Genomic DNA, 55869 nt, shown 5'->3' with positions numbered 1-55869 from the left:
TGGCGGTGCACGGGATCAGCAACGAAAGGGCGACGGCCGACGGCAGGCCCGCCGACCAGGTGGCCGACGCGATCGCCTCGGTCCTCGTCTCGTACTGGCAGTCGGGCGTCCCGGTCGTCGCGTACAACGCGGCCTTCGACCTGACCCTGCTCTCCGCCGAACTGCGGCGGCACGGACTGCCGTCACTGCGCGACCGGCTGGGCGGGGTCGACCCCGCGCCGGTCATCGACCCGTACACGATCGACCGCTCGGTGGACCGCTACCGCCGCGGCAAGCGGAATCTCGAAGCGGTCTGCGCGGAGTACGGGATCTCGCTCGACGCCGCCCACGACGCCTCGGCGGACGCCCTGGCGGCGGCCCGTCTCGCCGGCGCGATAGCCGCCCGGCATCCCAAGGTCGCGGCGCTGGGCCCGGCGGAGCTGCACCGCCGCCAGATCGAGTGGTACGCGGAATGGGCGGCCGACTTCCAGAGCTTCCTGCGCCGCAAGGGGGACGCTACGGCGGTGGTCGACGGGGTGTGGCCGGTACGGGACCTGGCTGACGAGCGGGTCTGAACCGGTCGTTCAGGCCGCTCGTTCACGCCCGGTTCACGCCTGGGTCCGGGCTTGGGTTCGCGGTCGGATCCAGGCTCGGGCTCGCGATGGGCTCGACGCGCGGCTCGGCGAGGCGGGCGTAGTCGGAGCCCGACATGACGAGGGAGCGGTCGAGGCGGGCCGCGTTGAAGTAGAGGCGCGGCCGTTCCACGACCTCCGGGTCGGCGACGACCTCCAGCTCGGGATCGAAGCTGAACGGCAGCACGGTGCCGGGCACGGAGCGGGCCAGTCGCTCCGCCGTGGCCGCGTCGCTGAATCCGGCGTAGCGGGCGGAGTAGAGGGTACGGACGGCGTCGAGGTCCACGCGCCGGTCTCCGGGGACGACCGCCAGGACGTTACGGGTGGTTCTGCGGTCGACCTTGACCCGCAGGACGATGCACTTCGCGGCCTCGGACGCGGGGTGACCGCGCAGCGCGCAGACGGCTTCCGTGCTCCCTTCCGGCTCGTGGTCGATGAGTTCGTAGGTGACGGAGGCGGTGTCCAGGAGGGCGATCAGACGGCCGTAGGTGTCGTGGGTGTGGTCGAGGGTGTCGTGGTCGGGCATGCGGGGTCCTCTTCCGTGGGTCGGCGCTCCGCCGGGAGGGCCCGCGCCCCTGAAAGGGCGGCGGCACGGTGGGCGCGTTCGACTGCCTGGCCCCAGTACGTTCCCGTGATCAGCAGGGTCGCGCCGAGGGCGGTGAGGGGGGTGAAGTGGTCGCCTGCCAGGCCGATGCCGACCGCGGCGGCCCAGATCGGCTCGGTGCCGAGCAGGAGGCTGGCCCGGCTCGCCGAGGTGCGCTGGACGGCCCAGGTCTGCGCGAGGAAGGCGAACACACTGCAGAACAGGGCGAGATAGAGCAGCTGGGCCCAGCCCGCGACGCCGATGTGGGCGAGCGTGGACAGTTCGCCGGACGCGGGCAGCAGGAACAGCGCCGAGCCGACGAGGGTCTGCACGGTGGTCAACCGCAGCGGGCGGATCGCACGGTTCACGGTGAGCCGGCCGACGAGCGCCACATGCACCGCACGGATCAGCGCCGCTGCGAGCATCAGCAGGTCGCCGAGGCGGGGAGCGTGGAAGCCGTTGCCCGACATGAGGAGGCCGACGGCCAGCAGGCACACACCGGCGGCCGCGTAGAAAGACGGCGGAAGGCCGCCGCGGTGGCCCGTGCGGTCGAGGAGGGGAGTGATCACGATGGTCAGGCTGATGATCAGCCCCGCGTTCGCGGCACTCGTGTGGGCGACGCCGTATGTCTCCACCACCAGGACGGCCGCCTGGGTGACCCCCAGTGGCACGCCGATCCGGATCTCGTCGCGGGTCCACCCGCCGGACTTCCGGTCGGTGGCGACCAGACCGAGACAGGCGATCGCGGACAGGGCGTACCGCGCGAACAGCACGACCAGGACGGGCAGTACGGCGGTGGCAGTCTGGGCGGACAGATAGCTGGAACCCCAGACGAGGGCGACGAGGAGAAGTACCGCATCGGTACGGCGGGCATCGGGCACGCGCTCACCCTGCACCGTCCACGTCCCTGAAGCCCAGAGCCAACTTCTTAAACGATCCTTTAGCATCCCTACATCGGGAACGAAGCGATCCCGGGACGATCCCGAGGACTGGGACGAGGACTGGGACGAGGACTGGGACGAGGGCATGGACGAACGGCAGCTGAGGATCCTGCGTGAGCTGGGCGAACTCGGCAGCGTCACCGCTGTCGCCGAGGCGCTGCTCGTGACGCCCTCGGCGATCTCCCAGCAACTGCGGCTGCTTCAGCGCGCGATCCCCGTCCCGCTCACCGAGCGCCAGGGGCGGCGGCTGGTGCTCACCGACGCCGGACAGGCGCTGGCCGGGGCGGCGATCGAGGTGGAGACGGCGCTGGAGCGCGCCCGGCACACCGTCGCGGAGTTCGTCGACCGGCCGGACGGCGAGGTGTCGGTGGCGGCCTTCCACAGCGCGGCTTCGGCGTTCTTCCCGTTGCTGCTCCAGGCGTCGGCCGAGCCCGGCGGGCCGCGGCTTTCCCTGGCCGACGCGGATGTGACGCAGGACGACTTCCCGCCGCTGACCAGGGAGTACGACCTCGTGCTCGCCCACCGCCTCGAACACACCCCGGGCTGGCCGCGCACGGTCACGGCCACCACCCTCCTGCGCGAACCGCTCGACGTGGCGATGCCCGCCGACCACCCGCTGGCCGTCAAACGGCGGCTCACCCCGCGCGACGTGGCCGACCAGCCCTGGATCACGGCACACGACGGCTTCCCGATCGTGGCGACCGTCGACGCCATCGCCACCGCCGCGGGACGTCGACTCCGTCTCGCGCACCGCATCAACGAGTTCGCGGTGGCAGCCGAGGCCGTCGCCGCCGGAGGGGGCCTCGCCCTGATGCCCCGCTGGACGATGCGCCCGCACCCCGCGCTGGTGCTCAAGCCGCTCAGCGGCGTTCAGGCCCGGCGGCACATCGACGCGCTCCACCGCCCCGAACGCACGGCCCGCAAGGCGGTACGGACCGTACTCGCCGAACTGCACCGGGCAGCCGTGACGATCCGCGGCCGAGGCTGATTTCCCAAGATGGGGGACCTCAGAAGGGATACCAGCGAACCGTTTCGTCACCGTCCCGCAAGGACGCCACCCGGCGCTCGAACTCCGCCAGTGCCTTCGGGTTGCTCGGTGCGTGCTGGGAGACCCAGGCGCAGCTGGCGGTCTCGCGGGCCCCTCGCAGCACCCCACAGCCGTCCCACTCGCGTACGTCCCAGCCGTACGTCCGGGTGAACGCGTCGTACGCCTCCGCGGGCAGCCCGTACCGGTCGCGGGACAGCGCCATGACCACGAGGTCGTGTTCGCGCAGGTCGGTGGAGAAGGTCTCCAGGTCGACCAGGACCGGACCGTCGGGGCCGATGTGGACGTTGCGGGGCAGCGCGTCGCCGTGGATCGGGCCCGGCGGCAGCTGCGGGGCGAGTGCGGCGGCCGAAGTGGCGAAGCCGTCGCGCCGGTCCCGCAGGAACGCGGCGTCCGCCGGGTCGATCGCGTCGCCCGCCAGCCGCAGCCACCGCTCGACGCCGCCCAGCAGTTCGCGGCGCGGCAGCGTGAAGGCGGGCGAGGGCAACGCGTGCACCAGCCGCAGCAGTTCGGCGAGATCACGGGGTTCGGCGGGACGTACGGGAGCGGGCAGCCGGTGCCACACCGTCACCGGGTGACCGGTCACGGACCGCGCCTCGGGCTCGGCGGCCCGCACCGTGGGGACGCCCGCCTCGGCGAGCCAGCCGGCGATGGCCAGTTCCCGCCGCGCCCGGTCGAGGAGTTCGGCGTCGCGGCCCACCTTGACCACCAGGTCACCGGCGGCGAACACGGCGTTCTCGCCCAGCGCGAGCAGCTCCGCGCCCCGGTCGAACCCGGCCTCGGCGAGCACGTCCCGCGCCTGTGCCTCGTCCATCACTCGCCTCCCGTGGAGTCCGTGATTCTCGTGGGTCCCGTCGTGTCGGCAGTCGAGATCACGCCATACGCCGCCCAGTGTCGCATTCGCACTGGTGGGAGCCCTCGGGAGGGTGTGCGCGCTGCCTTGACGGCGTGTCGGTACGTCAGCACGATGACGAGGGCCGCCGGGACGGCCAGACCCGTACGAGCCGCCCAGAGGAGCTGATTCCGTGACATCGGCGACCGTGAGGAAGCGGTCAGGCAAACGATCGAAGCGGTCGGCGAGCGGCGCGTCGGGCGGAGGAAGAGGCGGAGGAACAGGCGGAGGCGACGGCCCGGGTGGTGGCCGCCTCGTCGACCACGGCGCCTGGTTCCTGGTGCTGCCCGCGCTGATCCCGATCCTGGTGCTCAGCGTCGGACCGCTCCTCTACGGCATCGCGCTGGCGTTCACCGACTCCCAGTCGGGCCGCACCGAGCCCACGCAGTGGATCGGGACCCTCAACTTCCAGGATCTGCTGCACGACACCCTGTTCTGGGACTCGTTCCGGATCGGTCTGCTGTGGGCGGTGGGGGTCACGGTCCCGCAGTTCCTCCTCGCCCTCGGCCTCGCCCTGCTGCTGAGCGAGAACCTCCGCTTCCGCTGGCTGGCGCGGTCGCTCGCGATCATCCCGTGGGCGATGCCCGAGGTGGTGGTCGGCATCATGTGGCGGCTCGTCTACAACCCGGACGCGGGCATCCTCAACGAGACGATCCGCGACCTGGGCCTGGGTGACGGCCGCGACTGGCTGAGTGGCCTGGCCACCGCCCTGCCCGCGGTGATCGTGGTCGGCGTCTGGGCGGGCATGCCCCAGACGACGGTCGCCCTGCTCGCCGGACTCCAGAACACACCCCGCGAACTGCACGAGGCCGCGGCGATGGACGGCGCGGGCGCCTGGCGCCGCTTCCGCACGGTGACCTGGCCCGCCCTCAAACCGGTCGCGCTCGCCATCACCGCGCTGAATTTTATTTGGAACTTCAATTCCTTCGCCCTCGTGTACGTCCTGACCAACGGCGGACCTGGCGGCCGCACCCGGCTGCCGATGCTGTTCGCGTACGAAGAGGCCTTCCGCTACGGGCAGTTCGGGTACGCGGCGGCGATGGGGTGTGTGATGGTCGCGGTGATCTCGGTGATCCTCGCCCTCCAGCTGGTCGGCCGGCTGAGGGAAGGTGAGGACGCGTGAGGACTCGGAAATCGGCTCGCGCGGGCCAGTACCTCGCGCTCTTCGCGTATCTCGTCTTTCTCGCCTTCCCGTTCCTCTGGCTGATCTCCACCGCCTTCAAACCGCCGCGCGAGCTGGGCAGTCTGCATCCGACCTGGATCCCCAAGGACCCGACCCTCGCCAACTTCCGGCAGGCCTTCGACGAACAGCCGCTGCTGGACGCCGCGTTGAACTCCCTGATCGCGGCGGTCGGCGCGGCGGTGATCGCCGTACTGATCGCGACCCCGATGGCGTACGTCATGGCCCGGCACCGCACACGGCTGGCGAGGGCCGCGACCGGCTGGGTCGTGGTCAGCCAGGCGTTCCCGTTCGTGCTGGTGATCATCCCGCTGTTCCTGGTCCTGAAGAACCTGCGGCTGATCAACTCCCTACCGGGTCTGATCATGGTGTACGTCGTGTGGGCGCTGCCGTTCGCACTGTGGATGCTCGTGGGGTACGTACGGGCCGTGCCGACCGAGCTGGAGGAGGCCGCGGCGGTGGACGGAGCCGGCAGGCTGCGGACGCTGGTCTCGATCACCGCGCCGCTGCTCGCGCCGGGGATCGTGGCCACGGCGCTGTTCGCGTTCATCAGCGCGTGGAACGAGTTCTTCTTCGCGCTGGTGCTCCTCAAGACCCCGGAGAAACAGACCCTTCCGGTCGTCCTCACGCACTTCATCGGCGCGGAGGGCGTGGCGGACCTCGGGCCCCTCGCGGCAGCCGCGTTCCTGGCGACCCTGCCCTCACTGGTCGTCTTCGCGATCATCCAGAAACGGATCACGGGCGGGATGCTCGCCGGGGCGGTGAAGAGCTGATGCGGACGAAACGGCTTCTCGCGACGGTGGTGGCGCTGCTGCTCACGGGCAGTGCGGCCTGCACCGGCGGTGACGGTGGTTCCGATGACGGCAGGATCACTCTCCGCTTCCAGTCCCTCGCCTGGCAGGAGGAGTCCGTCGACGTCAACAAGGAACTGGTGAAGGAGTGGAACGCCACCCATCCGGACGTCAAGGTCGAGTACGTACAGGGGAGTTGGGACAGCGTCCACGACCAGCTGCTCACCTCCTTCGAGGGCGGTGAGGCGCCGGACATCATCCATGACGCCTCGGACGACCTCGCGGACTTCGCGTACGGCGGGTATCTCGCGGATCTGCGTGACCTGCTGCCCGAGCGGCTCAAGTCCGACATCCCGCAGCGGAGTTGGGAGACCGTGACCTTCGGGGACGGGGTCTACGGCGTGCCGTTTCTCCAGGAGCCGCGCGTCCTGATCGCCAACGCCAAGTGGCTGCGGGAGTCGGGCGTACGGATTGCCACGCCCCAAAAGCCGTGGAGCTGGGACGAGTTCAGGGCGGTCACCGATGAACTGGGTGACGGGGAAGGGAAGTACGGGGTGGCCTGGCCGCTCAAGGAGCCGGTGTCGGCGACCCTCAACCTGTCGCTCTCGACCGGCGGACAGCTGTTCCACCGGGGTGCCGACGGCAAGGTGCGGATCCGGTTCGGCGAGGGCGACGAGGTGGTGCCACGCACCATCCACGACCAGGTCAACACCGATGACAGCGCGTCGAGTTCGACGCTCGGCAGCGGAGGATCCGACACACTGCCCGGGTTCTTCGGCGGCAAGTACGCGATGGTGCCGCTCGGGTTCTCCTACCGGCAGCAGATCGTGCAGCAGGCGCCGAAGGGCTTCGAATGGCAGGTGCTGCCCGCGCCGGCCGGTGCGGACGGGCTCACTCAGGGGGTGAGCCCTCAGACGCTGTCCGTCGCGGAGGACAGCCCGCACAAGGCGGAGGCCGCCGCGTTCATCGACTTCCTGCTCCAGCCGCGGAACATGGTGCGGCTCGCGCTCGGCGACTGGATGCTGCCGACCGGTACGGGGGCGCTCCGGGATCCGGCGCTGAGTGTCGAGGAGAACGGGTGGGCGATCGGTACGGCGCTCGCGCGGTATCTGCGGTCGGCGCCGGCGCAGTCCGTACGGGGGTATCCGGAGTGGAAGGACAAGGTGGCCACGCCGGCGTTTCAGGAGTACTACAGCGGGGCCATTGGGCTTGGTGAGTTGCGTGAGCGGTTGGTGGGGGACGGGAACCTGGTGCTCGCGCGGTACCAGAGGTGACGGTTCGCTGCCGCTGGGCTTGGGGGATGCGGGTTGTTTGTCGGGTGGCGGCCGGTGGGGGCCGGTCGCGCCCACGCGGCGGAGCCGCACATGTCACAGCCCCGCGCCCCCAAAAGATTGCGCCGTTCCCCGCGCCCCTAAAAGCAGGCGGTTGCCCGTGCCGCTGGAAGGACGTGCGGGGCGCCTACGGAAGGTGCGCGGTTCCTCGCGCCCCTGGAGGGTGCAGGGGGCGAAATTCGGTTGGCCGGGGCCGCCCGGGACGTCTAGCGTGCCGGGCGTGGGTATCAATGCGATTTTTTCCTCCGGTCTCGGCCGGGGCTGCACGCACTCCATTCGGATGCGTTGTGCCCCCGGTGCCCTGACCGGCCCGGGGATCTGCGCTCGCTGACGGCATTCGCCGCAGGGGTGCCCCCTCTCACGTACGCCTTGAAGCAGGTGCGCGGCTGACGCGTGCCCGCCTGCGCGCGTCCTTTTCCTCCCTTCCGGTCGGGGCCTTCGTCTGCCCGTTCTCGCCCTCACGGAAGACAAGGACCGCAGGCCATGGCCCGCCCCACCCACGTTTCGCGCGCGCTCTCGCAGAACTTCCTCACGGACCGCGCCACCGCGGACCGCTTCGCCCGGCTCGCCGTACCGCGGCCGCGGCACCCGCCCCTCGTGCTCGAAGTGGGCGCGGGCAAAGGCGCGTTGACCGAGGTGCTCGCACCCCGCTGCCGGGAGCTGCGTGCCTACGAGATCGACCCACGACTGGTGCCCGCGCTGCGCACCCGCTTCTCCGGAACGCCGCAAGTGCGCGTGATCGGCGGTGACTTCCTCGCCGCGCGGCCACCGGGCAGCCCCTTCTCCGTCGCCGGAAACGTGCCCTTCTCACGCACCGCGGACGTCGTCGACTGGTGCCTGCACGCGCCCGGCCTGCTGGACGCCACGCTCCTCACCCAGCTCGAATACGCCCGCAAACGCACCGGGGACTACGGGAGTTGGACCCTGCTCACCGTCCGCACCTGGCCGCGCTTCGAGTGGCGGTTCCTCGGGCGGGTCACCAGGACCAGGTTCCGGCCCGTGCCCCGGGTCGACGCCGGAATCGTACGCATCGAGCGACGCCCTGCCCCGCTGCTCGACCGGACCTCGTACGACGACTGGCGGCACCTCGTCGAACTCGGCTTCTCGGGGGTCGGCGGCTCGCTCCACGCCTCGCTGCGCAGGGCCCATTCGAGGCGCCGGGTGGATGCCGCGTTCCAGGCCGCGCGTCTCGACCCTCGTGCGCTCGTCGGGGAGGTGCCGCCCGAGCGGTGGCTGGGGCTCCACGACGTGCTGGCGTCGCGGTGAGCCGCGTACGTACGAGCCGCGTACGAGCCGCGTGCAGGTCGCGACGGCGGGCGACCGTAATCGAGTTGCACGAGACGTATCGTCTCGCTTATGGTCGGCTCATGACCACCCCGCGCCCCGCCCACATCGCCATGTTCTCCATCGCCGCCCACGGGCACGTGAACCCGAGCCTTGAGGTGATCCGGGAGCTCGTCGCCCGCGGGCACCGGGTCACGTACGCGATTCCGCCGGTCTTCGCCGAGAAGGTCGCGGAGACGGGTGCCGAGCCGAAACCGTGGAATTCGACCCTGCCGTCCCCCGACGACGACCCCTCGGCATGGGGGACCACACTCCTGGACAACGTGGAGCCCTTCCTGGCCGACGCGATCCAGGCGTTGCCGCAGCTCATCGAGGCGTACGACGGCGACGAGCCGGACCTCGTACTGCACGACATCACCTCGTACCCGGCCCGTGTCCTCGCGCACCGCTGGGGCGTCCCGGCGGTCTCGCTCTCGCCGAACCTCGTCGCCTGGGAGGGGTACGAGGAGGAGGTCGCCGAGCCCATGTGGGCGGAGCCGAAGCAGACCGAGCGGGGCAGGGCGTACTACGCCCGCTTCCACGCCTGGCTGGAGGAGAACGGGATCACCCAGCACCCCGACCCGTTCGCCGGCCGCCCCGCCCGTTCCGTCGTCCTGATCCCGAAGGCCCTCCAGCCGAACGCCGACCGGGTCGACGAGTCGGTGTACACCTTCGTCGGCGCCTGTCAGGGCGACCGCGCCGCCCAGGGGGAGTGGCGTCGGCCCGCCGACGCCGAGCGGGTCCTCCTCGTGTCCCTGGGCTCCTCCTTCACCAAGCAGCCCGCCTTCTACCGCGAGTGCGTCAAGGCGTTCGGCGACCTGCCGGGCTGGCACATGGTGCTGCAGGTCGGCAAGCACGTAGACCGGGCGGAACTCGGCGAGGTCCCGGGGAACGTCGAAGTGCGGGACTGGGTACCGCAGTTGGCGATCCTCAAGCAGGCCGACGCCTTCATCACGCACGCGGGCGCGGGCGGCAGCCAGGAAGGGCTGGCCACCGCCACACCGATGGTCTGCGTGCCCCAGGCCGTCGACCAGTTCGGCAACGCGGACATGCTCCAGGCGCTCGGCGTCGCCCGGCACCTGCCGATGGAGGAGGCGACGGCCGAGACCCTGCGCGAGGCCGTACTCACGATCGCCGGAGACCCGGAAGTGGCGCGGCGGCTCAAGGAGATCCAGGCGGGAATGGCGACCGAGGGCGGCACGGCACGCGCGGCGGATCTGATCGAGGCGGAAATCGCCAGGAGCGCCACGGGCGCGTGACCGAAGCTTTACCGAGCCTTGGAGGGGCCGCGACCGGGTGCCGTCCGCGAAATCGGGTGACCGTCCGCAGAACTGGAGTGACCGTCCGCCAACTCAGAATTCCCACGGGCCACGGTTGTACGCCAACGGTGAAGCCATGGCGCACTTTGGATAACGGGACGGTCATTCGATAACGCTCGGGTAACGCGGCATCCGCCCTATCGGGGCATGGACAGGGTTACCGGGTTGGACGGTTACCCCCTGCCGAAGGTTGCACGGATCGCTTCTTGTTCCTCGTATGAACGCCTTCCTAGCTTGAGGTGAACTCACTACGAACGCTGGGAAGTTGATCAATGCGCCGAGACATACCGCCTCTCGCCGAGGTGCGCCGCCTCACCGAGAAGAAGCGTGACGCGTGGTGGACCGTGCTGCTCGTCGACCCGGTGGCCACGCCGTTGGTGAGGCTCACCGCGATGCGTACGAGGATCACGCCGAACCAGATCACCTGGGGGGCGTTCCTGCTGGGCCTGGTCTCGGCGGCCTGCTTCGCCTTCGGTGACTGGCGGTGGCTGGTCGTCGGCGCCCTCGTCTACCACCTGAGTTTCATCCTCGACTGCATGGACGGGAAGGTGGCCCGGCTGACCGGCCAGGGTTCCGTCTTCGGGGCCTGGCTGGACTTCGTCTTCGACCGTATCCGGGTGGCGGCGTGCGGGGTCGCGCTGATGGCCGGGCAGTACGACCGCACCGGTGACACGGTCTACATCTGGCTGGCCCTCGCGGTCGTCGGCCTCGACACGCTGCGGTACATCAACTCCCTTGAGATCTTCAAGATCCGCTATTCCATGCGCAAGCAGATCAAGGCGCGTATGCGGGAGGCCCGCCGCTCGGAGAACTCCGCCGAGGTCGCCTTCATGGAAGACCTGTTGCGCAACAATCCCTCGGCGGACATCGAACACGACATCCGCAAGACGTCGACCCTGTCCGGACCGGACACTGAGCCGATCTCCGAACCGGTCACCGAGCCGGCCTCCGAAGGAACCGCCGACGACGCTCCCCAGAAGTCCCAGGGAGAGCCCCAGGAGAAGTCCCAGGGCCAGGTCATCGACCTCCAGCAGGAGTTCCGCCACCGCTTTCCGGTCTATCTCCGGATGCGGTCCTTCCTCCTGCGTCACCGGATTCGTACACACCTGGTGAGCGGTATCGAATTCCAGATGGGCGTGTTCATCGTCGGCCCGCTCCTCGACGCGGTCATCGAGGCGACCCTGGTCTCCGGCGCCCTGCTCCTCGTCTTCGAACTCGCCATCATCTACAAGCTGTTGCTCTCCACCCGTGACTTCACCCGTACCATCGACTCCTTCGAACGGGACGAGGTGGCCACGGCGGCCTGATCCGGTGTGCCGCACGCAACGGCCGCACACAACGGCGCACACGGCTGCCGCACACGGCTGCCGCACACGACGGCGTGGCCGGGGCGAGTGCCCCGGCCACGCCGCTGCTGCGAGTCGGGTGGTTCAGACCGTCAGACCCCGACCCTCTCCCCTTCGACCGCCGGAGGCTGCGGCGGCGCGGCCGCGGCCTCGGGGGACTCGTCGTGGCTGAGGTCCGGCAGGCGGTTCAGCCACTTCGGGAAGTACCAGTTGCGTTCGCCGAGGAGCGCCATCACCGCAGGCAGCAGCACACCGCGGATGATCGTCGCGTCGATGAGGACCGCGGCCGCGAGGCCCACGCCCATCTGCTTCATGGACTGCATGGACAGCGTGCCGAAGATCGCGAAGACGGCGACCATGATGACGGCGGCGCTGGTGATGACACCGGCCGTCGTGACCACCCCGTGCTGGATGGCGTCCCGGGTCGTCAGCCCCCGCATCCGCGCCTCACGGATTCGCGAGACCACGAACACGTGGTAGTCCATCGAGAGCCCGAAGAGGATCACGAAGAGGAACAGCGGCAGCCAGGTGATGATGGCGCCCACGCCCTCCGCGCCCACCAGCGACGCGCCCCAGCCGTGCTGGAAGACGGCGACCAGGATGCCGTAGGCAGCCCCGACCGAGAGGAGGTTGAGGACGATCGAGGTGATCGCGATCGTCAGCGAGCGGAACGACAGGAGCATCAGCAGGAAGGCGAAGATCACGACGAAGGCGAAGACCGGGGCCACCGCGCTGACGAGCTGGTCGTTGAAGTCCTTCGAACCCGCCACCTGACCGGTCACCGGAGCCTCGACCCCGTCGACCTTGCCGAACGTCGCCGGTCGGACCTCGTCGCGGATGATGTCCAGGCTCTTCTCGGCCTTGTCGAGGTTCGAGCCGCCCACCAGCGGTACGTACACGAAGGCGATGTTCTGCGAGTCGTGCACCTTGACCTCGACCGGACCGCGCGAGGCACCCGAACTGACCGCCTGCTCACGGAAGTCGGCGATCGCGGACTTCACCTCGGCGGAGTTGATGTCGTTGGCCCTGACTACCACCTCGGCCGGGTCGGAACCGCCCGGGAAGGCCTCGTTGACCCGCTCGTACGTCTTCACGATCGGCAGTGAGTCGCCGAACTCCTGGTCCAGTGTGAGGTTCTGGGTCTTCATGCCGAGCGCGGGGGCCGCGATGGCCAGCAGTGCGCCCGCCGCGACGACCAGCGAGATCGCCGGCTTGGCCAGCACCACCCGCAGGACGCTCGTCCAGAACCGGCTTCCGTTGTCGCCCGAACGGCCTTTGCCGGAACCGCCGTTGGCCTTGCGCCGCTTGTCCGGGTGCAGGAACGGGATGCGCCCCTTCTCGACCCGCGTACCGAGCAGCGAGAGGACCGCGGGCAGCACCGTCACCGAGCCGACCATGGCGACCGCCACGACCATCAGGGAGGCCAGGCCCATCGCCTTGAAGGTGGAGATTCCGGTGAACAGCATGCCCGCCATCGCCACGCACACCGTGACGCCGGAGACGATGATGGCGCGACCGCTGGTCGCCGCGGCGATCCGCAGCGCGGTCTCGGGGTCCCTGCCCGCCGCGCGCTCCTCGCGCTCGCGCCGCAGATAGAACAGGCAGTAGTCGACGCCGACCGCCAGGCCGACGAGCAGCATCACGGAGCTCGATGTGTCGTCCATCGGCTGGATGTGGCTGACGAGCATCATCAGGCCCATCGTGGCCACGATGGCGGTGATCGCGAGGAGGACCGGCACCAGGGCCGCCACCAGCGCGCCGAACGCGACCAGCAGGATGCCGAGGGCGACGGGTACGGCGGAGTACTCCGCCTGCTTGAAGTCGTTGCCGAAGGCGTCGTCGAACGTCTTGTTCATGCTGGCGCCGCCGATCTCCTCGATCAGCAGCCCCTCATGGTCCTTCTGCACGGTGTCGACGGCCTTCAGCACGGGCTCCACCCGCTCGCCCGCCGTCTCCGCGTCCCCGCGCATGTCGAACTGCACGAGCGCGCTGCGGCCGTCCTTCGAGATCGTGTCCGTGTCGTACGGCGAGGTCACGTTGGTCACCTTGCCGGTGCCCTCGACCGCCTTCATCACGGCTTCGACGGCGGCGCGGAACTCGGCGCCCGTCGCCTTGACGCCCGCGGCCTTCGCCTGGAGGAGCACGGACTCCCCGGCCGGCTCGTTGATCCCCGCTTCCTCCGCGATGGCCGCGGCCCGGCCGGTCTCGCCGCTGAGCTGGTCGCTGTCCTTGAGCTCGACGGTGCCCGCCGCGGAGCCGAGCCCCATCGCCAGAACGACGAACAGCACCCAGATCCCGACAGCCGCCCAGCGGTGCCGGGCACTCCAGCCGCCGGCCCGGGCTGCTATGCCCCGTACCCGCGTGTCTCCGTTCCCCATGACGGGCTTGCCCCCTCGTCCTCGGTGCCGACCCCCTGCCCGCACCTTGTCTCTCGAAGGTATGGGGCGGATAAGGATCTCTCGTCGTGCTGTCCGGTGAGGTGCCGGGAGCCCGAGTCCTCCCCTCGGACCCCGCGGCCTCCGCACTGAGGAGGATGACAGCCCCTTACATGTAAAGCGGCACCTCGGGGGTCGCGATCAGAGTGTCCGGTCTGTCCCCGGAACACCCCGGCGTCTCCCCGGCCCGGCCCGGGCCTCTCCGGGCCCCTCTCCCGGCCCGGGTCCGATCTGCCGGGGAAGATCCTCTTTGGTGTTACGAAAGTTTGTTGAACAAGTCACAGCTGTGTGCGGGGGTTGAACTGAGCGCGCCCATCAGCCAGGGTTTTGAGCCAACCGGCCGGTAACTTCCGGTGCCAGGCCGCCCGGAAACCGCGGCCGTCGTGCCCACCCCCACGGGGCACGACGGCCGCTTTATGGTGTGCGGATGACTCTGGGCATGACGACGTACGCGGCACTGCTGCGCGGGATCAACGTGGGCGGCAGCAAGAAGGTGCCGATGGCCGAGCTGCGCACCCTCATGGAGGGCCTCGGGTACGACGGTGTCCGTACGTATCTCCAGAGCGGGAACGCCGTCTTCTCCAGCGACCACGGCGACGAGGACGCGCTCGCCGCGGAGCTGTCGGGGGCGATGGAGAAGCGCTTCGGCTTCACGGTCGACATCCTGGTGCGCGACCACACCTATCTGCGGGCCGTCCTCGACGCCTGTCCGTTCCCGGCCGCCGAACTGGAGGCCAAGCAACTGCACGCCACCTACTTCTCCGAGCCGGTCGGCGCCGAGCGCTTCGCGTCCATCGACCAACAGGCCTTCCTGCCCGAGGAGTTCCGCCTGGGCGACCGCGTCCTCTACCTGCACACCCCTGACGGCCTCGGCCGCTCCAAGCTGGCGGAAACCCTGTTGAAGCCCCGGATGACGAAGGGCATCATCGCCACCACGCGGAACTGGAACACCGTCACCAAACTCGCGGAGCTGACCAGTGGCTGACCAAGGCCCCGCCGTCGAGGCGGCCATCGAGGGCGAACTGCGCCTCCTCGACCCGGAGATCCGCCGCTCGCCCGAACTGCTCGGGGCGCTGCTGCACCCCGACTTCCACGAGTTCGGCGTCTCCGGGCGGCACTGGGACCGGGCCTCGATCATCGACGCACTGGCCGGGGCGAAGGAATCGGGAACCGGCCCGGGCATCATCTCCCGGGTGAGGGGCGTCGAGCTCGCCCCCGACCTGGTCCACCTCACCTTCGACACGGAGAACAACGGCCGTCACGCGCACCGCAGTTCGCTGTGGCGGCGGACGGGCGAGGGATGGCTCCTGTACTTCCACCAGGGAACGCCGTTCAGCCCCGAAGGCCCTCGGGAAGCCTGACCTTCCGGACACCGAGGTAGGTCGTGTACGAGGTGATCTCCGCCGGGACGGTGAGGCGGGGGTCCGCGTACATGCGCCGGATCTCCTCGGGCGACACGGCAGACCCAGCAGACCCGGCCGACACGCCTGAGGTGGCCGATGCGCCTGAGGTGGCCGGCATGGCTGAGGTGGCCGGCATGGCCGTCGCCGCGGCCACCGCGTCGAGCAGCGCGAGATCGTCCGCGGTCACGTCCGGCTCGTCCTTCGCCGCCAGCCCCCACGCGTCCCACGGCAGCACCTCGACCCCGTGGAGGGCCGCGAGATCCCGTACGACGTTGCAGCGCACGAACCACAGGCCGTGCAGGGCGCCCGTGGGGAGGGGCACCCCGAAGGCGTCGGGGTCCGCGTCGCCCGCCCGGCACCCCCGCCAGCCGGCTCCGGCGACGAGGAACAGGTCCCGCGGGACGTCCAGCGGATCGAAGGACACGTCGTACGCCCCGTCGGCCACCTGGGCGTCCGCGAGCCGCCAACTGCCGTCCGCCAGACGGTACTCGGTGACCCAGTGGTCCCCGTGGGTCACGGGTGAGGAGCCGTCCTCGAAGTACGTGGCGAAGCCGCACCGGACGCGTGCGGGGGTGCCCGTCGCCCTCAGGAACGCGCACAGCAGCACCGCGAAGTCCCGGCACGTGCCGGCGAACCGCTCGCCCAGCTCCCGGTGTTCGGTGAGCGGCGCCCGTGAGCGCCCGCGCAGGATCCGCAGTATCTCGCTCACGTACCGGGCCTCGGCGTCCTCGTGACGGCGCTCCTCGGGCATCGCGTACCCGAAGTGCCCGCCCTCCTCCCGGTGGATGAGCAAGTTCCGCACGAGGAGGGCGAGTTGACGTGGGTCGGCGGGCAGGTCGGCCGGTACGGCTCCGGGGTCGCTGTACGGGCTCTGCTTGAGGTGGAAGTCGTGGGAGTCCATGCCCCGGAGCGTGGAGTCTGCCCCAGGGGCAAGGTCAAGCACTGGCGAGCAGGGCCGAGAAGGGTCGAGAAGGGGTCAACCCAGGGCGTCGAGGCGGGACATGTCCTCCTCGCCGAGCCGCACGGCGGTCGCGTCGAGGTTCTCCTCCAGATGCGCGAGGGAGCCCGTGCCAGGGGTCGGGCAGAGCACGGGGGAGCGGTGCAGCAGCCAGGCCAGGGCGATCTGCCCGGGCGACACTCCGTGCGCGGCGGCGATGTCCGCGCACACCGGGTCCGTGGTCAACGAACCGTTGCCCAGGGGGAACCAGGGCAGGAACGCGATGCCGTGCGCCTCGCACAGCTTCAGCAGCGGCTCCGAGGCGCGGTCGGTGAGGTTGTACCGGTTCTGAACGGAGGCGATGCCCGTCAACTCCCGTGCGGCGTCGAGCTGTTCGGCCGTCACCGAGTCGAGCCCGATGTGCCGGATCTTGCCCTCCTGCCGCAACTCGTCGAGCGCGCCGAGCTGTTCGGCCATCGGCACGCCCGGGTCCAGCCGGTGCAGCTGGTACAGGTCGATCGTGACGAGCCGCAGCCGCCGCAGACTCGCCTCGCACATCGCCCGCAACCGTTCGGGCCGCCCGTCGATGTGCCAGGCGTCGGCGCCGGTGCGTACGACACCGCCCTTCGTGGCGATCACCAGGCCGGCCGGATACGGGTACAGGGCCTCGGCGACCAGTTCCTCGGCGATCGACGGGCCGTAGTTGTCCGCCGTGTCGATCAGCGTGACCCCGCGCTCGACGGCCCGCCGCAGAACGGCCACCGCGTCCCGGGCCTCACCACGCGGCCCCCAGCAGCCGGGACCGGTCAACTGAACGGTGCCGTAACCGAGGCGGCGTACGGGCAGCAGTCCGGCGAGCTCGAAGATTTCCGGAATCATTGATGGAGCGTACACACGCCTGTGGCAGGCTCGGACGCATGCGCTACATCATCATCGGAGCAGGGGCTGTGGGCGGGGCGATCGGCGGTCGCCTCGCCGGGTCGGGACACGACGTGGTGCTGGTCGCGCGCGGCGCGCAGTACGAGGCGCTGCGCGAGCGGGGGCTGCGCCTGGTGACGCCCGACGGACCGCACACGCATCGGCCGCCCGTCGTGGACGGGCCGCACGCGCTCGGCGAACTGGGCGCCGACGACGTGCTCGTACTCGCCGTCAAGACGCAGGACAGCGAGGCGGCGCTGGAGGCGTGGGGACCCGTGCCCGTGGCGGGCGGTGGCACGGCGGCCGAGCGGCTGCCGTTGGTCTGCGCGCAGAACGGCGTGGAGAGCCAGCGGCTCGCGCTGCGCCGCTTCCGGCGGGTGTACGGGGTGTGCGTGTGGCTGCCCGCGACGTTCGTCGAGCCGGGGGTGGTGTCCGCGGCCGGTACGCCGCTCACCGGGATCCTGCACCTCGGACGCTATCCGCACGGCACGGACGAGACGGATGAGACGGATGAGACGGACGAGACAGTACGGAGCATCGCCGCCGACCTGTCCGCGTCCCGCTTCGAGGCGCCGGTCGTGGCCGACGTGACGCGCTGGCAGTACGCCAAGCTCCTCGGCAACCTCGCCAACTCGATCGAGGCGGTCAGCGGCGTGCTCACCAGTGAGGAGGGCATCGCGCTCTACGGCCGGGTGCGTGCCGAGGGCGAGGCCGTGCTCGCGGCGGCGGGCATCCCGCACGCCTCCGAGGAGGAGCAGAAGGAGGCCCGCGCCGACAAGATCCGCTTCGAGCCCCTCGACGGGTCCGAGCGGGGTGCCGGGTCTTCGTGGCAGTCCCTGAACCGTGGCACGGGGACCATCGAGGCGGACTACCTCAACGGGGAGATCGCCCTGCTGGGTCGGCTGCACGGCGTACCGACACCGCTCAACGACCTGCTGCAACGGCTCGCCAACGACTTCGCGCGCGAGCGGCGGGCGGCCGGTTCGATGCCGGTGGAGGAGCTTGTGCGGCTGGCCGGGGACGCTGTCGCGTTTGTTCAAGAGGGTGCGGGGCCGCGTCCCTAGCGTGGGACGCATGGAGACGAACGCGAACAAGAACGTGGACGAGAGCCCGGTCGAGAGCCCGGTCGAGAGTTCGACCAAGAGCTCGGACCAGGAGAACGCGCCCTGCACGATGGAGGGCCTGTACCCGTCCATGGTCGAATGCGCCGCCGAGGCCGCACGCGTCGCGCGCGGGGTCACCGCGGCGCAGCTCGCCGGGGCCACCCACTGTCCGGACTGGGATGTCCGGGCTCTGGTCAACCACTGGGTGCTCTACACCTCTCACGGTCTGGAGCACCGGGCGTTGCGCAAGCCGCTGCCCGAGTCGCTGACCGGGCGGGACTTCGCTGCCGATCCGGGGTGGGCGTCGGCGTATGCCGCCCAGCTGGACCGGGCGGTCGCCGCGTGGGCGGATCCGGTGGTGTGGGAGGGGGAGGTGGACCTGGGCATGGGATCCATGGCGGCTCCCGAGCTGGCCTCGATGATCGTGAAGGAGACGGCGGTGCATGGGTGGGACGTCGCTACGGCGACCGGCCAGGAGTACCGCGTCTCCGACGCGGCGGCCCGTGTCGTCCTGGACGTCGTGGTCACCCACGGCGACCTCTACCGCCAGTACGACGGCTTCGCGCCCGCTGTCCCGGTGCCTTCCGACGCCCCCGTCTTCACCCGGGCCCTCGCGTTGAGCGGCCGCGACCCCGGTCTGTCCCAGGCGGCCTCCTGAACGAACCTGTCCTCGCCCCCGCCGCCCCTACCCGTCCCGTCCCTGGGGGCTGCGCCCCCGGACCCCCCCTATCGCGCTACCGCGCTCGTCCTCAAACGCCGGACGGGCTGGGGGTGGGTGGGGACTGATGGGGGCGGGTGGGCAGTCGGCCTGAGCGGCCTCGCCCTCAAACGCCGGACGGGCTGAAGGTGGGGCGCAGCGACAGCGCGTCAGTGTCGACCTAACCTCCCGCTGTGGGCGAGATACAAGGCCAGGACGATGGGCGGTCCTTCTCGTGGCGGGAGCTGCTGCAGCGCTGGAGTGACGAGTGGCTCGATCCGGTGCTGCATGAGCAGGAACGCACAGAACCGTTCCCCGACGAGGTACGCAGAGCCCGCCGGCTCGGTGCCGCCGGGGCCACCCGCGAGGAAGCCGGCGCGCTGGAGGACCGCCTCGGCACCAAGTGCCGATGAGCTACCGCCAGTTCCTGCTGACGAGCAACGGCCGGCTCAACACCACCCACGGTGTGGACAGGATCCTGGCGGCCCAAGCGTGGTCACCCCAGACGGTGAGTGGGGGAGGCCTGGTATCTCGCCCACTGGCTGCCCGGCGCGGTCCGCTTCCGGTCTTTCTGGGACCTGGTGAACGACGAGTACAGAAGCTTCCGCGACGAGCGGTGACCCGTTGCACAACCGCGCAGCGGGTCCACGGAGTGGAGGTTGGATCTCAAACTCAGCCTGGTTCTCATGGCTTGATCTCGAACGACGCCCCGAATGTGAGCCCGGGGTGTCCCAACGGCTGTGGAACGCTGGGACGATGATCCCCAGTGCACCGGATGACGCGGAGTCCCTGGCCGTCGGGGCCCTTGAGTGGCTGCTGAAGGCTGCCCGGGAGGTCGACAACGGCTTGACCTGGCCGAGCACTCTCGCCGATGGCGAGTTCAACCCGACGCTGTACAACGGGACTTCGGGCGTGCTGCCGGCCCTCCTTGACGCATGGCGGTACTTCGACCGACGACCGCTACGCGGACGCGGCCCTGCGTGGTGCCCGCAGCGTCGCTGACGCGGTCGACGACTGGGAGGACAGCGGCCTGTACGTGGGGGTGGCCGGGATGGCTGTCGCGCTGAAGGGCGTGTACCGCGTGCTGGGGGACACCTCGGCGGGCGCGTCGGCGGACCGTGCTCTGGACGTCCTGCGGTCCCGCTACGACGGCGCGGGGTGGAACGACTACTACGAACTCATCGCCGGGAACGCCGGCATCGCCATCGCCGCGCTGGAGTGCGGCGACCTCGACCTCGCCCTGCTGGCCGTCGACCGCTACCCGCGCACCGCCGAACCCAGCGCCTGCGGCGTTCAGTGGGAGATCCGGGCCGGCGCGGTACAGCGCTTGCACCACATATCGCACGGCACCCTCGGCATCGTCCACGCGCTCGCCGCCGTGGGCCGGGCCGCCGGCCGCCCGGATCTCGTTGACCTCGCACTGGCCGGTGCCGCCGATGTCGTCTCCCGCGACGAAGCCGGCCCGGAAGGCTTCCTCGTCGCGCACTCCGACCCGCAACAGCAGCACGAGAAGATCGAACGTCACAACTACGGCTGGTGCCACGGCCCGACCGGCGACGCCCAGACGTTCCGCCTGCTGAGCCAAGTTCTGCCCGACGACCCTGGATGGGGCCACCTCGCCGACCGCTGCTGGCGTACCGTCGTCGACTCAGGCCTTCCGCGACGACTCCGTCCCGGCTTCTGGGACAACAACGGCCGCTGCTGCGGCACCGCGGGAGTCCTCGCCCTCGCCTGCGACCGTCAGGTCGAACGCGGTGACGGCAGCGACTTCGCCGACGTCCTCGTCGCCGACCTCGCGGCCCGCGCGAGGACCGATGGCGACGGCGTCAGCTGGTCCAACTTCGAACACCGTGAGACGCCCAGTGATCTTGCCCCCGGCACCGGCTGGGCCATGGGCAACGCGGGCATCATCCGTGAACTCCTCCGCCACGCCCGCATCACCGCAAACCACGCCCCAAGGTACGCGGCCCCTTTCCCGGACCACCCACCCACCGACTGAACCTGTCCCCTTGTGGCTCGGGGTCGTAGTGAGCCTCGGACCGGACCGCTCACCCGGGGATTCGCCTGGCGATGGGGTTGCCTTCGTCTGATCACGCGCTCCGGCCAAGGCGCACCGCTCACCGCCAAGCTGGGCAGCAGACTTCAGACGGATCAGGCCGAGATGTTCGAGGTTGTGCGCCGAGTATGCGACTGCCCCACAGACCAGCGCATCCCGATTCGGCTGCTCGCCCTCAGCTCAGGGGCGCGAGGAACCGCGCGCCCAGCCACACACCACCCGCACCCGACGTCGGTCGGGTCAGGCGCCCACCGCCGTCAGGGCCGGGGCCCGGGCCGCGTCGTAGCGCTGCAGGAGGACGCGGGCCACCTCCGGGGACGCGCCGAGAACGTCGGCCAGGACGTCCGCCTCGGCCGCACCCCGGGCGATCCGGTCCGGGAGGAAGCCGGGGGCCAGGACGTAGGGGGCGACAGCCACGCGCGCGCACCCGAGGGCGCGCAACTCCCGCACCGCATCCCCCGTACGCGGCAACGACGCGGAGGCGAACGCAGGCCGCACGGCGCACCAACCGGTCCGCCGCCACTCCCGCGCGATTTCTGCGATCACTGCGATCGCCTCCGGGTCCGTGGACCCCGCCGAGGCCAGCACGACCCCGGTCGAGGACTTGTCGGCGGGGGACAACCCCGCCTCGTACAACCGCCGTTCGAGCGCGGCGGTCAACAGTGGCGACGGACCGAGCACCTCGGCCTGCCGGATCCTCAGCCGTGCCGGAGCCTCGCTCAGCACCGCCGGGATGTCCGACTTGGCGTGGAAGGCCCGGGTCAGGAGGAGAGGGAGCGCCACCACGTCGCGTACGCCCTCCGCCGCCAGTGACTCCAACACCCCCGAGACCGAAGGGATGTTGAAGTCCAGGAAGCCGGTCTCCACACGCACGCCCGGGCGCAGGGCCCGTACGCGCCGCACCAGGGCGTGCACGGTCGCGGCATGGCGCGGGTCGCGGCTGCCGTGGGCGATGACGAGAAGTACCGGTCGGGGCATGGGAGTTCAGCTCTTCACGAGGAGACCGCGGCTGCGCAGCACCCACCGCTCCAGTGGACTGAAGATGAGCAGGTCGATGGCGATGCCGACGATCAGGATGAGGAGGATGGCGAGGAAGACCATGGACATGCTGTTGGCGGTGCGGCCGTTCTCCAGGAGCTGGCCGAGGCCGATGCCCAGGTCGGGTGAGGAGGCGATGATCTCGGCGGCCATCAGGGAGCGCCAGGAGAAGGCCCAGCCCTGTTTGAGGCCGGCGAGGTAGCCGGGCAGTGCGGCGGGGATCACGATGTGCCAGGTGCCGCGCAACCCCGTGGCGCCGAGGGTACGGCCCGCCCGCAGGTAGAGCGGGGGTACCTGGTCGACGCCGGAGACCAGCCCGTTGGCGATCGAGGGGACCGCGCCGAGCAGGATCACCGCGTACATCATCGAGTCGTTGAGCCCGAGCCACAGGACGGCCGGAGGTACCCAGGCCACGGACGGCAGTGACTGGAGTCCGGACAGGATCGGGCCGATGGCCGCGCGGACGAACTTCACGCGGGCGACCAGCAGACCCAGCGGCGTGCCGATCGCCAGGGCCAGGAGGAAGCCGAGCAGGCCGCGCGAGACGCTGGTCCAGATGTACTCCAGGAGCGTGCCCTGGAGCCAGGCCTCGCTGACCTCGTCCCAGACCGCGGACGGTGCGGGCAGTTTGTAGCTGTCGGTGACCTTCGCCCAGACCAGGACCTGCCAGACCACCAGAACCAGCGCCACGGCGACGATCGGAGGGAAGATCTTCTCCACGAAGGTCCTGCGGAACGGGGTCCGTCCGCTCTGGACGGTCTCCAGCGCGTCCAGGCCCGCTTCGAGTCCGGCGAGATCGTTGCCGTCCTTGACGGCGTTCGTCTCAGTGCTGGCCATGGCGGCGGATCTCCCCACGCAGTTGTTCGGTGATCTCGACGGACAGTTCCGCGACGGCGGAGTCCTCGATACGGCGTGGCTGCGGGATGTCGACCGTCCACTCGTGGGCGACACGGCCCGGACGGGAGGACAGCAGCACCACGCGTTCGGCGAGGCGTACCGCCTCGCGGACGTTGTGGGTGACGAAGAGCACCGAGACGCTGGTCTCGCGCCAGATGCGGGTCAGTTCGTCGTGCAGCACGTCCCGGGTGATGGCGTCCAGGGCGGCGAACGGCTCGTCCATCAGCAGCAGTTTGCTGTCCTGGGCGAGTGCGCGGGCCAGTGCGACCCGCTGGCGCATTCCGCCGGACAGCTCGTGCACCCGCTTGCCGTACGCGCCGGTCAGGCGGACGAGTGCCAGCAGCTCCTCCGCCTTGCCGCGGCGCTCGGCCTTGGGCACGCCGCGCAGTTTGAGGGCGAGTTCGATGTTCTTGCCGGCGGTCAGCCAGGGGAACAGGGCGTGTTCCTGGAACATCAGGGCGGGGCGGCCGTCGGTGCCGATCGTGCCCGCCGACGGCTTGTCGAGTCCGGCGACGAGGTTGAGCAGGGTGGATTTGCCGCAGCCGGAGGCTCCCAGGAGGGTGACGAACTCGCCGGGTGCGACATCGAGGGTGATGTCGTCCAGGACGAGCTGGCGGCCGGCCGGGGTGGTGAAGGACTTCGAGACGTGCTCGATCCGCGCGGCGTACTCCACCGACGTGCCGGTGTCGGCGGCCTTGGCGAGGGCGGTTGCCATGGTCGTCACCTCCTGGGAACTCATGGGTGAAAGGGGGCTGGTCCGGTGCTTACTTGACGCCGAGTCCGGCGTCGTCGACCGTGCTCTTGCCCTCGGCGGTGAGGACCTTGTTCAACGGCTTGAGGTCGTAGATGCCGTCCAGCTTCGGCTTCTTGAGCAGGCCGGCCTTGACCGCGTGCGCGGCCTCGGCGTTGAGGGTGGAGGCCAGCGGGTCGTCGGTGAACTGGATCGACTTCCACGCCGGGTCCAGCACATCGGCGGGCAGCGGCTTGCCGGACAGCTCCTTCAGCTTGGCGTTGGCGGCGGCCTTCGCCTTGTCGGGGTTGGCGTTGATCCAGGTGTTGGTCTTCACCGAGCCGCGCAGCACCGCCTGGACCACGTCGGGGTGCTCGGCGAGGAACTTCTGGGAGACGATGATGTTGGTGATGACGAACTTCTTGTCGGGCCACAGGTCGGCCTCGTCCAGGAGGACCTTGCCGCCCTCGGCGACCAGCTTGGAGGCGGTCGGCTCGGGCACCCACGCCCCGTCGATCGAGCCGGACTTGTAGGCATCAGGGGTGATCTTGTTGTCGGTGCGGACCACCGACACATCGCCCTTGCCGCTCTGCGCGTCGACCTTCCAGCCCTGCTCGGCGATCCAGTTGAGGAACGCCACGTCCTGGGTGTTGCCCAGCTGCGGGGTGGCGATCTTCTTGCCCTTGACGTCCTTGAGGGACGTGACCTTGTCCGGGTTGACGACGAGCTTCACACCGCCGGACGCGGAGCCGCCGATGATCCGCAGGCCCTTGCCGTCGGTGGTGCTGTAGCCGTTGATCGCGGGCGAGGGACCGATCCAGCCGATGTCGATCGAACCCGAGTTCAACGACTCGATCTCCGCAGGACCCGCGTTGAACTGCGAGTACGAGACCTTCGTGCCACCGAGTTCCTTCTGCAGCAGCCCCTCCTGATCGCCCACGAGCGCCGTGGCATGCGTCAGGTTCGGGAAGTAGCCGATCCGCACGGAGTCGAGGCCGTCGACCTTCTTGCCCACGGCCGCCACCTTCGACGTGTCACCGTCCTTGGCCTCGGAACCGTAGCCACAGGCGGTGGCGGCGAGCGCAAGGAGGGGCAGAGCGGCTACGGCGGCGAGGCCGCGGCGCAGCTTCCTTCGGGTGGCAGGCACGGGAGGGGTTCCTCTCGTCGGCCCGGCGGTCACGTCTCTCAGGTCGTGGCCGGGAGGTCGGCAGGTCTTCGTCGTATCCGCGACGGCGGGCGGGGGGACGGGGCGCGCAGGCAGTGCGCGTACGTCAATCCGCACATCGCGCCACCCCGCCCTGCCCGCAGCCCAGGGCGCCGCTGCCGACGCGGCCGCCCTCCTTCGCGAACGTGGAGTAGAAGTCGTGGGAAGCCATGTCAGAAGTCCCAACCGTCGTCGTCCGCCTCGGCCTTGACCGGCTCCGGGGAGGCGAAGGACTCGCCGACCATGCCCGCGGTGAGCGTGGTGCCGTCGGACGGGTCGATCAGGATGAACGAACCGGTGCGCCGGGAGTCGGCGTACGAGTCGACGGGCAGCGGCTCGGCCGTACGGATCTTGACGCGGCCGATGTCGTTGGCGTCCAGGTGGCCCGGGTGCGGGTGCAGCGACAGGTCGTCGAGCGTCAGCCGGGACGGGATGTCCTTGACGAGCGCCTTGACCGTGCGGGTGCCGTGCTTGAGCAGCACGCGGTGGCCGATGGTCAGCGGCGCGTCGGCGACGTGGCAGACGGTCGCCTCGATGTCCTGCGTCGTCGCGGGCGCGTCCTTGGTCGGCACGAGCAGGTCGCCGCGCGAGATGTCGACGTCGTCCTCCAGGAGGACGGTCACCGACTGCGTCGTCCAGGCCACGTCGACCGGCTCGCCGAGCAGGTCGATCGCGGAGATCCGCGACGTACGGCCGGAGGGCAGTACGGTGACCGACTCGCCGACACGGAAGGCGCCGGCCGCGATCTGGCCCGCGTACCCCCGGTAGTCCGGGTGCTCGGCGGTCTGCGGACGGATCACGTACTGCACGGGCAGCCGCGCGTGGCAGGTCGTGAGGTCGTGGCTGACCGGGACCGTCTCCAGGTGCTCAAGGAAGGTCGGGCCGCCGTACCAGTCCATGTTCGCGGACGGGTCCACCACGTTGTCACCGGCGAGCGCGGAGATCGGGATCGCGGTGATCTCGGGGACGCCCAGCTCGGAGGCGTACGCCGTGAACTCCTTGGCGATCGCCGCGAAGACGGACTCCTTGTACTCGACGAGGTCCATCTTGTTGACGGCCAGCACGACGTGCGGGACGCGCAGCAGTGCGGCGATCGCCGCGTGGCGGCGGGTCTGCTCGACGACGCCGTTGCGGGCGTCGACCAGGACCACCGTCAGCTCGGCCGTGGAGGCACCCGTCACCATGTTGCGGGTGTACTGCACGTGTCCGGGCGTGTCGGCGAGGATGAACCGGCGCCGGGCCGTGGCGAAGTAACGGTACGCCACGTCGATCGTGATGCCCTGCTCGCGCTCGGCCCGCAGACCGTCGGTGAGCAGCGCGAGGTCGGGCGTGTCCTGACCGCGGTTGCGCGAGGCGTGCTCGACGGCCTCCAGCTGGTCGGTGAGGACCGACTTGGAGTCGTGCAGCAGCCGTCCGACGAGGGTGGACTTGCCGTCGTCGACGGACCCCGCGGTGGCGAACCGCAGCAGGGTCGTCGCGGACAGCTGCTCGACCGACAGCGGCACGGTGGGTTCGGTGGTGCTCGTCATGGTTAGAAGTACCCCTCGCGCTTGCGGTCTTCCATCGCGGCCTCGGACATCTTGTCGTCGGCGCGGGTGGCGCCCCGCTCGGTGAGCCGGGAGGCGGCGATCTCGGTGATCACGGCGTCCAGCGTGGTGGCGTCCGAGTCGACGGCACCCGTGCAGGACATGTCACCGACGGTCCGGTAGCGGACGAGACGGGTCTCGACGCTCTCGCTGTCCTTCGGGCCGCCCCACTCGCCGGCGGTCAGCCACATGCCGGCCCGCTGGAAGACCTCCCGCTCGTGCGCGAAGTAGATCTCCGGGAGCTCGATGCCCTCGCGGGCGATGTACTGCCAGACGTCCAGCTCGGTCCAGTTGGAGAGCGGGAAGACGCGGACGTGCTCGCCGGCGGCGTGCCGTCCGTTGTAGAGGTTCCACAGCTCGGGGCGCTGGCGGCGCGGGTCCCACTGGGAGAACTCGTCGCGCAGCGAGAACACCCGCTCCTTGGCCCGCGCCTTCTCCTCGTCCCGGCGTCCGCCGCCGAACACCGCGTCGAACCGCTCGGCCTGGATCTTCTCCGTCAGCGGCACCGTCTGCAGCGGGTTACGCGTCCCGTCCGGGCGCTCCTTGAGGGCGCCGCGGTCGATGTAGTCCTGCACGGAGGCCACGTGCAGCCGAAGCCCGTGCTTCTTCACCGTGCGGTCGCGGTACTCCAGGACCTCCGGGAAGTTGTGACCGGTGTCCACATGCAGCAGCGAGAACGGCACCGCGGCCGGCGCGAACGCCTTCAGCGCCAGGTGCAGCATGACGATGGAGTCCTTGCCGCCGGAGAACAGGACCACCGGCCGCTCGAACTCACCCGCCACCTCGCGGAAGATGTGCACCGCCTCGGACTCCAGAGCGTCCAGATGGCTCAGGGCGTACGGGCTGTCGGTCCCCTCCTCGGAGACGTCGGCGACGGTCGTCGTCATGCGAGACCCCTTTCGGCGAGCAGCGCGTGAAGCGCCGCCGCGGACTCCTGCACGGACTGGGTGTGCGACTCGATGCGCAGATCGGGCGACTCGGGCTCCTCGTACGGGTCGTCGACCCCGGTCAGCCCCGAGATCTCGCCCGCCGCCTGCTTGGCGTACAGGCCCTTGACGTCCCGCTCGCTGCACACCTCGACCGGAGTGGCGACATGCACCTCGATGTACGCGGCCCCGCTCGCCTGGTGGCGCTTGCGCACCGCCTCGCGGCTGTCCGCGTACGGAGCGATGACCGGCACCAGCGTCTTGACGCCGTTGCGGGCCAGCAGGTCGGCGAGGAAGCCGATGCGCTGTACGTTCGTGTGCCGGTCCTCGCGGCTGAAGCCGAGGCCCGCCGTCAGGAACGTACGGATCTCGTCGCCGTCGAGCACCTCGACGCGGTGGCCCTCCTCGCGCAGCCGTCCGGCCAGTTCGTACGCGATGGTGGTCTTGCCGGCGCTCGGCAGACCCGTGAGCCAGATGGTGGCTCCGGTCACTTGAATCTCCTGGTTCATCGAAGTCGCAGTCGTCGCGGTCATGGTCAGCCGTGCAGCCCGCACTCGGTCTTCGCGTTGCCCGCCCAGCGGCCGGCGCGCGCGTCCTCGCCCTCCAGCACCCGGCGGGTGCAGGGGGCGCAGCCGACGGAGGCGTAGCCGTCCGTCAGCAGGGGGTTGGTGAGTACGCCGTGCTCGGTGACGTACGCGTCGACGTCGTCCTGCGTCCAGCGGGCGATCGGCGAGATCTTGACCTTGCGGCGCTTCTCGTCCCAGCCGACCACCGGGGTGTTCGCCCGGGTCGGGGACTCGTCGCGGCGCAGGCCCGTCGCCCAGGCGCTGTACTCGGTGAGCCCCTCTTCGAGGGGCTTGACCTTCCGCAGCGCGCAGCACAGGTCGGGGTCGCGGTCGTGCAGCTTCGGCCCGTACTCGGCGTCCTGCTCGGCCACGGTCCGGCGCGGGGTGAGTGTGATGACGTTGACGTCCATCACGGCCTCGACCGCGTCCCGGGTGCCGATGGTCTCCTCGAAGTGGTAGCCGGTGTCGAGGAAGACGACGTCCACGCCGGGCCTCGCGCGGGAGGCGAGGTGGGCGACCACCGCGTCCTCCATCGAGGAGGTCACGCAGAACCGCTTGCCGAAGGTGTCCACCGCCCACTGGAGGATCTCCAGGGCGGAGGCGTCCTCCAGGTCACGGCCGGCCTGCTCGGCGAGAGCCTTGAACTCGGCGTCCCGGCCGCCCTCAAGGTCGGTCTGATTCTCGGTATCGGCATTGGTGTCAGTATCGGTATCGGTCTGAACGGTCGTCATATCTCGTCCCCTCCACCGTCGTTGCGCTGAACTCCCCGGGACAGCAGCCCGAGGAACTTCAGTTGGAAGGCTCGACTGCATGCCGCGCATTCCCACGCGCCGTGGCTGCCTTCGATGGCTTCGCTGGGCCGAAGGTCCTCGTCACCGCAGTAGGGGCAGTAGAAGGGCGCCGCGCGCTCGCTCATGACAGCGACTCCTCGCTGGCCCGGGTGGCCCACGCGGCGAAGCGCTCGCCGTCCTCGCGCTGCTCCTCGAAACGCTTCAGCACCCGCTCGACGTAGTCCGGCAGGTCGTCCGAAGTGACCTTCAGGCCGCGGACCTTGCGGCCGAAGCCGGCCTCCAGGCCGAGTGCGCCGCCGAGGTGCACCTGGTAGCCCTCGACCTGCTCGCCCTGGTCGTTCAGCATCAACTGGCCCTTGAGACCGATGTCCGCGACCTGGATACGGGCGCAGGCGTTCGGGCAGCCGTTGATGTTGATGGTGATGGGCTCGTCGAACTCGGGGATGCGGCGCTCCAGTTCGTCGATCAGCGAGGCGCCGCGGGCCTTGGTCTCGACGATGGCGAGCTTGCAGTACTCGATGCCGGTGCAGGCCATCGTGCCGCGCCGGAAGGGCGACGGCTTGGCGGTCAGGTCGAGCGACTCCAGGCCCTCGACCAGCGAGTCGATCCGGTCCTGCTCCACGTCGAGCACGATCATCTTCTGCTCGACGGTGGTGCGCAGCCGGCCCGAGCCGTGCGCCTCGGCCAGTTCGGCGATCTTGGTGAGGGTCGCGCCGTCCACGCGGCCCACGCGCGGGGCGAAGCCCACGTAGTAGCGGCCGTCCTGCTGACGGTGCACACCGACGTGGTCGCGCCAGCGGGCCACCGGCTGGTCGGGGGCCGGGCCGTCGACGAGCTTGCGCTGCAGGTACTCGTCCTCAAGGACCTGGCGGAACTTCTCGACACCCCAGTCGGCGACCAGGAACTTCAGCCGGGCGCGCGTACGCAGGCGCCGGTAGCCGTAGTCGCGGAAGATCGACAGGACGCCGATGTGGACGTCCGCGACCTCGTCGAGCGGCACCCAGGCGCCGAGGCGCTGGCCGATCTTCGGGTTGGTGGAGAGGCCGCCGCCGACCCAGAGGTCGAAGCCGGGGCCGTGCTCCGGGTGGTTCACACCGACGAACGCGACGTCGTTGATCTCGTGCGCCACGTCGAGCAGCGGCGAGCCGGAGATCGCGGTCTTGAACTTGCGGGGCAGGTTCGAGAAGTCCTTGTTGCCGACGACCCGGCTGTGGATCTCCTCGATGGCCGGGGTGCCGTCGATGATCTCGTCCTCGGCGATCCCGGCGACGGGCGAGCCGAGGATCACCCGGGGCGTGTCACCGCAGGCCTCGGTCGTGGACAGCCCGACGGCCTCCAGGCGCTCCCAGATCTCCGGGACGTCCTCGATGCGGATCCAGTGGTACTGGACGTTCTGCCGGTCGGTGAGGTCCGCGGTGCCCCGCGCGAACTCCTGCGAGATCTCGCCGATGACCCGCAGCTGCTGGGTGGTGAGGCGTCCGCCGTCGATCCGCACCCGCAGCATGAAGTACTTGTCGTCCAGCTCCTCCGGCTCCAGGATCGCGGTCTTGCCGCCGTCGATCCCGGGCTTGCGCTGGGTGTAGAGGCCCCACCAGCGCATGCGTCCGCGCAGGTCGTTGGGGTCGATCGAGTCGAAGCCCCGCTTGGAGTAGATCGTCTCAATGCGTGTCCGCACGTTGAGACCGTCGTCGTCCTTCTTGAACTGTTCGTTGCCGTTGAGCGGGGTGTAGTGACCAACGGCCCACTGACCCTCGCCGCGGTGACGGCTCACCTTGCGGCGGGGCGTTGCGGCAGCGGGATCCTGTGGGGTGGCGGCCATGGTTCTACGTCCTTCGGGACAGGCGGATGCGGCTTCGACCTGCGCGTACGCGCGCATAGGGGCATACGTGCGCGTCTTTGCGCAGGCGAGACAAAGGGGATGTCGGCAGTGCTGGGCTCGGGGTCAGAGGCCCCCGGTGCCTTGTGTCAGCAGGCCGGACAGATGGCGCTGGACATGCGGCCGAGGTCGACGTGCCGCCGACTCACCAAGGCAATTCCAGTTCCAGACATGACGGAAGCGTGTCACGGCGATCTGGACACAGTCCAGCTTCGTCCACGATGCGGACACCCTTGTCTCGCTATGCAAGACAAGGGTGTCGTCGGTCACACGGCTGGTCGGATGGCCGGTCACACAGCCCGGTTCCGGCCGCGTCGTGCCAGGTCAGTCGCTGTGCGCCCCGGGCCAGGGCCCGGTGGCCGTCACGTCCGGCTCCTCCTCGACCTTCGTGTCGAAGAGCTTGAAGCCACGGCGCAAGTAGTTGTCCATCGCGTGCTCGCCGTCCTTGCTGCATGTATGCAACCAGACGCGCTTGGTCTGGGCCCGCCCCGGCCAGCGGTCGGCCAGGTCCCAGGCCCGTGCCACGCCGTGGGAGAGGAGGTGCCCGCCGATGCGCCGCCCCCGGAAGGCGGGGATCAGCCCGAAGTAGACGATCTCCACGACGCCGTCGTCCTGCGGGTCCAGCTGTACGTACCCGGCGGGCGTCCCGCGGTCGTACGCGACCCAGGTCTCCGCGCCCGGCCGGTCCAGGTCCTCCTGCCACCGGGCGTACGTCCAGCCGAGCCGGTCCGTCCAGCGGATGTCGCCGCCGACCGCGGCGTACAGATAGCGGCTGAACTCGGGGGAGGGCACCTCGGCGCGGACGATCCGGACGTCGCCGTCGGGGGCGGCGGCGGGCAGCTGGTCGGCCGGGGAGACCTGCTCCAGGGACCAAGTGGTCACAGCGATGCTCATGCGGGCCAGCGAACCACGAAGGCGGGCCCCGCTCCAAAGCGGGACCCGCCTCCACGGGTGCTCACGTTGACGGCCGGCGTGGCCTCACTCCACCGAGCCGTCGACCTCCGACAGCGGGACCGCGTACAGGACGCGCTCCGGGACGGCGGGCGGCTTCCATTCGTGGTCCTTGTTCGCCGCCGACTCGGTGAGGGTCCACAGCTCGCCGGTCTCCTGCCAGTACGACAGGGACTCGGTGTGCCGGCCCCAGCAGGCGTACGACCCGCCGCCCCCGCACTTCGCGGCCTTGGCGGTGCCCTCGTTCTGCCGCCAGAGCGTGCCGTGGCGGTCGCGGGTGCCCGGCGCGTACCCCGTGTACCAGTCGGCCTCGCTCGCGCCGCTCGGTCTGTGGGAGAGGACGCCCCGCAGCCCGACGGCCTCGGTCTCGTACGCCTCGTCGGCGTTCACGTTGCCGCTGGCGCTGCTGCCGAGCAGGCCCGTGCGGTCGCTCGCGGTGCTGTAGTGGTAGCGCCAGACGCGGGCCGGTTCGCCGCCGCCCGAGCTGAACCACTCGTTCGCGACCAGGCTGTCCGGTGTCGACGTACGGTCCAGGGAGATCGAGCCGAAGCAGGGGACCGCGTTGTTGTTGCTCGCGGAACAGGCCCCGCCGGTGAGGTCGTACGAGCCGATGGCCGGCATCACGTACTGGTAGCCGCGTGCCGACCAGCCGCCGCCCACCTTGCCGATCTCGGTGCTGTTGACGTCGGCCTGGAGGATGCGGTTCATGTCGAAGACGAACAGCGCGTTGTCGCCGTCTGCGCCGTTCTTCGCGGTGACGATCAGCTTGTCCTGGTACCAGACCATGCCGCCGACGTGGGAGCGGACGGCTCCGAAGTCCTTGCCGCCGGAGAGCGGGGCGACCAGCAGGACCCAGCGGTACTTGAGGTTCTTCGGGTCGTTCGCGTCGATGAAGGCGACCCGGGCGAGGCCCTTGTCGTCGGCCGGTTCGCCCGCCTTGCGGTCGTTGTGCGTCCAGCCCGCGAGGATGACCCGGTCGTTCCCCCACTTGCCGTCGTTGTCGGAGTCCCCGGAGGTGGTGACGGACTGCGGCAGCCACTTCTGTGTCGTCGCGTCCCCGCTGTCCCAGCAGTACGCGCGGGTGGCGGTCGGCTCGACGGGCAGGGCGGCCGACTCGGTGGCGTCGCAGTCGGTCTTGTTCCGCATCGGGTGGTTGGCGCTGTTGAGGACGGCGTCGACCCCGACGTTCCCGCCCATTCCGCTCTGGAGCGTGTCGAGCGTCGTGCCGCTGGCCAGGTTCTCGTGCAACTGGAGCTTGTTGACCTCGGAGGACGAGGTGATCGACGTCAGCGGGCCCGGGTTGTCGCTCCCCGCGGCCTGCGAGGTGCTGATGATGGTGGCGGCGGCGGTGAGGGCGAGGGCGGTCCCGGACAGCGTGGCCCGCAGGACACGCCCCTTCTTTCGGCGGCGGTGTCTGCCTCGAGTTGTCATAGGTCCTCCCGTCGTCGGCCAACTGCCTCCTGCGATCCGGCGGTTGAGCGCCGGAGGGGACAGATGTGGGGGGCCGTGGGAAGGATGGTACGTCAGGGTGTGGCGAGTCAGGTCGAATACCCCGGAATAGGTCGGGTCCGGACCCGACAACGCACCGGCATTGCCCCTAAAGGGCGGTCCGCCTTGCCCTCAGTACCCCCGGTGCCGTTGAGTGCGGCAGCAGGCCCAGGGGGTCCGGCGGCAGGACTGTCTGGACCTCCGCAGCTTCGCAGAAACGATACGGCCGGTGGTCCAGGACCGCCCCCAGATATCGGCGTACGCGCGACATCTCCGCTCGTACGGTCACCGTGCGGGCCGGGTCGCCGAACAGGCCGTCGGCCAGTTCCGTGGCGCTCAGGCCGGTGCGGTGCAGGGCCAGGAGGCAGAGCAACTCGGCGTGCCGCGGGCTCAGTTCGTGGGTCCAGGTGCCGGTGACGCCCGTCACGGTCACCGACCAGCGGCGCGGCTGCGACAGGTCGAGGACGATCCGGGAGGCGTCGCGGGGCGCGGGCTCCTCGTCCGAGACGCGCACCAGCCAGCCGCCGGGCAGCGGTTCCACCGAGCACAGGCCGAGCGTGGGCAGCCAGATCCGGTCCGTGCCGATCGTCCGGGGCAGCGCGAGCCTGTCCACGTACGGCATACCGGTGATCGCGGCGGTCCAGCCGTCCTTGTCGACGGCGAGCGCGCGGCCGGTGACCCGGGCGAGGACCGGCGCCGCCACCGCGCGCAGCCGGTCCAGCGTGGTCAGATGCAGTTCCCGCAGCCGCGCCTCGGCGAGCTTGGCCACCGAGTCGACCCAGGCGAGCGTCGCCGGGTGCATGGTCTCCCAGGGCCCGCTGATGTCGACGACCCCGATCAGTCGGCCGTCGCGGGGGTCGGTGATCGGCGCGCCCGTGCAGGTCCAGGAGGCGTGTGTGCGCACGAAGTGCTCGGCGCCGAAGACCTGGACGGGGCGGCGGACGACGGCGGGCGTGCCCACACCGTTCGTGCCGACGACCTCCTCGCGCCAGTCCGCGCCGAGCTCGAAGCCGACCCCGTCGGCCTTGCGCAGCACCGCCCGGCTGCCCTCGCGCCACAGCACCCGGCTCTGCGCGTCCGCCACGACCATGATGTGGTGGGAGACGTCCGCGACCGACAGCAGCCCCTGCCGCAGTACGGGCAGGACGTGCCGCAGCGGGGAGTCGCGCCGCCGCCGCTCGACCTCGTCGGGACCGAGCACTCCGGCCCGGAAGTCGTGGTCGGGGTCGACACCGCTGCGCAGCATCCGCCCCCATGACTCCCCGATGACCGGCCGCGGACCGAGCCGGGCGGGCTCTCCGGCGAGTGTCGCGCTGCGCACCTCGTCGAGCACCCGAGCCGCCTGCGCTGCGTCCACCGCGGCGAGCCGCGTCACGTCCATCGGCGAGTACACCACTGGGTCCTCCCGGAGAGCCTGAACGGGCAATCGGCCCGGCCGCTGTGACCATGGGGCCCGAAGCCCGTACTGACTGCACGTCTCATAGTGCCGTCTGTCCGTCGCGGAGGGCGACACTCCGGACACGAAGCGAAGATTTCACGCAGGGTGCGAAGAGGTTGCAACCCCCTGCAACCCTGGTGAACTTCCCCCGTGTGTCCAAAAATTGGCGCAACGCCGCCTCGCGCGGCGTGCGTGCTCCGCTCAACGGGGCCATGGAACGGGGGTGGTGCCGTGTCGGCGCAGCACCACCCCCGTGCCCCGTACGCCAGTTGACGACGACTCAGGAAACGGGCCGCGCCCGTTCCACCACCGAGCCGAGGTCCAGCGTGTGCGGCAGCGTCCCGAACGACGCACCCCAGTCCCCGCCGAGGCGTGAGGCGCAGAACGCGTCGGCGACCTCCGGCGGCGCGAACCGGACCAGCAGCGAGCCCTGGAGCACCACCGCGATCCGCTCGACGAGACGCCGGGCGCGTCCCTCGACGCCGTCCAGGTCGGCGAGTTCGGTGAGCAGGTTCTTGATCGCGCCGTCCAGCCGGTGGTCGGCGCCACGGGCCTTGCCGACCTCCTGCAAGTAGGCGTTGAGGGCCGCCGGTTCGCGCTGCAGGGCGCGCAGGACATCCAGCGCCTGGACGTTGCCCGCGCCCTCCCAGACGGAGTTGAGCGGCGACTCGCGCAGCAGCCGCGGCATGCCCGACTCCTCCACGTAACCATTGCCGCCCAGGCACTCCAGGGCCTCCACCGCGACCGGCGTGCACCGCTTCGTCACCCAGTACTTCGCGGCCGGTACCGCGATCCGCAGGAACGCCCGCTCCTGCTCGCCCCCGTCGTCGTACGCGGCGGCCAGGCGCAGCCCGAGCGTCGTCGCGGCCTCCGACTCCAGGGCCAGGTCCGCCAGGACGTTCCGCATCAGCGGCTTGTCGATCAGCCTGCCGCCGAACGCCTCGCGGTACGTGGAGTGATGGACGGCCTGGGAGACGGCCTGCCGCATCAGCCCCGCCGAACCGAGCACACAGTCCAGCCGGGTCGCGGCGACCATTCCGATGATGGTGCGCACTCCGCGCCCCTCGTCGCCGACCCTGCGCGCCCACGTGCCGTCGAACTCGACCTCGGCCGACGCGTTCGACCGGTTGCCCAGCTTGTCCTTGAGCCGTTGGACGCGGAACACGTTCCGGGTGCCGTCAGCGAGGACCCGCGGCACCAGGAAACAGGTCAACCCGCCGGGGGCCTGCGCCAGTACCAGGAAGCCGTCCGACATCGGCGCCGAGCAGAACCACTTGTGGCCCGTCAGCTCGTACGTCCCGTCCTCGGCCAGCGCCCGCGCGGTCGTCGTGTTCGCGCGTACGTCGCTGCCGCCCTGCTTCTCCGTCATGCCCATCCCGAAGAGCACACCGGCCTTCTGCGCGGCGGGCCGCGGGTCCTGGTCGTAGACCATGGACGTCAGCCGGGGCTCCCACTCGGCGGCGAGCGCCGGGTCGGTGCGCAGCGCGGGCACCGCCGCGTGCGTCATCGACAGCGGGCAGCCGTTCCCCGCCTCGACCTGTGTCCAGACCACGAAGGCGGCCGCGCGCCGCAGATGCCCGCCGGGCCGTGACCAGGCCGCCGTCAGGCCCGCCGAGACACCCTTGCCGAGCAGCCGGTGCCAGGACGGATGGAACTCGACCTCGTCGATCCGGTTGCCGTAGCGGTCGTGGGTGCGCAGCTTCGGCGGGTTCTCGTTGGCCAGCGCTCCCCACGTCTGGACCTGCGCCGATCCGGAGGTCAGCCCGAGGGCCGACAGCTCGGCGTGCGCCTCGTCGAGCAGCTGTGGGTCGAGGTGCCGGTCGACCGCCTCGACGAGGGCACGGTCGGCGTTGAAGACGTCGTACGAGACCAGCGGCGGAGCCTGGTTGGTCACGGTGTGGGTGCTGGCTGCCATGCCTGGGAACCTACCCCTCGGTACGGCGGTCGTCACCGAACTCCCGCCGCACCGGACCGCGCCCCCTTCGCCCCGCCGTACCGGTCAGGCGGGATGCGACAGGGCGGCCAGTTCGCCGGAGCCGCCGAGCGTGTCCTCGCCGTGGACGTTCACCCCCCAGCCCGGGCTGTGGACCGTGTCGAGGTAGCGCTCGCCGAGGTCCGGGGCGATCGCCACCGCGGTGAGGTTGCGCCGCCCGTGGCGGGCCAGCCAGTCGGTCGCGCCGCTGACCACCGTGCCGGTGGAGCCACCGAACAGGAAACCCCGGGCGGCCAGCCGACGGCAGGCACGCAGGGTGTCCGGCTCCGGGACGTGCACCACGTCGTCCACGTAGGACTCGTCGAGCAGCGGCGGACGGACGGCCATGCCCAGGCCGGGGATCATCCGGGGAGCGGGCGGCCCCCCGAACGTCACCGAGCCGACGGTGTCCACGGCCACGATCCGCACCCGGCGCCGCTGCTGCCAGAACCAGCGCGCGCAGCCCATCAGGGTGCCGGTGGTGCCGGCCCCCACGAACAGTACGTCCAGGTGCGGGAAACGGCGGGCGATGGCCGGTGCCGTGGTGCGGTAGTGCGCGCGCCAGTTGCCCTCGTTGGCGTACTGGTTGAGCCAGACGTACCGGTCGTCCGAGGCGCACACCGCGCTCACGTACGCGATCCGCGCGCCCAGGAAGCCGCCGTGCAGATCGGGCTCGTCGATGACATGGACGACGCTCCCCAGCGCCTCCATCATCCGCCGGGTCGCCGGATTGCAGCGCGAGTCGGTCACGCACAGGAACCCGTAGCCACGGCTCGCCGCGATCATGCTCAGCGCCACGCCGAGGTTCCCGGACGACGACTCGACCATGACGGATCCCGGCCGCAGTACGCCCTCGCGCTCGGCGGCGTTGACCATCTCGGTCGCGGCCTTCAGTTTGACCGACCCCGCGAAGTTGAACCCCTCGCACTTCAGGAAGAGCGGCAGCCCCAGTGCCGCCCTGAGGTCGACGTAGAGCTCGTCCTCGTTGAACTGTGTGGGCTCGGATATGACGGGCATGATGTCCCCCCTCTTTCATGCGGCACCGCGCCCGCTTCTCGCGTGGCGCGGTGCCCGCCGGTCAGCCGTACCGGCGCAGTTCGTGGAAGAAGCCGTCGACGACGTGCGGCTCGCCCCTTCGGGCCACCTCGTCGTGGACGAACTTGCCGACCGCGAGGTCGAGGACCCCGAGGCCGAAGGGCGAGAACACCACCGTCCGGTCGGCCGGTACGGTCACCCGCCCGCAGAGCACGTCGTCCAGCGTGCCGTCGAGGAAGTCGCGTCCGCCGGTGAGCTGTTCGGCCAGATGCGGTGACGTGTCCGCCTTGAGGCAGTGCTCGACGTCGTCCACGAAGTTGGCCGAGTCGAGCAGGATCTCCGGCGCCAGGTCGCGCAGCGACACATGCAGCACGAGCGGGGCGTGGGAGAACCACGCCGGGTCGTGGATGTGCGGCTTGGCCGCGACGGTGGCGAAGACCAGCAGGTCACTGGAGCGGACCAGCGACTCGGCACTCTCGTGCACGGCGATCCGGCCCTTGGTGCCCGACCGCTCCAGATAGCTGCTGAAGCCGGCCGCGCTGTCCGCGGACAGGTCGAACACCCCGGTCTCCTCGAACGACCAGCCGGTGGCGGCCAGATGGGTGTGGATGTAGCGGGCGATCAGCCCCGTCCCGACGAACCCGACCCGGGTGGGCCGGACGCGGTCGCGGCTGAGCCGGTCGGCCGCGAGAGCCGCCGAGGCCGCCGTCCGGGTGGCGCTGATGATCGAGCTCTCCAGACACGCGAACGGATAGCCCGTGTCATGGTCGTTGAGGATCAGCACGGCCGAGGCACGCGGCAGACCGCTCGCCGTGTTCCCCGGGAAACTGGAGACCCATTTCAGGCCGTCCACCCCCACCGACCCGCCGATCGAGGCGGGCAGCGCGATGATCCGGGACGACGGACGGTCCGCGAAGCGCAGGAAGTACGAGGGAGGGTTCACCGAGTCGCCCTCGCCGTGCAGCCGGTACACCGACTCGACCAGGTCGACGATCTCGGACTCCCGCCCGTGCAGGGCCTCGTGGACCTGGGTGCCGGAGATGACGGAGAACGGGGGAGGCATCAGCGCCCCCGGTTCCGTGGTGGTCGTGCCGTTCTCGTCCGTGGTGGTCATGCGGCCCTCACTTCGATGGTCGGTGCGCAGTCGGTCAGCCGGACCGGATCGCCCAGGGCGGCGAGCACTTCACGGGGCCCCTCGAAGGGTTCCCTGCTGTGCGCGGTGCGGATGTTGTCGACGAGCAGCAGGTCACCGGAGTGCCACGGCTCGCGTGCGGTGTGGGCCCCGTACACCTCGTTGATGATCAGTACGGCGTCCTCGCCGATCGGATCGCCGTTGCCGTAACGGGTGTTGAAGGGGAGCCCGTCGGAGCCGTAGACGTCCACCAGGTACTCGCGCACCTCGGGGTCCATGGTCCACTCGTTGAGGAACGCGATCTGGTTGAACCAGCAGCGCCGCCCGGTGACCGGGTGGCTGACCACGGCGCTGCGGCGCTGCCGGGTGCGCAGGGAACCGTCGCTCTGCCAGGCGAACTCGATGGCGTGCGCCCGGCAGTAGTGCTCGACGGCCGCGCGGTCCTCGGTGCCGAAGGCCTCGGCGAGGCTCGCCCCGATCTCGTCGTTGTACGTCCGGGTGAGCAGCCAGCCCTCCCGCTCGAACCGTGCGGTGAGGGAGGCGGGCAGCGCGTCGAGCACGGCCGGCGCGTCGGCGACCGCGGTGGCCCCGCCCTGGTCGGGCGCGTCGAGGCAGGCGTACAGCATCAGGGAGGGGAACTCCAGTGCGTAGCTCAGCTCGTGGTGCATGCACATCTGCTGGTTCGGCGGCCACTTGGACGAGGAGTACACACCGTCCTCGTACGAGCGCCGGGGCGCGAAGGACTCCCGGTCGGGCATCAGGGCGGTGGCCAGCCGGCGGAAGACGGCCGCGGTCGTGTCCGGGTCGCGCAGCCCCAGGCCGCGGACCAGCAGGCTGCCGTGCTCGGCGACGACGGCCCGCAGCGCGTCGCGGTGTTCGGCGGCCCAGCCCGCCGTGTCGCCCGCGGCGTCGGCGCGCAGGATCGGAGGGCTGCCGGGGCGCAGGTCGACGCCCGGTAGCAACGTCGGAGATGAAGACGACATCAGGTGCTTCCTTTCGGCCTTGCGGTGTTCGGCCTTGCGGTGTTCGTTCGTGCCGGTGTGCGGTGTTCCGGTCATGGGTGTCGTCGGTGCCTTGGTTCCGTCTCTTCCGTGTGGTCGGCGTGGTCGGCCGTGGTTCAGGAGGGGGCGGGGGTGTCCAGGAGCCCCGCCAGGTCCGCGAGGACGGGATGCCGCGTGACGTCCTTCAGGGTGATCGCCCGGTCCAGGGCGATCGCGAGCTTCACCGCCGCGAGCGAGGTGCCGCCGCGGTCGAAGAAGTGGTCCCGGCGGCCGATCCGGTCGCCGGGGATGCCGAGCACCTGGGCCCAGGCCGCCGCCACCCGGCGCTCGCTCGCGGTGCCGGGCGCGTGCGGGCCGTCCTCGGCGGGCGAACCGTTGCCGGCGGAGTCGAGTTCACCGGCGAGCGCGGTCAGCGTCTTGCGGTCGGTCTTGCCGTTGGCGGTCAGCGGCAGGCTCTCCCGCCAGTGGACGGCCGAGGGGACCATGTACGCGGGCAGCGACAGGGCCAGCCGCTCCCGCACGGCCGCCGAGCCGAGCCGGTCGGATCCGGAGCCGAGCGGGTCGGGCCCGGCGCAGAAGGCCACCAGCCGCGTGCCGCCCACGACCACCACGGCGCCGTCCCGGACCCCGGGCACCCGCAGCAGCGCGTTCTCGATCTCGCCGATCTCGATACGGAAGCCGCGGATCTTGACCTGGCTGTCCCGGCGGCCGAGGAACTCCAGCCTGCCGTCGGGCAGCCAGCGGCCGTGGTCACCGCTGCGGTAGAGCCGCTCACCGGGGCGGTATGGGTCGGTGGTGAACGCCGCCCTGGTCCGCTCGGGGTCGTTGACGTACCCGCGGCCGACACAGACACCGGAGAAGACGATCTCGCCGGGTGCCCCGAGGGGTACGGGGGACAGGTCCTCGTCGACGACGTACACCCGCACGTTGGCGACCGGCCGCCCGAGCGGGACCCGGTCCTGGTCCGGCACCCGGGACATGACCTCGTGGTTGGTGTCGTCCGAGGTCTCCGTCAGCCCGTACGCGTTGACCAGCCGGATGCCGGGCTCGGCCGCGAACCAGCGCTCGACGAGTTCCTTCTTCACCGCCTCCCCGGTGACCGACACGCAGTGCAGGTCCGGCAGTTCGCGCGGGCGCTGCTCCAACTCGGCCAGCACGGCTTCGAGATACGACGGAACGACCTGGAGGACATTGACCCGGCCGCCGGTGATCGTGTCCACGAACCGCGGGACGTCCAGGATCACCTCCTGTTCGACCAGCAGGGTCCGGCCGCCGACCAGGAGTGCGCAGACCAGCTGCCACAGCGAGATGTCGAAGCACTGGGGTGCGGTCTGGGCGACCACCTGGCCCTCGCCGACGCCCAGGTCGTCGAGCTTGGCGTGGGCGTGGTTCAGGAAGCCGGCGTGCTCGCACATCGCGCCCTTGGGCTCGCCGGTGGAGCCGGACGTGAAGTAGATGTAGGCGAGTTGGTCCGCGGCGACGGAGATGCCGAGATCGCTGTCGGGGTGGTTCTCCGCGTAGGCCGTGTCGACGTGCAGGACGCGGGCGTCGGTGGCCGCCCCGTCCAGGCTGGTGGTGCTGCCGCTCTCCGTCAGGACGAGTTCGCAGCCGGCGCGGTCGAGCGTCGCCGCGATGCGTTCGGCGGGGAAGTGCGGCTCGATGGGCAGATACACGCCGCCCGCCTTGAGGACGGCGAGGACGGCGGCCATCCAGTCCAGGTCGCGTTCCATGACCACGGCGACGACGTCCTCGGGGCGCAGCCCGCAGGTCAACAGGGCCCGACCGAGCTGGTTGGCACGGGAGTTGAGCTCCCGGTACGTCCACTCCTGGTCGCCCCGCACGGCCGCGACGGCGTCGGGGTGGGCCGACACCCTTTCCTCGAACAGCTCGTGGACCCGGCGGTCCGGCAGCTCGCGGTGCGGCCCCGCCAACCCGTCGAGCTGGAAGCGGAGTTCGTCGTCGGACAGCAGACTCTGCCGACCGGGCTCGGCGTCCGGGTCCGCGGTGAGGTGGGTGAGCGCGGTGAGGTGGTAGCCGGCGATCCGGGCGGCGGCGTCCGCGTCGAGGACATCGGTGCGGTAGCGCAGGCGCAGGGTGTGGTCCTCGAACGCCACGTGCAGCACGGTGTCCTCGGGGCCCCGGCCGCCGTGCGGATCCAACACGGTCTCGAATACGGTCGGTTCGGCTCCTGCCCCCTGCGCGGCCAGGCCCGCCTCGGCCTCACGTATGTGGTCCAGCAGGTCATGCCAGGAGCCGGTGCCGGTGCCGACGGTCAGCGGGCACGGCCTCGGCCGCTCGCCCTTCGCCGCCACGTATCCGACCGTCACCTCGCGCTCGCCGGACAGCGCGGCGAGGACCCGCGCGTGTGCGGCGAGGAGGGCGCGGGGTTCCCGCAACAGGCCCTCGGGCAGCGGGACTTCGTACTCCGCGGTGCCGGGCACCGGGTCGAGCGTCCACTTCGGGATCGTTTCCATGGTCTTGCTTCCCCCTGTTGTCTTTCTTGTTCGTGCCGCAGAGCCTGTCCGTGCCGCAGAGCTTGTCCGGGCCGCGGAGCTGGTCTGTGCCGCGGAGCCGTCAGGCCCGCCGTTGTGCGACCGCCGGGTTCCCGCCCCAGTGCGCGCCCGCCGGTACTTCCTCGCCCTTCATCAGGAAGGAGTCGGCGGCGAGTACGGCGCCGTCGCCGACCGACGCCCCGTAGTGCACGAGCGCGCCGACGCCGAGCGTCACGCCGTCGCCGATCTCGATGTGGTCGGACTTGAAGGTGCCGTCCTCCTGCGAGTGCGACTGCACCTTGCTGTGCGCGCCGAGCGTGCTGTCGCTCCCGATGGCGGTGAGTGTCCGCTCGGTGATGTAGGCCCCGTCGTCGAAGACCCGGCGGCCGACACGGACCCCGAGCAGCCGCCAGAGCAGGTTCTTGAACGGGGTGCCGTTGTAGATGCCGATGTGCGTGTCGGGGATCTTCCACAGCCGCTCGTGGCGCCAGAAGAGCGGGTCGTAGATGGAGTGCAGCCGGGGCTCCAGCGGACGGAACCTGCAGATCAGCCGCTCCACCAGCACGTAGTAGCCGGTGGTGAACGCGAGGCCGACGATCATGGACGCGCCGATCAGCAGACCGCCGGCGGCGCCGAGCTCCCCGTACAGGTCGAAGGCGGCGAAGCCGAGGACCGTGAGCACGAACCAGTCGAACCACCGGACGAACAGGAACAGGCCCATCGTGCGCAGGTTGTGCCGGTTCTTCGCGGCCAGGCGGCGGTGCAGCTCGTCGCCCTCACGGAGGTGGTCGAAGCGGGTGTCGCGCTCCACGGTCCTCGGGATCTCGAAGGGCGGCGAGCCCAGCAGGCCGACCCCTTCACGTATCTCGCCGTCGAGCGGGACCATCACCTTCGTGGCGAGCAGGCAGTTCTCGCCCGTGCGGCCCCCGGCGGGGTAGGCGATGTGGTTGCCGAGGAAGTTGTGCGCCCCGATCGACGTCCGCGAGACGCGGAACGAGGTGCCGGAGAACTCGGCGTTCATGATCGACAGCCCGTCGGCGACCATCGTGCCGCTGCCGACGGTGGCCAGGTACGGCGTCTCGTGCCCCACCTCCGTACCGAAGTTGGAGCCGGTCTGCTCGACGTGCGAGAGGTCGTACCCGAGGGCTCGCAGGTAGTGGACGATGTACGAGCTGTCGCCGCACAGCCACTTGAAGAACTTGACGTTGGTCAGGCGTGCGACGGCCCGCTGCACCGAGTAGTGGAAGCCGTAGAGCGGATAGACCCGGTCCGGTTCGAGGAACAGGTTCAGCAGCCGCGGCACCACGGTCACGACGGCGAGGCCGATCAGGACGAAGCCCACGAAGAGCGCGAGCGACAGCCCGAGCGCCTCGGCGTAGAACCGCGCCGACGTGACGTGCCGCGTGTCCCGGTCGAGCAGCACGTCCAGCGCCGGTGCCACCGTGAGCAGCATGTACGTGCCCCCGACGAGGAGCGGCACGTAGAGGAACAGCGTCTGCAGCACGGTGGCCAGGCCGTAGCCCACCCGCCGCGCGGTGCCGCAGTCCGCGGGCGCGACCCGTACGTGGTCGACGTCCGTGCGCTGGGCGGGGGAGCCGTGCCAGCGCTGCCCGTCCGGCACCGCCGCGCCGCCGTACAGCGCGGACGAGTGGCCGAGCTGGGAGCCGTCCCCCATGGAGCTGCCGATGTCGAGGACGGTCTTCTCGCCGACGAAGACGTCCCGGCCCAGGGTGACCGGGCCGGTGCGTATCCGGCCGGCGTGCGCCTGGTAGCAGAGGAAGTAGGAGTCCTTGCGGATGACCGTGCCCGAGCCGACGGTGAACAGGTCGGTGCAGACCGGGACCGAGTGGGACAGGATCGTGACGCCCTTGCCGATCCGCGCGCCGAGCGCCCGCAGATAGAGCACGTAGAGCGGGTTGCCGGCGAACAGGACCATCGGGTTGGCGTGCAGCAGTGCCTTGACGGTCCAGAAGCGCAGATAGGCCAGGCTCCAGACGGGGAACTCGGTCTCCTTCCAGCGGCCGACCAGCACCCACTTGGCCACCACCGGCAGCGCGCACACCCCGACGAAGACGGCCCCGCCGAAGAGGGCCGACCGCAGATAGACGTCCACCACGCCGTCCCCGGCCGAGACCCAGTCGTACCCCTGGGCGGTGACGAGCCCGGAGAGCAGGCAGTACGCCGCGAAGACCAGGAACTGGAGTGCTCCGCACAGGACGTACCGTGCGGTGCTGCCCGGCGGGGGAGGCTCGGCCGGTTCGGGCGCGGGCGCCGGCGGCTCGTCCGGGACCTCGGCGAGCGCCGCCGCGAGGCCCCGGATCGTCGGGTGGCCGTAGACGTCCCGCATCGAGACGGCCGGCAGGTCGGGGTGCTTCCTGACCCGGGCGCAGAAGTGGGCCATCACCAGGGAGTTGGCACCGAGGTCGTCGAAGAAGTGGCTGTCGACGGGAACCCGCTCGACGCGTACGACACCGGCGAGCACCTCCGCGAGGACGTGTTCGGTGCCGTTCGCCGGGGCGTGGGTGGTCGTGGTCAGGGAGCCGGCCGGAGCGGCGGTCGTGACCTCACCTGGATTTACCACCACTTGATCTCCTTGCTGATGATTACTGCTACTTGTTGACCGTTCGGAGTGATTGGTACTCCGGATGGGAATACGAAGGAATCCCGCCGGCAGTTTCATCGGGCAGCAGAATTGGCTATGCCTGAGGCGTGGGTGAACCAGGGTGATTCCGATGTGATTCCGGTGGGCCGGAAGAAAGAGTTGTTCCGGAAGAAAGGCTCGGGCCGGAAGGAAGAATTGTGCTCAATGGAAATGAGATGGCAGACGGGAGGAGATTGTTTGCCGAGTTTGCCGAGTTCACCGAGTGTCTGGAGTGGCCGCGTGAAAAGGTGCAGAGCAGCACGGCATGATCCGCGTGGTTCCCACGCGGATCACGGGTAACGCGGCTGTGTCGGGCCCTGGTCCAGGCCTTTCTTAGTCCCCCGTGTCGTGGTGCACTGAGCCGTCCCCACGTGCCCAGCGGAATGCAATCCGAATTGTTTCCGTGTGCTCATGAACGGGTCAAGGGCGTTTCGGCCTATGGCGCTTTCTCGCCGTTCGGACCTTCGTCGATTGCACCCCTGAATCGTCCCCTCCGTACGCGCGACCGGGGAACTCACCTTATGGATGGCGTATGTGCTGTCGTGCGCTCCGCTTCTGCGGGGTGAGAAATTCAGCCAACGCGGTCATGACAGAAAGCCGGTTCGATTTTCCTTTACGATTTCTGTCGGGTTGCTGCCGCTTTTCTTTCGTATGACGGAACCGGGAGGGGCGGAAGCACGCCATCGGGCACATCTGTCCCGGTCGTGGGACCGCGGGATGAGTGCGACCTCGCACGGCGGATACCTTTAGGGCGTGCAGCCAGCAAGTGAACCCCCTCAGCGGACGTCCGGCCGTCTCCATCGGGCCCGAGCCCTCTACCGGAACGTCTCCAAGCGCAGGACCACCTGGCTGCTGATCAAGGACACCGTCAACTCGTGCATCGAGTACCGGATCCTCGGACTCGCGGCGGAGGCGGCGTTCTTCACCCTGCTGTCCGTGCCGCCGCTGCTGCTCAGCATGCTCGGCCTGCTGGTCTACGTGGACGACTGGACCGGCGCCGACACCATCGCCAGCGTGGAGTCCAACCTCCTGGAGGCGTCCCGCACGATCCTCACCGACAAGGGCGTCACACAGATCGCCGAGCCCGTCCTCCACGACGTCATGGAGGGCGGCCGCCCCGACGTCATCTCCCTCGGCTTCCTGTTCGCCCTGTGGTCAGGCTCGCGCGCGGTGAACGTCTTCATCGACACCATCACCGTCATGTACGGCCTCGACGGTGTGCGCGGCATCGTCAAGACCCGGCTCGTGGCCTTCGCCCTGTTCATCGCGGCGCTGCTCATCGGCTCCATCGTGCTGCCGCTGGTCGTGGCGGGCCCGGACGCCGTGGTCGACGTCGTCCCCTGGTCGGAGAACGTCGTACAGGGGCTGTACTGGCCCGTCGTCATCCTGCTGTCCATCGCCTTCCTGACGACGCTCTACCACGTGTCGGTACCGGTGCGGTCGCCCTGGGTCGAGGACGTGCCGGGCGCCCTGGTGGCCCTCGCCATGTGGGTGCTGGGCAGCTTCCTGCTGCGCATCTACCTCACCAACACGGTCGAGGGCCCCAGCATCTACGGCTCCCTGGCCGCGCCCGTCGCCGTGCTGCTGTGGATCGGCGTCTCCGCCTTCGCGGTCCTGGTCGGCGCCGCCGTCAACGCGGCCATCGACCGGGTCTGGCCGGCCGCGGCCACCGCCGCCGCGCGAGCCGTCAACGAGCGGCTGCGCGCCGAGCAGGCCGCCGACCTCGTGGCCCGCGCCGCCGCCGCCCGGGCCCACCTCGCCGACGACCCGGACGACCCCGACATGCCCTCCGAGTTCCCGGAGCGCTGGTCCCGCTTCCTGCCCCCGGAGGACGTGACCTCCCGGCTGCGGTCGCACGCGAAGACCACACCCAAGAACGGCGACGAGACACCCCCGCCGCAGTGACCAGACGCTGTTGGCGAATCCGTCGGGCGAGGCAACTGTCGCGAGAGTCCCAGCGACACGCCGCGTTACACGGCGTGTCGCTGGGACTCTCGCACCACTTGTCGGCCGCCTGGCGGGTTCGCCGACAGCGTTCAGTGACCGCGACGGGGGGCGCCAGGGCGCGCTCCGGAAAGTTTCGGGGGTACGCCGGTGGCCGTCAGGCCTTCCACACGCCGGTCGCCGTGAGCTCGCGCGCGAAGTCCGTGAAATCGCGCGGCGCGCGCCCCAGAACCTGCCGGACGGTCTCCGTGGACTGGGCGTTGTGGCCGTCGAGCAGCCCGTCGAAGACCTCCTCCATGAAGGCGACCTCCTCGGGCGGCAGCCCGAACCCGGCCAGGCTCGCCCCGTACTCCTTCGTCGACACCGGCGTGTAGCGGATCTCCCGGCCCGCCGCGGTGGAGATCTCCGCCATGGCCTCACGGAACGACAGCAGCCGCGCCCCCGTGACCTCCAGGGTCCGACCCGCGTACGAGGAGTCCGTCAGCGCCTTCACGACCACGTCCGCGAGGTCCCGGGTGTCGATGAACGGCACCTTCACCTCACCGGCGGGGAACACGAACTCACCACTCCGCACGCCCTCCAGCAGCAGGCCCTCACTGAAGTTCTGGAAGAACCAGTCGGCCTGCACGACCGTCCACCCGGCACCCGACTCGCGCAGCGCCCGCTCGGCCGGCTCCGCCTGCCGCTCACCGCGCGCCGACAGCATCACCAGACGGCGTACGCCGAGCTCCTGGGCCAGCCGCGCGAGGGCGGCGATGTTCTCCGCGGCCCCCGGGGCGCCGATGTCCGGCGTGTACGCCAGATACGCCGCGTCCGCGCCGCGCAGCGCCTCGGCCCAGGTCGAGGAGTCGTACCAGTCGAAGCTCACCTCGCTGCTGCGCGAAGCGGCCCGTACACCGAACCCGGCGGCCTTCGCGGACTCCGCCACCCGACGCCCCGTCTTGCCCGAGGCCCCCGTCACCAACACCGTCTCGTTCCGCGTGTTTTCCGTCATGAGCCCAGTCAACGGCCTGGCGCCGGAAGGGAACATCGCTGAAGCTCTCGTTCCCATAAGGGCGCGTCTACCCTGGGCTCATGGACGCACTCGCAGGCCTTCTGGAAGGTCCACGCGCGCGTGGCGCCTTCATGATCCGAGCGTGTTTCGAGCCGCCCTGGTCCCTGCGCATCGAGGACCGTGCCCCGCTCACCGTCATGCTCCTGGTGCGCGGGCATGCCTGGATCACGCCCGAGGACGGGGAGCGGGTGCGGTTGCGGGCCGGCGACCTCGCCATCGCGCGCGGCCCCGACCCCTACACCTGCGCCGACGACCCGTCGACCCCGCCCCAGGCGGTCATCCTGCCGAACCAGGTGTGCACCCACCCGGACGGCCGCTCGCTGAAGGGCCGGATGGATCTGGGCGTCCGTACCTGGGGCGCGCGGCTCGACGGCTCGATGGTGATGCTGATCGGGACGTATCCGATGCACGGCGAGGTCAGCGGGCGGCTGCTGGACGCGCTGCCGGCGCTGCTGACCCTGCCCTCCGACGTGTGGGAGTGCCCGCTCACCCCGCTGATCATGGAGGAGATCGTGCGGGACGAGCCCGGCCAGGAGGTCGTCCTCGACCGGCTGCTCGACCTGCTGGTCATCGCCGCGCTGCGGGCCTGGTTCTCCCGCCCCGAGGCCGAGGCACCCGCGTGGTACCAGGCGCTGGCCGACCCCGTCGTGGGCCGGGTCCTGCGGCTCCTCCAGGACGATCCGGCCCACCCCTGGACGGTCGCCTCCCTCGCCGCGAAGGCCGGCGTCTCACGGGCCGCGCTCGCCCGCCGCTTCAGCGAACTCGTCGGCGAACCCCCGATGACGTACCTGACCGGCTGGCGCCTCGCCCTCGCCGCCGACCGGCTGCGCGGCACCGAGCACACCCTGGAGGCGATCGCCCGCCAGGTCGGCTACGGCAGCGCCTTCGCCCTGTCCAGCGCCTTCAAGCGGGTCTACGGGGTCAGCCCCCAGGAACACCGGACGAGGGCGGCGTAACCTTCTGCCTGTGGCCGAGTCGTACGTGGACATGTCCCCGCACCGGTACAGGGAGCGGGCGTCACGGCTCCCGGGCGCGGTCGTCTGGACCCGTACCGCCGGGCCGGGCGACTCGGCGCCGGTGCTGCCCGACGGGTGCATGGACCTGTTGTGGACCGAGGGGCGGCTCTTCGTCGCCGGGCCCGACACCCGCGCGTACGTGAGCGAGGCGCCCGGCGGTACGCGGTTCACGGGCGTCCGGTTCTTCCCCGGGACGGCGCCCGCCTGTCTCGGCGTCCCGGCGCACGAACTGCGCGACCGGCGGATCGACCTCGCGGACCTGTGGAGTGCGGGGGCCGTCCGGCGGCTCACCGAGCGGGTGGACGCGGCGGCCGATCCCGCCGCCGCGCTGGAGGCCTTGGCCGTGGCGCGGGCGGGCGATGTCGATCCGCCCGATCCGTGGGTGCGGGGCGCTGTGGCGGGGCTGTCGGCGGGACACTCCGTCGCCTCGGTCGCGGACGCGGTGGGGTGGAGCGAACGACAACTGCACCGGCGGGCGCGGGACGCCTTCGGCTACGGGCCGAAGACGCTGGCCAGGATTCTGCGCCTGCAGCGGGCGTTGGGGCTGGCGCGGGAGGGGGTGTCTCTGGCGGACACGGCGGCCCGCGCGGGGTTCGCCGACCAGGCTCATCTGGCGCGTGATGTACGGGAGTTGGCGGGGGCGCCGTTGGGGGAGTTGCTGCGGCGTTGAGGTGGTGGAGGGCGGGCGCGGGTTCGGTGGGGTCTGGTCGCGCCCCGCGGCGGAGCCGCGGATGCCATAGCCCCGCGCCCCTTGCGGAGCGCTACGGCGTGCTGCTCAGCGGTGCGAACAGGTCCACGCCGTTGCCGTCCGGGTCGCGTACGACCGCGTAGCGCATGCCCCAGTCGGCGTTCCAGGGCTTGAGTTCGGACGGCCGGCCGGCCGCCACCAGTTCCTCGTACGTGGCGTCGACGTCCGCGGGGCTGTCGCAGGCGAAGGCCAGGCCGACCCTTCCCTCACCCGTCGGCGGCTGCCAGCCGGGGTGGAAGGAGCGGATCGTGTCCTCCGTGTCGAGGGCGAAGCGCAGTCCGCCGGGCAGGTCCGCCTCGACGTGCGGCTGCTTCTCGGAGCCCTCGGGGAATTCGAGTCCCAGGCGGCGGTAGAAGGTCAGGGAGGCGGCCATGTCGGAGACGACGAGGCCGATGAGGTCGAATCGTGGAGTCATGGGACCACCGTAGGAAGGCCGGCGGACGGCGGTCTTGAACGAATCGGACAGGGCCGGGCCCCGCCCCGCCCGACCCGCACACCTCCCACTCCGTGTCCCGTCCGGCTACGGTGTCCCGGCATGGAGTCGGACATCGTCGAGATCGTGCGGTGGGAGACACCGCGGCCGCAGCGCGAGGACAACCTGTGCAGCGCGCACGGCAAGAAGTCCTGCGCCCGCGACCTGGTGGCGGACGTCTACCTCAAGGACAAGGGCAGCCCGCGCATCCACTGGACGGTGTGCCGGCACTGGCTGGACCACGAGCCGGACGTCCCCGAGTACGACGCCCGCCACGGCTAGCCCCGCCCGGTGGTACGGGCGGGAGCCCGGAACTACCGCTCGCCCTCGGACCGCCCCCGCAGCCACACGTACACGGGGATCCCCGCGAACAGGAACAACACCCCCTGGTACACGGCCGCGTACCCCGCCCCCGCGATCAGCCAGAACGAGAAGGCGAAGGAGAGGGCGGCGACGATCAGGTCCCGGGCCAGGCCCGCGGGGCGGACCCGTTCACGGGTGCCCCGGGCGAGCCAGTACAACTGGGCCGCGGCCGACAGCAGATACGGCACGCACCCGGTGAAGGTGGTGATGAGCACGAGGACGCGGAACGTGGTGCCGGGCCCCGCCGTGTAGTTGAGGCCGATCAGCACCGTGCCGAGTGAGGCGCAGGCAAGGACACCGAAGCCGGGGACTCCGCCCTTGCCCACGCGGGCGAACCTCGCCGGGAACAGCCCGTCGCGCGCGGCGGCGTACGGCATCTGGGCGCTCATCAGGATCCACCCGTTGAGGCAGCCGACCATCGAGGCGACGGCGACGATCGCGATGAGTGTGCCGCCCCAGTGACCGCCGGTCATCGCGTCGACGGCGTCGGCGAACGGCGCGCCGGACTGGGCGAGTTCGCCGTGCGGGACGAGCCCGAAGACCGCGACCGTACCGAGGAGGTAGACGAGCGCCGAGCCGAGCGTGCCCAGCACGCTCGCGCGGCCGACCGTGCGCTCCGGGTCGCGGACCTCGCCCGCGCTCATCGCGGCCGACTCGACGCCCAGGAAGCTGTAGAGGAGCAGCGCGGCGGAGGCGGCGAGCGTGCCGGACACGCTGTCGCCGGAGGCGTTGAACGGGCCGAAGTTGTCGGTGTCGATGAAGAAGAGTCCGACGGTGGCGACCAGGAGCAACGGTACGAACTTCAGGATCGTCGACACGATCTGTACCCCGCCGACCCAGCGGGTGCCCGCGAAGTTCGCGGCGGCGGGCAGCCACAACGCGGCCGCCGCCACGGCCGCCTCCAGGGCGCGGTTGCCGTCCAGCGGCAGCAGTACGTCGGCGTAGCCGACGGTCGCCACCGCGAGCGCGGCGATGCTGACCCAGGTCATGGTCCAGTACGACCAGGCCGACAGAAAGCCCGCGAACTCACCGAAGGCGTCCCGCGGATACACGTAGAGCCCGCCGGTGACCGGGCTGCGGCGCGCGAGTTTCCCGAAGAGCAGGGCCAGCAGCACCGCGCCTATGGACAGGATGACGAAGGCGAGCAGGCTGACCGTGCCGTACGGGGCGACGGTGGCGGGCAGCACGAAGATGCCACCGCCGATGATGTTGCCCATGACGAGGGCGGTGGCGGCGGCGAGGCCGAAGGTGCGGCGGGGTGCGGCCGGGGCCGGAGCGGGCGGTGTTCCACCGGCCTCGGTGGTGCTGGGGGCAGTCATGGCACTTCCGGATTCCGTGGGGACGCGCCGCATCGCGTCCGGCGGCCACGGCGACGCCGGTCGACGCACTGCGGCGTACGGGGGGTGGGGAGGCCGTGATCGTAACCCCGCATCCCACATGGTGGGCGATCTGTTCACACACTGGACATGTGCGGGCGTCCGCCGCGCCTTCGACTAGCGTCGTGACATGAGCAGCGACACCCCCAGCGATCCCTCTCCCGCCGCCCCGCGCACCCTCGCCGAGGCGCTCGCCACCGGCACCGTCCTCCTCGACGGCGGTATGTCCAACCAGCTCGCATCGGCCGGGCACGACCTGAGCGACGAGCTGTGGTCCGCGCGGCTGCTCGCCGAGCGGCCCGAGGCGATCACCGAGGCGCATCTGGCGTACTTCGAGGCGGGCGCGAACGTGGCGATCACCGCCAGCTACCAGGCGACCTTCGAGGGCTTCGCGGGGCGCGGCATCTCCCACGAGCGCGCGGCCGAACTGCTCGGGCTCAGCGTCGAACTCGCCCGCGAGGCGGCCCGGCGGGCCGGGGCGAAGGGCGTGCGCCGGCCGCTGTGGGTGGCGGCGTCGGTGGGCCCGTACGGGGCGATGCTCGCGGACGGTTCGGAGTACCGGGGCAGGTACGGGCTGAGCGTCGCCGAGTTGGAGGCGTTCCACCGGCCCCGCCTTGAGGTGCTGGCCGAGGCCGGTCCTGACGTCCTGGCCCTTGAGACCGTGCCCGACGCCGACGAGGCACGGGCGCTGCTGCGGGCGGTGCGCGGGCTCGGTGTACCGGCGTGGCTGTCGTACAGCGTCGCCGGGGGCCGGACCCGGGCCGGGCAGCCGCTGGAGGAGGCCTTCGTGCTCGCCGCCGACGCCGACGAGGTGATCGCGGTCGGCGTCAACTGCTGTGCCCCCGACGACGTGGACGCCGCGGTGGAGACCGCCGCACGCGTCACCGGCAAGCCGGTCGTGGTCTACCCGAACAGCGGCGAGACCTGGGACGCCGAGGCGCGCGCCTGGACCGGCCGCTCCACCTTCACCCCCGAACAGGTCGGCGGCTGGGAGCGGGCCGGGGCCCGGCTGATCGGCGGATGCTGCCGGGTCGGGCCGACGGCGATCACGGGAATCGCGGAAGCACTTGTCCCGCTCGGCTCACCCGATTCGCCCAACTCACCCAACTCGTCCAACTCGCTCGACTCCGCGTGAGGGCGGGGCGGGTCGGCCGGGTGCCGTGCTCGCCCGCACCCGGCCGGGTGGTCAGCGGGGTGCTGCCGTGCTCGCCCGTACCACCAGCCGCGTGGACAACTCCGTACGCGTCCCCTCCGGCTGCTCGCCCGCCATCATGCGCACCAGCAGGCGCAGTGCCGTCGCCGCCATCTCGGCGAGCGGCTGGCGGACGGTCGTCAGGGGCGGCGAGGCCCAGTGGGCCTCGGGCAGATCGTCGAAACCCACCACGCTGACGTTGTCCGGAACGGACAGCCCTCGCTCGGCGAGGGCCCGGTAGGCGCCGAGGGCCATGCGGTCCGAGCAGGCGAAGACGGCCGTGGGCGGTTCCGGCAGATCGAGGAGCTCCAGCATCCGCCGGTGCGCGGCGCTCTCGTCGAAGTTGCCGTAGCGCAGGTACTCGGGGCGGTGGCGCAGCCCGGCCGCCGCGAGGGCCGAGCGGTAGCCGGCGACGCGCGCGGTGCCGCACATCCTGCGGCGGTAGCCGGCGATGACGGCCACGCGTTCGTGGCCGAGGGAGAGCAGGTGCTCGGTGGCGGTCACCCCGCCGTGCCAGTTGGCCGCGCCCACCGAGACGACCCCGGGCGGCGGTTCGAGCACCGGGTCGATCAGCACGAACGGGATGCGGTGCTGGTCCAACCAGGCGTACTGGGACGCGGTCAGTTCGGCGAGGTTGAACAGCACGCCGGAAGAGCCGCGCGTGGAGAGCTTGTCCAGCCAGCCGCGCTCCGGCCGGCCGCCCCGGGTCCGGGTCAGGCCCGCCGAGACGACCACCTCAAGGCCCGCGTCGTGCGCCGCCTCCTCCACGCCGTGCAGGATCGAGCCCGACCAGGAGTTCTCCAGCGAATGGACGACCAGGTCGACCAGACCGGGCGACTTCACCGCGTCGAACCGGGGTCTGCGGACATAGCCGAGCCGGTCGAGCGCCTCCGTCACCCGGCGGCGGGTCTCCGGCGCCACGTCCTCGCGGCCGTTGACAACCTTGGAGGCCGTCGGTACGGAAACGCCCGCCTCGCGTGCGACGACCGCGAGGGTCGGCCCGGCCACGCTTCCGGTACGCACCATGGAAGCCCACCTCTCCAGGCCCCGTCCCGAGGGCCGCCGAAAGTTTCGGGTAGAAAGCGCTTCCTACAGTAAGGCCGCGATGACACGCCGTGGAAGAGCCGGTATTCAACGGAATTTCGCGGAGCCGAAACTTTCGAAATGCCGAACACGGAGACCCTGGGCGGCTCGGCCGCGCCGCCCGTCCCGCCGGACGGAGGGGGCGGCACGACGGATTTCGCCCTTCTCGGGACCGCCCAGGGGCAGGGCTTGGGCTGCGCTTGGGCAGCGCTTGGGCTGCGAGACACATGGGTTGTGTGATGCGCTGAGGGGGCAGGGCCTGTGGTTCCCGCTCAGGTGAGGAGATGGCCGAATGACCGAGGGTCCCGTGGTCAGCACGCCCTACGGTGCCGTCCGAGGCCGCTACGAGAACGGCCTCGCCGTGTTCCGGGGCATCCCCTACGCCGCCCCTCCCTTCGGCCCCCGCCGCTTCCGGCCGCCCGTCCCGCCCGAGCCGTGGGACGGCGTGCGCGACGCGGGCGCCTTCGGGCCGACGCCGCCCAAGCCCCCGTACTCCGAGGCCTTCGCGAAGCTGCTCGCCGACCCGGTCGTGCCGGGCGACGACATCCTCAACCTGAACGTGTGGACACCCGAGCCGGGCCCCGGCGCCCGCCTGCCCGTCATGGTGTGGATCCACGGCGGCGCGCTGACCCGCGGCTCGTCGGCGGTACCGGTGTACGACGGCCGGGCCTTCGCCCGCGACGGCCTGGTGTTCGTCTCCCTCAACTACCGCCTGGGCGTGGAGGGTTACGGCCTCTTCCCGGACGCCCCCGCCAACCCGGGCCTGCGCGACCAACTCGCCGCGCTGGAGTGGGTACGGGACGCGATCGCCGGCTTCGGCGGTGATCCGGACCGGGTGACGGTCTTCGGAGAGTCCGCCGGCGCGATCAGCATCGGCGCGCTGCTGGCGAGCCCGCGCGCCCAGGGACTGTTCCGGCGGGCCGTGCTGCAGAGCGGCCCGCCCGAGGTGACGGAACGGGACAAGGTGCGTCGCCTGGTGCGGCGGATGGCCGCCCGGCTGAAGGTCCCCGCGACCGCCGAGGCGTTCGCCGCCGTCGACCGTGCCGCCCTGGCCGAGGCGCAGGCCGAGGCCGGCCGCCGTGCCAGCCCGGTCCTCGGGGGCCCCGCGTTCGGCATCGTCGTCGACGGCGACCTCGTGCCGCGCGACCCGCTGGAGGCGCTGCTCGACGGCGACGCGGCCCGGGACGTCGACCTGCTGCTGGGCTGGACCAGCGAGGAGTACCGGCTGTGGCTCGCGCCCACCGGCCTCCTGGAGCGCATCGACCGGCTGGGCCCGGTCGCCCTGGCCGGCGCGATGGCCCGTTGCCGCTGCGGCCCCGAGGTCCCGCGCGGCTACCGGCTGGCCCATCCCGACGCGAGCACCGCCGACCTGGTGGGCCAGCTGGTCACCGACCATCTCCTCCGCGTACCCCTGCACCGCCTGGCGGACGCCCACCCGGCACCCTCGTACGTCTACGAGTTCGCCTGGCCCTCCAACGTCCCCGGCCTCGGCGCCTGCCACGCCCTGGAACTCGGATTCGTCTTCGACACCGCCGACGTGCCCGAGTCCGCGAAGCTCGCCGGGCCCGGGGCCCCGCAGGCCCTCGCCGACGAGATGCACTCGGCGTGGGTACGGTTCGCCGTCGAGGGGGATCCGGGGTGGCCGGTGTGGGACGCCACACATCCCGTGCGGGTCCTCGGGGCGGGGGAACCCGCGGTCGTGCACGGGCCACGGGATCGCGAACTCGCCCTGTGGGAGGCCGAGTTCGCCGCCGCGGAGGCTGCGACCGACCCTGCCGACCCGGCCGATCCGAAGACGCGGAAGACGCCGAAGCCGGGTGCGGTGCCGTTGTCCGTCGTGCGGCGGCTTCGGAGGCCGGGAGGTGTGCGGCGGGGGTGACGGGAGTGACGAGGGTGACGATCGAGGGGTCGTCCGCCGCTCACCGGGCGCGGAGTCGTCCCGCCCA

At 70.8% G+C, this 55869-nt stretch carries 51 protein-coding genes (2 of these 51 running past the window's edge); 20 read left to right on the top strand and 31 right to left on the bottom strand.

Features of this window, described 5'->3' with window-relative positions; translation table 11 throughout:
- Positions 1-554, top strand: partial view of a 3'-5' exonuclease gene (locus ACH4YP_RS13550; protein ID WP_361063365.1) — the 3' portion only. 169 nt of this gene lie to the left of the window's left edge; the window shows 554 of its 723 coding nt (coding positions 170-723); its start codon lies off the left edge, out of view; the stop codon is at positions 552-554.
- Positions 555-576: 22 nt separating this feature from the next.
- On the opposite strand, the gene ACH4YP_RS13545 is transcribed toward ACH4YP_RS13550, so the two are convergent.
- Positions 577-1137, bottom strand: a complete 561-nt coding sequence (locus ACH4YP_RS13545; protein WP_361063367.1) for a YbaK/EbsC family protein — start codon at positions 1135-1137, stop codon at positions 577-579.
- Entirely contained in the window at positions 1086-2075 is a 990-nt protein-coding gene (locus ACH4YP_RS13540; RefSeq protein ID WP_398490649.1) for a DMT family transporter, read from the bottom strand. Before ACH4YP_RS13540 ends, ACH4YP_RS13545 begins: the two co-directional genes overlap by 52 nt.
- A gap of 145 nt (positions 2076-2220) precedes the next feature.
- Here ACH4YP_RS13540 and ACH4YP_RS13535 point away from each other — a divergent pair, with 145 nt between their 5' ends.
- Positions 2221-3123 carry a LysR family transcriptional regulator gene (locus tag ACH4YP_RS13535; protein ID WP_361063373.1) on the top strand — a complete coding sequence of 301 codons (903 nt, stop codon included), beginning with the start codon at positions 2221-2223 and terminating at the stop codon, positions 3121-3123.
- A 19-nt stretch (positions 3124-3142) separates the two neighbouring features.
- Here ACH4YP_RS13535 and ACH4YP_RS13530 read toward each other — a convergent pair whose 3' ends face one another.
- Entirely contained in the window at positions 3143-3994 is an 852-nt protein-coding gene (locus ACH4YP_RS13530; protein ID WP_361063376.1) for an aminoglycoside phosphotransferase family protein, read from the bottom strand.
- A 211-nt stretch (positions 3995-4205) separates the two neighbouring features.
- On the opposite strand from ACH4YP_RS13530, the gene ACH4YP_RS13525 reads away from it, so the two are divergent.
- From ACH4YP_RS13525 to ACH4YP_RS13500, 6 genes are all read left to right on the top strand, one after another.
- Positions 4206-5195, top strand: coding sequence for a carbohydrate ABC transporter permease (locus tag ACH4YP_RS13525; protein WP_398490648.1), 990 nt, complete (start codon positions 4206-4208; stop codon positions 5193-5195).
- Positions 5192-6025 (top strand): carbohydrate ABC transporter permease, encoded by an 834-nt coding sequence (locus ACH4YP_RS13520; RefSeq protein WP_361063382.1) that lies wholly within the window; start codon positions 5192-5194, stop codon positions 6023-6025. The genes ACH4YP_RS13525 and ACH4YP_RS13520 overlap by 4 nt, the downstream gene beginning before the upstream one ends.
- Complete coding sequence (locus tag ACH4YP_RS13515; RefSeq protein WP_398490647.1) at positions 6025-7317, top strand: ABC transporter substrate-binding protein; 1293 nt, start codon at positions 6025-6027, stop codon at positions 7315-7317. Before ACH4YP_RS13520 ends, ACH4YP_RS13515 begins: the two co-directional genes overlap by 1 nt.
- Positions 7318-7857: 540 nt before the next feature.
- Positions 7858-8640 (top strand): ErmE/ErmH/ErmO/ErmR family 23S rRNA (adenine(2058)-N(6))-methyltransferase, encoded by a 783-nt coding sequence (gene erm / locus ACH4YP_RS13510; protein WP_361063388.1) that lies wholly within the window; start codon positions 7858-7860, stop codon positions 8638-8640.
- Positions 8641-8741: 101 nt separating this feature from the next.
- Complete coding sequence (mgt, locus tag ACH4YP_RS13505; protein WP_361063390.1) at positions 8742-9956, top strand: macrolide-inactivating glycosyltransferase; 1215 nt, start codon at positions 8742-8744, stop codon at positions 9954-9956.
- A 332-nt stretch (positions 9957-10288) separates the two neighbouring features.
- Positions 10289-11323, top strand: a complete 1035-nt coding sequence (locus ACH4YP_RS13500; RefSeq protein ID WP_398490646.1) for a CDP-alcohol phosphatidyltransferase family protein — start codon at positions 10289-10291, stop codon at positions 11321-11323.
- Positions 11324-11454: 131 nt separating this feature from the next.
- Here the strand turns inward: ACH4YP_RS13500 and ACH4YP_RS13495 are convergent, their stop codons facing one another.
- Positions 11455-13740, bottom strand: a complete 2286-nt coding sequence (locus tag ACH4YP_RS13495) for an MMPL family transporter (protein ID WP_398490645.1) — start codon at positions 13738-13740, stop codon at positions 11455-11457.
- 496 nt (positions 13741-14236) lie between these two features.
- Between ACH4YP_RS13495 and ACH4YP_RS13490 the strand changes: the two genes are divergently transcribed.
- Positions 14237-14782 carry a DUF1697 domain-containing protein gene (locus ACH4YP_RS13490; RefSeq protein WP_398490826.1) on the top strand — a complete coding sequence of 182 codons (546 nt, stop codon included), beginning with the start codon at positions 14237-14239 and terminating at the stop codon, positions 14780-14782.
- Positions 14775-15158, top strand: a complete 384-nt coding sequence (locus ACH4YP_RS13485; RefSeq protein ID WP_361063400.1) for a DUF4440 domain-containing protein — start codon at positions 14775-14777, stop codon at positions 15156-15158. Before ACH4YP_RS13490 ends, ACH4YP_RS13485 begins: the two co-directional genes overlap by 8 nt.
- On the opposite strand, the gene ACH4YP_RS13480 is transcribed toward ACH4YP_RS13485, so the two are convergent.
- Positions 15130-16101 carry a transglutaminase-like domain-containing protein gene (locus ACH4YP_RS13480; protein WP_398490644.1) on the bottom strand — a complete coding sequence of 324 codons (972 nt, stop codon included), beginning with the start codon at positions 16099-16101 and terminating at the stop codon, positions 15130-15132. The genes ACH4YP_RS13485 and ACH4YP_RS13480 overlap by 29 nt on opposite strands.
- Positions 16102-16176: 75 nt before the next feature.
- Complete coding sequence (locus tag ACH4YP_RS13475; protein WP_398490643.1) at positions 16177-17016, bottom strand: aldo/keto reductase; 840 nt, start codon at positions 17014-17016, stop codon at positions 16177-16179.
- 38 nt (positions 17017-17054) lie between these two features.
- Here ACH4YP_RS13475 and ACH4YP_RS13470 point away from each other — a divergent pair, with 38 nt between their 5' ends.
- From ACH4YP_RS13470 to ACH4YP_RS13455, 4 genes are all read left to right on the top strand, one after another.
- Positions 17055-18119 (top strand): ketopantoate reductase family protein, encoded by a 1065-nt coding sequence (locus tag ACH4YP_RS13470; RefSeq protein WP_398490642.1) that lies wholly within the window; start codon positions 17055-17057, stop codon positions 18117-18119.
- 109 nt (positions 18120-18228) lie between these two features.
- A complete protein-coding gene (locus ACH4YP_RS13465; protein WP_361063427.1) occupies positions 18229-18816 on the top strand; it encodes a TIGR03086 family metal-binding protein in 588 nt (195 codons plus the stop codon).
- 233 nt (positions 18817-19049) lie between these two features.
- Entirely contained in the window at positions 19050-19268 is a 219-nt protein-coding gene (locus ACH4YP_RS13460; protein ID WP_398490641.1) for a hypothetical protein, read from the top strand.
- Between the two features lie 515 nt (positions 19269-19783).
- Positions 19784-20854: a lanthionine synthetase LanC family protein gene (locus tag ACH4YP_RS13455; RefSeq protein WP_398490640.1), complete on the top strand. Its 1071-nt coding sequence runs from the start codon at positions 19784-19786 to the stop codon at positions 20852-20854.
- Between the two features lie 297 nt (positions 20855-21151).
- Here ACH4YP_RS13455 and ACH4YP_RS13450 read toward each other — a convergent pair whose 3' ends face one another.
- From ACH4YP_RS13450 to ACH4YP_RS13355, 20 genes are all read right to left on the bottom strand, one after another.
- Entirely contained in the window at positions 21152-21889 is a 738-nt protein-coding gene (locus ACH4YP_RS13450; RefSeq protein ID WP_398490639.1) for a sirohydrochlorin chelatase, read from the bottom strand.
- A gap of 6 nt (positions 21890-21895) precedes the next feature.
- Positions 21896-22786: an ABC transporter permease gene (locus tag ACH4YP_RS13445; protein ID WP_398490638.1), complete on the bottom strand. Its 891-nt coding sequence runs from the start codon at positions 22784-22786 to the stop codon at positions 21896-21898.
- A complete protein-coding gene (locus ACH4YP_RS13440; RefSeq protein ID WP_398490637.1) occupies positions 22773-23561 on the bottom strand; it encodes an ABC transporter ATP-binding protein in 789 nt (262 codons plus the stop codon). Before ACH4YP_RS13440 ends, ACH4YP_RS13445 begins: the two co-directional genes overlap by 14 nt.
- Positions 23562-23610: 49 nt before the next feature.
- On the bottom strand, positions 23611-24723 hold the full coding sequence (locus ACH4YP_RS13435; RefSeq protein ID WP_398490636.1) for an aliphatic sulfonate ABC transporter substrate-binding protein: 1113 nt from the start codon (positions 24721-24723) through the stop codon (positions 23611-23613).
- A gap of 230 nt (positions 24724-24953) precedes the next feature.
- Positions 24954-26309, bottom strand: a complete 1356-nt coding sequence (locus ACH4YP_RS13430) for a sulfate adenylyltransferase subunit 1 (RefSeq protein ID WP_398490635.1) — start codon at positions 26307-26309, stop codon at positions 24954-24956.
- A 2-nt stretch (positions 26310-26311) separates the two neighbouring features.
- The gene (cysD, locus tag ACH4YP_RS13425; protein ID WP_361068916.1) at positions 26312-27253 is read right to left on the bottom strand and encodes a sulfate adenylyltransferase subunit CysD; all 942 of its coding nucleotides are present in this window, start codon (positions 27251-27253) and stop codon (positions 26312-26314) included.
- Entirely contained in the window at positions 27250-27825 is a 576-nt protein-coding gene (cysC, locus tag ACH4YP_RS13420; RefSeq protein WP_373466650.1) for an adenylyl-sulfate kinase, read from the bottom strand. The genes cysD and cysC overlap by 4 nt, the downstream gene beginning before the upstream one ends.
- Before the next feature lie 2 nt (positions 27826-27827).
- The gene (locus ACH4YP_RS13415; RefSeq protein ID WP_361068919.1) at positions 27828-28589 is read right to left on the bottom strand and encodes a phosphoadenylyl-sulfate reductase; all 762 of its coding nucleotides are present in this window, start codon (positions 28587-28589) and stop codon (positions 27828-27830) included.
- On the bottom strand, positions 28586-28774 hold the full coding sequence (locus ACH4YP_RS13410) for a hypothetical protein (RefSeq protein ID WP_361068922.1): 189 nt from the start codon (positions 28772-28774) through the stop codon (positions 28586-28588). The genes ACH4YP_RS13415 and ACH4YP_RS13410 overlap by 4 nt, the downstream gene beginning before the upstream one ends.
- The gene (locus ACH4YP_RS13405) at positions 28771-30468 is read right to left on the bottom strand and encodes a nitrite/sulfite reductase (protein WP_361068925.1); all 1698 of its coding nucleotides are present in this window, start codon (positions 30466-30468) and stop codon (positions 28771-28773) included. The genes ACH4YP_RS13410 and ACH4YP_RS13405 overlap by 4 nt, the downstream gene beginning before the upstream one ends.
- Before the next feature lie 146 nt (positions 30469-30614).
- Positions 30615-30698 (bottom strand): putative leader peptide, encoded by an 84-nt coding sequence (locus tag ACH4YP_RS13400; protein ID WP_313904670.1) that lies wholly within the window; start codon positions 30696-30698, stop codon positions 30615-30617.
- A gap of 151 nt (positions 30699-30849) precedes the next feature.
- Positions 30850-31419 (bottom strand): GNAT family N-acetyltransferase, encoded by a 570-nt coding sequence (locus ACH4YP_RS13395; RefSeq protein WP_361068928.1) that lies wholly within the window; start codon positions 31417-31419, stop codon positions 30850-30852.
- 84 nt (positions 31420-31503) lie between these two features.
- Positions 31504-32907, bottom strand: coding sequence for a hypothetical protein (locus ACH4YP_RS13390; protein WP_398490634.1), 1404 nt, complete (start codon positions 32905-32907; stop codon positions 31504-31506).
- A 166-nt stretch (positions 32908-33073) separates the two neighbouring features.
- Positions 33074-34345, bottom strand: coding sequence for a GAF domain-containing protein (locus tag ACH4YP_RS13385; RefSeq protein ID WP_398490825.1), 1272 nt, complete (start codon positions 34343-34345; stop codon positions 33074-33076).
- Positions 34346-34682: 337 nt separating this feature from the next.
- Positions 34683-36317 (bottom strand): acyl-CoA dehydrogenase family protein, encoded by a 1635-nt coding sequence (locus ACH4YP_RS13380; RefSeq protein WP_398490633.1) that lies wholly within the window; start codon positions 36315-36317, stop codon positions 34683-34685.
- Positions 36318-36401: 84 nt separating this feature from the next.
- Entirely contained in the window at positions 36402-37391 is a 990-nt protein-coding gene (gene sbnA, locus ACH4YP_RS13375; protein WP_398490632.1) for a 2,3-diaminopropionate biosynthesis protein SbnA, read from the bottom strand.
- Between the two features lie 61 nt (positions 37392-37452).
- On the bottom strand, positions 37453-38472 hold the full coding sequence (gene sbnB, locus ACH4YP_RS13370; RefSeq protein ID WP_398490824.1) for a 2,3-diaminopropionate biosynthesis protein SbnB: 1020 nt from the start codon (positions 38470-38472) through the stop codon (positions 37453-37455).
- A 47-nt stretch (positions 38473-38519) separates the two neighbouring features.
- Positions 38520-39524, bottom strand: a complete 1005-nt coding sequence (locus tag ACH4YP_RS13365) for a TauD/TfdA family dioxygenase (RefSeq protein WP_398490823.1) — start codon at positions 39522-39524, stop codon at positions 38520-38522.
- Positions 39525-39658: 134 nt separating this feature from the next.
- Positions 39659-42016, bottom strand: a complete 2358-nt coding sequence (locus ACH4YP_RS13360; RefSeq protein ID WP_398490631.1) for an amino acid adenylation domain-containing protein — start codon at positions 42014-42016, stop codon at positions 39659-39661.
- 100 nt (positions 42017-42116) lie between these two features.
- Positions 42117-44618, bottom strand: coding sequence for a Pls/PosA family non-ribosomal peptide synthetase (locus ACH4YP_RS13355; RefSeq protein WP_398490630.1), 2502 nt, complete (start codon positions 44616-44618; stop codon positions 42117-42119).
- 810 nt (positions 44619-45428) lie between these two features.
- Here ACH4YP_RS13355 and ACH4YP_RS13350 point away from each other — a divergent pair.
- Positions 45429-46580 carry a YihY/virulence factor BrkB family protein gene (locus tag ACH4YP_RS13350; RefSeq protein WP_361068948.1) on the top strand — a complete coding sequence of 384 codons (1152 nt, stop codon included), beginning with the start codon at positions 45429-45431 and terminating at the stop codon, positions 46578-46580.
- Between the two features lie 196 nt (positions 46581-46776).
- On the opposite strand, the gene ACH4YP_RS13345 is transcribed toward ACH4YP_RS13350, so the two are convergent.
- Positions 46777-47613, bottom strand: coding sequence for an NAD(P)H-binding protein (locus tag ACH4YP_RS13345; RefSeq protein WP_361066211.1), 837 nt, complete (start codon positions 47611-47613; stop codon positions 46777-46779).
- Positions 47614-47693: 80 nt separating this feature from the next.
- Between ACH4YP_RS13345 and ACH4YP_RS13340 the strand changes: the two genes are divergently transcribed.
- Positions 47694-48629, top strand: a complete 936-nt coding sequence (locus ACH4YP_RS13340) for an AraC family transcriptional regulator (RefSeq protein ID WP_361066214.1) — start codon at positions 47694-47696, stop codon at positions 48627-48629.
- A gap of 31 nt (positions 48630-48660) precedes the next feature.
- The gene (locus ACH4YP_RS13335; RefSeq protein WP_361066297.1) at positions 48661-49359 is read left to right on the top strand and encodes a helix-turn-helix transcriptional regulator; all 699 of its coding nucleotides are present in this window, start codon (positions 48661-48663) and stop codon (positions 49357-49359) included.
- A 91-nt stretch (positions 49360-49450) separates the two neighbouring features.
- On the opposite strand, the gene ACH4YP_RS13330 is transcribed toward ACH4YP_RS13335, so the two are convergent.
- Positions 49451-49852: a VOC family protein gene (locus tag ACH4YP_RS13330; RefSeq protein ID WP_398490629.1), complete on the bottom strand. Its 402-nt coding sequence runs from the start codon at positions 49850-49852 to the stop codon at positions 49451-49453.
- Between the two features lie 120 nt (positions 49853-49972).
- On the opposite strand from ACH4YP_RS13330, the gene ACH4YP_RS13325 reads away from it, so the two are divergent.
- Entirely contained in the window at positions 49973-50191 is a 219-nt protein-coding gene (locus tag ACH4YP_RS13325) for a hypothetical protein (protein WP_398490628.1), read from the top strand.
- Positions 50192-50223: 32 nt separating this feature from the next.
- Here the strand turns inward: ACH4YP_RS13325 and ACH4YP_RS13320 are convergent, their stop codons facing one another.
- Positions 50224-51591, bottom strand: coding sequence for an amino acid permease (locus ACH4YP_RS13320; RefSeq protein WP_398490627.1), 1368 nt, complete (start codon positions 51589-51591; stop codon positions 50224-50226).
- 187 nt (positions 51592-51778) lie between these two features.
- Here ACH4YP_RS13320 and mmuM point away from each other — a divergent pair, with 187 nt between their 5' ends.
- Positions 51779-52783, top strand: coding sequence for a homocysteine S-methyltransferase (gene mmuM, locus ACH4YP_RS13315; protein ID WP_398490626.1), 1005 nt, complete (start codon positions 51779-51781; stop codon positions 52781-52783).
- Positions 52784-52834: 51 nt separating this feature from the next.
- Here mmuM and ACH4YP_RS13310 read toward each other — a convergent pair whose 3' ends face one another.
- Positions 52835-53866 (bottom strand): LacI family DNA-binding transcriptional regulator, encoded by a 1032-nt coding sequence (locus tag ACH4YP_RS13310; protein WP_398490625.1) that lies wholly within the window; start codon positions 53864-53866, stop codon positions 52835-52837.
- A 349-nt stretch (positions 53867-54215) separates the two neighbouring features.
- On the opposite strand from ACH4YP_RS13310, the gene ACH4YP_RS13305 reads away from it, so the two are divergent.
- Positions 54216-55802 carry a carboxylesterase family protein gene (locus ACH4YP_RS13305; protein ID WP_361066231.1) on the top strand — a complete coding sequence of 529 codons (1587 nt, stop codon included), beginning with the start codon at positions 54216-54218 and terminating at the stop codon, positions 55800-55802.
- Between the two features lie 40 nt (positions 55803-55842).
- On the opposite strand, the gene ACH4YP_RS13300 is transcribed toward ACH4YP_RS13305, so the two are convergent.
- Positions 55843-55869, bottom strand: the final stretch of a protein-coding gene (locus ACH4YP_RS13300) for a ThuA domain-containing protein (protein WP_398490624.1). The gene runs 651 nt beyond the window's last position; the window shows 27 of its 678 coding nt (coding positions 652-678); its start codon lies off the right edge, out of view; the stop codon is at positions 55843-55845.

This window comes from Streptomyces sp. NPDC020747 (assembly GCF_044334695.1).
In the GTDB taxonomy this organism is placed as follows: Bacteria; Actinomycetota; Actinomycetes; order Streptomycetales; family Streptomycetaceae; genus Streptomyces.
Note: the sequence above shows the minus strand (reverse complement) of the source record. Positions and strands in the feature narration are given on the sequence as shown.

What these genes read in the sequence shown, in the direction of transcription:
- ACH4YP_RS13365 (WP_398490823.1), bottom strand. Translation starts at nt 39,524, where the DNA reads ATGTCGTCTTCATCTCCGACGTTGCTACCGGGCGTCGACCTGCGCCCC.
- ACH4YP_RS13390 (WP_398490634.1), bottom strand. Translation starts at nt 32,907, where the DNA reads ATGACAACTCGAGGCAGACACCGCCGCCGAAAGAAGGGGCGTGTCCTG.
- ACH4YP_RS13465 (WP_361063427.1), top strand. Translation starts at nt 18,229, where the DNA reads ATGGAGGGCCTGTACCCGTCCATGGTCGAATGCGCCGCCGAGGCCGCA.
- sbnA (WP_398490632.1), bottom strand. Translation starts at nt 37,391, where the DNA reads ATGCCCGTCATATCCGAGCCCACACAGTTCAACGAGGACGAGCTCTAC.
- ACH4YP_RS13335 (WP_361066297.1), top strand. Translation starts at nt 48,661, where the DNA reads ATGTCCCCGCACCGGTACAGGGAGCGGGCGTCACGGCTCCCGGGCGCG.
- ACH4YP_RS13320 (WP_398490627.1), bottom strand. Translation starts at nt 51,591, where the DNA reads ATGACTGCCCCCAGCACCACCGAGGCCGGTGGAACACCGCCCGCTCCG.
- ACH4YP_RS13450 (WP_398490639.1), bottom strand. Translation starts at nt 21,889, where the DNA reads ATGCCCCGACCGGTACTTCTCGTCATCGCCCACGGCAGCCGCGACCCG.
- ACH4YP_RS13395 (WP_361068928.1), bottom strand. Translation starts at nt 31,419, where the DNA reads ATGAGCATCGCTGTGACCACTTGGTCCCTGGAGCAGGTCTCCCCGGCC.
- ACH4YP_RS13325 (WP_398490628.1), top strand. Translation starts at nt 49,973, where the DNA reads ATGGAGTCGGACATCGTCGAGATCGTGCGGTGGGAGACACCGCGGCCG.
- ACH4YP_RS13545 (WP_361063367.1), bottom strand. Translation starts at nt 1,137, where the DNA reads ATGCCCGACCACGACACCCTCGACCACACCCACGACACCTACGGCCGT.
- ACH4YP_RS13515 (WP_398490647.1), top strand. Translation starts at nt 6,025, where the DNA reads ATGCGGACGAAACGGCTTCTCGCGACGGTGGTGGCGCTGCTGCTCACG.
- ACH4YP_RS13385 (WP_398490825.1), bottom strand. Translation starts at nt 34,345, where the DNA reads ATGGACGTGACGCGGCTCGCCGCGGTGGACGCAGCGCAGGCGGCTCGG.
- ACH4YP_RS13380 (WP_398490633.1), bottom strand. Translation starts at nt 36,317, where the DNA reads ATGGCAGCCAGCACCCACACCGTGACCAACCAGGCTCCGCCGCTGGTC.
- ACH4YP_RS13475 (WP_398490643.1), bottom strand. Translation starts at nt 17,016, where the DNA reads ATGATTCCGGAAATCTTCGAGCTCGCCGGACTGCTGCCCGTACGCCGC.
- ACH4YP_RS13310 (WP_398490625.1), bottom strand. Translation starts at nt 53,866, where the DNA reads ATGGTGCGTACCGGAAGCGTGGCCGGGCCGACCCTCGCGGTCGTCGCA.
- sbnB (WP_398490824.1), bottom strand. Translation starts at nt 38,472, where the DNA reads ATGCCTCCCCCGTTCTCCGTCATCTCCGGCACCCAGGTCCACGAGGCC.
- ACH4YP_RS13495 (WP_398490645.1), bottom strand. Translation starts at nt 13,740, where the DNA reads ATGGGGAACGGAGACACGCGGGTACGGGGCATAGCAGCCCGGGCCGGC.
- ACH4YP_RS13305 (WP_361066231.1), top strand. Translation starts at nt 54,216, where the DNA reads ATGACCGAGGGTCCCGTGGTCAGCACGCCCTACGGTGCCGTCCGAGGC.
- ACH4YP_RS13470 (WP_398490642.1), top strand. Translation starts at nt 17,055, where the DNA reads ATGCGCTACATCATCATCGGAGCAGGGGCTGTGGGCGGGGCGATCGGC.
- mmuM (WP_398490626.1), top strand. Translation starts at nt 51,779, where the DNA reads ATGAGCAGCGACACCCCCAGCGATCCCTCTCCCGCCGCCCCGCGCACC.
- ACH4YP_RS13400 (WP_313904670.1), bottom strand. Translation starts at nt 30,698, where the DNA reads ATGTCTGGAACTGGAATTGCCTTGGTGAGTCGGCGGCACGTCGACCTC.
- ACH4YP_RS13430 (WP_398490635.1), bottom strand. Translation starts at nt 26,309, where the DNA reads ATGACGAGCACCACCGAACCCACCGTGCCGCTGTCGGTCGAGCAGCTG.
- ACH4YP_RS13530 (WP_361063376.1), bottom strand. Translation starts at nt 3,994, where the DNA reads ATGGACGAGGCACAGGCGCGGGACGTGCTCGCCGAGGCCGGGTTCGAC.
- ACH4YP_RS13500 (WP_398490646.1), top strand. Translation starts at nt 10,289, where the DNA reads ATGCGCCGAGACATACCGCCTCTCGCCGAGGTGCGCCGCCTCACCGAG.
- ACH4YP_RS13440 (WP_398490637.1), bottom strand. Translation starts at nt 23,561, where the DNA reads ATGGCAACCGCCCTCGCCAAGGCCGCCGACACCGGCACGTCGGTGGAG.
- erm (WP_361063388.1), top strand. Translation starts at nt 7,858, where the DNA reads ATGGCCCGCCCCACCCACGTTTCGCGCGCGCTCTCGCAGAACTTCCTC.
- ACH4YP_RS13445 (WP_398490638.1), bottom strand. Translation starts at nt 22,786, where the DNA reads ATGGCCAGCACTGAGACGAACGCCGTCAAGGACGGCAACGATCTCGCC.
- ACH4YP_RS13330 (WP_398490629.1), bottom strand. Translation starts at nt 49,852, where the DNA reads ATGACTCCACGATTCGACCTCATCGGCCTCGTCGTCTCCGACATGGCC.
- ACH4YP_RS13405 (WP_361068925.1), bottom strand. Translation starts at nt 30,468, where the DNA reads ATGGCCGCCACCCCACAGGATCCCGCTGCCGCAACGCCCCGCCGCAAG.
- ACH4YP_RS13415 (WP_361068919.1), bottom strand. Translation starts at nt 28,589, where the DNA reads ATGACGACCGTTCAGACCGATACCGATACTGACACCAATGCCGATACC.
- ACH4YP_RS13480 (WP_398490644.1), bottom strand. Translation starts at nt 16,101, where the DNA reads ATGGACTCCCACGACTTCCACCTCAAGCAGAGCCCGTACAGCGACCCC.
- cysC (WP_373466650.1), bottom strand. Translation starts at nt 27,825, where the DNA reads ATGACCGCGACGACTGCGACTTCGATGAACCAGGAGATTCAAGTGACC.
- ACH4YP_RS13535 (WP_361063373.1), top strand. Translation starts at nt 2,221, where the DNA reads ATGGACGAACGGCAGCTGAGGATCCTGCGTGAGCTGGGCGAACTCGGC.
- ACH4YP_RS13360 (WP_398490631.1), bottom strand. Translation starts at nt 42,016, where the DNA reads ATGGAAACGATCCCGAAGTGGACGCTCGACCCGGTGCCCGGCACCGCG.
- ACH4YP_RS13490 (WP_398490826.1), top strand. Translation starts at nt 14,237, where the DNA reads ATGACGACGTACGCGGCACTGCTGCGCGGGATCAACGTGGGCGGCAGC.
- cysD (WP_361068916.1), bottom strand. Translation starts at nt 27,253, where the DNA reads ATGACGACGACCGTCGCCGACGTCTCCGAGGAGGGGACCGACAGCCCG.
- ACH4YP_RS13340 (WP_361066214.1), top strand. Translation starts at nt 47,694, where the DNA reads ATGGACGCACTCGCAGGCCTTCTGGAAGGTCCACGCGCGCGTGGCGCC.
- ACH4YP_RS13410 (WP_361068922.1), bottom strand. Translation starts at nt 28,774, where the DNA reads ATGAGCGAGCGCGCGGCGCCCTTCTACTGCCCCTACTGCGGTGACGAG.
- mgt (WP_361063390.1), top strand. Translation starts at nt 8,742, where the DNA reads ATGACCACCCCGCGCCCCGCCCACATCGCCATGTTCTCCATCGCCGCC.
- ACH4YP_RS13345 (WP_361066211.1), bottom strand. Translation starts at nt 47,613, where the DNA reads ATGACGGAAAACACGCGGAACGAGACGGTGTTGGTGACGGGGGCCTCG.